Origin of the sequence: Pseudomonas sp. ADAK21 (assembly GCF_012935735.1) — a bacterium.
Lineage (GTDB): Bacteria > Pseudomonadota > Gammaproteobacteria > Pseudomonadales > Pseudomonadaceae > Aquipseudomonas > Aquipseudomonas proteolytica.
Genome location: NZ_CP052857.1, coordinates 1876838 through 1933861, shown reverse-complemented (window position 1 = coordinate 1933861; position 57024 = coordinate 1876838). Strand labels below are relative to the sequence as shown.

Below are 57024 nucleotides of genomic sequence, written 5' to 3'. Positions count from 1 at the left end.
TTGGATTCCAGGGGGGCATCCAGCAGCTTCTGTTTAATCAAGGCCGGGTAGTGCTTGCCGATGTCGAGGTCTTCGATCACGCCTTTGAGGTAGCGGTAAGACAACCACGCGGGTGCCTGGCTGCCCTTGTGGAGCACACGGGCCTGGCCGGTGGGAAGGCCGGCAAGGTTTTCCAGCGCCAGGTCTATCAGGCCGCGGCGGGTCGTGGTGTTGGGGCCGGGCACGACAAAGGTGCCCCACACTTGCGGGCTTTCGATGATGATCTCGATGTCGTCCACCTCAAGATGGGCACCCTCTCGATGGGCCTGAATGCGGTCCTGCAACTGTTGCCGGGCGTAGGTGCGGATTGGCGCAATGCCGTCGTTGAACAACCGGCCTTGGTTATGGGTGTGCAGTTCGGCCAGGCCTACCAACAGGTGGCTGTAAAGGGACACGTCGAGGTCTGAAGCATCAGCCAGCCAAGGTGGAATACGCTCATGGATGTGGCGGATATTGGACAGTTCGTGATCGCTCAACTCTTCAATGCCCGGCAGGATGCGGGCGATGATCGGGCTTGGCTCGCCATCGTCTGCGCTGCCTGGCGAATCGGTGTCGACCAAAGCGCCAATCACCCCGATCTGCATGGCGATCAAGGCACAGGCCTGGTGGTCGAAATAGTTTGCCGGGGGTTCGTACAACCGCCAGTGCAAGGACAGGTCCGGGTGGGTGCGGGACAGTGTGGCGGGTAGGGTTTGCTCCAGTTGTTCGAGGGAGTCGAACCGTTGATAACCTTGCGCCAGCGAGTGCATCAGAATCAGAGGGCGTTGCTCGTGCTCGCCGATCAGCACCGCCGTGCCCGAGAGGCCGAGGTGGCGTGTTTGCCCGTTACTCAGGGTATCGATGTCGATCAGGTAGGCGCGGGATTTGTACGGATCTTGAGCGGTGCGTGTGGCGTGCTCGGGGTACTGGAAAAATATTCTGGCCATCGCGCATTCCTGCGCGCTCCAGCCTTCATGCTCGGTGACGTTCCAGACTCTGCGCAACATGTTGGAGAAGGCTTTCCAACGTGGTCCTGTACCGGTGTTGGAGGTATTCCAGTAGTCCAGTTGCTGCTCTTGAAAGGCACTGAACAACAGGTTGGACAGCTCGTTTATCAGGCGTGCGATGGCATCGATTTGCACCGGCAGGTGAACGGGGGGCTGTGCCGAAGGGGTCAGCGTGAGGAAATGCTCGCCGTCGATATAGTCCACCGGTTCGGGCGACAACGCCTGGCGCGCCAGAATACTGGTCAACGACTCGCAAAGGGGCGCAAGCGGTTGTATGTCGCTGAGGGTAATACGCCAGCGGGGGGTGACCACCACCGCCAGGTCCGGGTCGATATCCAGCAGCGGGTATTGCTCCTTGAGCGCCGAGCGCAAGGTGGCGGCGGCAACGTCCCGGCTCGAAGGGCCGGTCGTCAGTTGGGTGAGCAGGTCGTAGGTACTGGGGGGGGCGATTGATCGCGTTGCTCTGGTTAGCGGTAGGGGATTGATTGGGCATCTTCAGCTCCTTGATGGTGGACAGACCTTCAGAGGCGCAAGGTACTGACCGCAGGCGCTGCGATGACGGTAGATAGTTGCGGCCCACCCCGGTTCGGCGGTGGGCGGCAAGGGGGCAACCTCAGGTGCCGGACTTGATCCGCGTCCAGGCGCGGGTCCTGGCGCGTTCTGCCTTGCTGTCCAGAGGCTTGAGGGTATAGAGCGTCGCCATGGCGGCTTCGGTGGGGTACAGGTTGGGGTTGTTGCGTATGGCCGGGGCAACCTGCGCGGTGGCGTCCTTATTGGGGTTGGGGTAACCGACAAAGTCACTGATGGGCGCAATCACCTGGGGCTGTAGCAGGTAGTTGATAAAGGTGTAGGCGTCCTGCGGATTCTTCGCCCCCTTGGGAATGGCAAGCATGTCGAACCAGATCGGCGCGCCTTCCTTGGGCAGGCGCATGTCGACGGTCACGCCATTGTTGGCTTCCTTGGCGCGGTTGGCGGCCTGGGAAAAGCTGCCGGAATAACCGACCGCCACGCAGATGTCGCCGTTGGCGATATCGGCCATGTACTTGGATGAATGAAAGTAGGTGATGTACGGGCGGATCTCGAGCAGCAGGGCCTGGGCTTTTTCATAGTCCGCAGGCTTGTTGCTGTTGGGGTCCAGGCCCAGGTGCTGCAGGGCCAGTGGCAGGATCTCGGACGGCGAGTCCAGCAGGGCGACGCCGCACTGCTTGAGTTTGCTGATGTTCTCTTGCTTGAAGATCAGGTCCCAGCTGTCCACCGGTGCATCGGCGCCCAGGGCGGCCTTGACCTTGTCCGGGTTGAAGCCGATGAGGATGGTGCCGTACATGTAGGGCACCGCGTGTTTGTTGCCGGGATCGTTGGCCTCGATCAGCTTCATCAGCTTGGGATCGAGGTGGTTCCAGTTGGGCAACTGGCTGCGGTCCAGGGGCTGGAACACCCCGGCCTCGATCTGCTTGGCCAGGAACACATTGGACGGCACCACCACGTCATACCCGGAGTTGCCGGTCAGCAGCTTGGCTTCCAGGGCCTCGTTGGTGTCGAAGATGTCGTACACCAGTTTGATCGCCGGGTTCTGCGCCTTGAACTCTTCCAGGGCCTTGGGCGTGATGTAGTCGAACCAGTTGTAGACCCGCAGGGTTTTTTCGTCGGCGTGGGCGGCGGTGCTGAACACGGCAGCGCAGAGCATAAGCGACTTGAGCATGTTCATTGGGCTGCCCCCTCAAAACCTTCGAGCACGTTGACGGCGTTGATGCCGATTTCTGCCACTGCGTAGCCGCCTTCCATCACAAACAGCGTCGGCTTGCCCAGGCGCGCGATACGCGCGCCCATGGCCAGGTAGTCCGGGCTGTCGAGCAAAAATTGCGAGATGGGATCGTCCTTGAACGTGTCCACGCCCAGGGACACCACGATGATCTCGGCGCCATAGCTCTCGATCTTGCGGCAGGCCTGTTCCAGCGCAGCGCTCCAGGTGTCCCAGGCGGAACCGGCCGGCAGCGGGTAATTGAAGTTGAAGCCCTCGCCGGCACCTTCGCCCAACTCATCGCCATACCCGAGGAAGAACGGAAACTCGGCCTGCGGATCTCCATGGATCGAAGTGAACAGCACATCGCTGCGCGCGTAGAAGATCGACTGGGTGCCGTTGCCATGGTGGTAATCCACATCGAGGATCGCGACCTTTGTACAGCCCTGGTCGATAAAGGCCTGGGCGGCGATGGCGGCGTTGTTGAGGTAGCAATAACCGCCCATCAAGTCGCCGGCGGCGTGATGCCCTGGCGGTCGGCACAAAGCAAAGGCGCTGTGGGCGCCCTGTTGGATCGCCTGTTGCGCCGTCAGTGCGACCTGCGCCGCGCTGTAGGCCGCTTGCCAGGTACCGGCGGTAATCGGCGCGCCGCCGTCGAAGCTGTAATAGCCCAGTTGGCCGTGCAGGCTGGTGGGCAGCACGCGGCGCAAGGTGCGGGCGGGCCAGGTGTAGGGCAGCAGGTCGCCGTCCTGGCGCATTTCTACCCAGCGGGCCCACGCGCCCTGGAAGAAGTCGAGGTAGTCGCGGCTGTGGATGCGTTGCAGTGGCGCCAGGCCAAAGTCCTGGGGCGCTTGCACCGGGCCCAGTTCACGGTCCTTGACCCGTTGCAGCACGTGATCGGCCCGCGAGGGCATTTCAAAGCAGGGCATCAATTGCCCGTCCATCAATTCGCAACGGCCGTGGTGCAGGTGGTGATCGTCCGAGTAGATCGTCAGCATTTTTGTTGTGCTCCGCAGGCTGCTTGGGATGCCTTGCAGTGTTGCGGGGTACACCGGTTTGGAGAACGGCAGGAGCGGCCAAAAGGGGATAAATATGGCCAGATTATCTGTCCGTAATTCGCCCCTCCATGGAGCGTCATGCTCGAAATTGGCTCGGCGCCACGCCGCTCCAGCGTACAAAGGCATGCCGGAAGCTCGCGGTCTCGCTGAAACCCAACTGCTCGGCGATTCGGTAGATCGGCCACTGGTCTTGCGCCAACAGTTGCTTGGCGCGCTCAAAGCGCAGTTCGTCCAGCAGCTCCTGATAGCTGCAGCCCAGGTCGTGCAAGCGGCGGCGCAGGGTGCGCGGCGAACAGTTCATCTGCTGGGCCAGGCCATCGAGCCCCGGTGCCGCATGCAGTTGCGCCGTGAGCAATTGGCGCACCCGCCCCAGCCAGGCCTCGCGCCCGGTGAATTCGGTGTTCTGTTTGCGGCAGCGCTCGGCCATGGCCCGGTGGGTCACGGTGTCGGCCAGGGGCAAAGGTTGGGCGAGCCAGCGCTGGTCAAAGGCGAACGCATTGGCCGTGGCCTGGAACTGCAAACGGCAGTCGAAGCACTCGGCGTAGCGCGCCTGATAATCCGGCGCAGCATGCTCGAAGCGTGCACCCAACAAGGGCAGCGGGTGACCGAGCAGATCGTCGCAGATCACCTTCAACGACCCCAGGCACAGCTCCACATTGAACGCGGTCAGCGCCGGGCTCTCTCGGTAATCGCTGGCGGTGAACCAGATACGCTCGCCGTCTTCCACAAGGCTCAGTTCGAACAGTGTTCCCAACAGCGCCGGATAACGCAGGGCCAGGCGCAAAGCGTCACCGAAAGTGGCACTGGTGAGCAGGGCATAGCCGAGCATGCCGTAGGCCGATACGTGCATGCGCCGTCCCACGATCAGCCCGATATCGCGCTGCAAGGCCACCGCATTGGCGCACACCTGCATCTCCTGGTGCGTGGCGATGCGTGTGTCGGCGCGGCTCAAGTCCGCCGCACAGATACCGCTGCCGGCCAGCAGCGCTTCGGCGGGCAAGCCTTCGGCCTTGAAGGTGCTGAGCACCAGGGAAACGGCATTGAGGGTGGTGAGGTGGGAGTGCAGCATGGGAACTTCCAGCCAGGGGATGGCTGGAAGTGGAGCAAGTTATATGCCGCTCAGCGCAGTTCGCCGCACAGGTCCAGTTCGACCAGGCGCCGCACTTCGTCGTTGGACAGTCCGGCGCCGAGCAGGGCCTGCAGTTTGCCGAACACGGCTTCGCGGGTCATGCCACCACCGGACAACACGCCGACTCCACGCAAGCGGCTGCCCGCTTCATACACGTCCAGTTCCACGCCACCTTCATGGCATTGGGTGATTGCCACGACCACGACGTGCCGATCCTGCGCACGCTGCAGGCTGGCGAGGAACGCCGGGTTATCGCTCGGCCCGGTGCCACTGCCAAAGCATTCCAGCACCAGCGCCTGGATGCCGCTGTCCACCAGGGCATCCAGTTGCCCGGCATCAATGCCCGGCACCAGCGGTAGTACGCCGACATTGGCCAGGGCCTTGGGCTGGCGGTAGTCCAGGGCGGCGGGCAACGCCTGGGCCTTGGCCACGCCACCGTTGCGCTGCAACGCGGCAAACGGATGCCGGCCAAAACTGCGGATCTTCGCGCAACGGGTCGGCGCCATCAGTGCGCCGTGGAAGTACAGGTGCACACCCGGTGCCAGGCCTTCGCCCAACGCCGCCAGGGCGCCGCTGACGTTTTCCCAGGCATCGCTGTCGGGCACGCCGGCTGGCAGCATCGAGCCGGTGAACACCACCGGCGCCGGCAGGCCCAGCAGTTGGAAGCTCATGGCCGCCGCGCTGTAGGCCAGGGTGTCAGTGCCATGCAGGATCAGTACGGCGTCGCAGCCTTCGTCCACGGCTTCGACCACGGCGCTGCGCAGGCGCTGCCAGTAGGCGGGCGTCATATTGGCGCTGTCGATCAGCGGCGCCATTTCCCTGAAACGCCAGGCGGGCGCTGGCAGGTGGGCAAGTTGTTCGCGCATGCGCGCTTCAAAACCCGAAGCGGGCGCCAGGCCGTTGGCGCTGGCCTGCATGCCGATGGTGCCGCCGGTGTAGAGCACCATGATGTGATTGGCTTTGGACATCGAAGAATCTCCTGAACGAAAAACGCCGCCGGGCCCAGAGCATGCCCAAGGCCGGGCGGCGTGTCATCTGTCTACGCTCAGCGTTGCACTTGGGCGTTCAGTGGCGCGGTTGCTTGAGCGGTTGGCTCAGGCTGCACCGGGTTGGCCGGCCAGGCCTTGCGGTCCAGGTCCAGGTCGGGGAACTGGCTGGAGTCGAACACCGGGGTCTTGATGCCCGCCGCGCGCTGGTTGTCGTAGTCGTTGAGGATGCGCATGGCGATCTTGAACAGGAACGCCAGGGCGAACAGGTTGACGAACGCCAGCATGGTCATGGTGATGTCGGCGAAGGCGAACACCGTGCTGAGGTTCTCGATCGAGCCCCAGAAAATCAGGACCAGCACCAACGCGCGATAACCGATCAGCACTTTGCGGTTGTTACCCACCAAAAAGCGCAGGTTGCTCTCGCCCAGGTAGTAGTTGTACATGATCGAGGTGAACACGAACAACGCCAGGGCCACCGAGATAAACATCCGCCCCCAGTCGCCCACCACCGCTGCCAGGGAGTTCTGGGTCAGGGCAATGCCGTCGCCTTCAAAACCTGGGGTGTAGAAGCCCGACAGCAGGATCAGCAGTGCGGTGCAGGTGCAGATGATAAAGGTGTCGAGGAACACGCTGAACGCCTGCACCACGCCCTGGGCAACGGGGTGTTCCACCGAGGCCACGGCTGCCACGTTGGGCGCGCTGCCCAGGCCTGCTTCGTTGGCGAACACGCCGCGCTTCACGCCCATGATGATCGCACTGCCCACCAGGCCGCCGAAGGCCTGGTCCAGACCGAAGGCGCTCTTGACGATAGTCGCGAGCATGGCCGGTACCTGGTCGAATTGCAGCACGATCACGTAGACCGTCACGGCGATGTACACCAGGGTCTTGACCGGCACCAGCAGGTCGGCGATCGAGGCGATGCGCTTGATCCCGCCGATAAACACCAGGCCCAGCAAGACCGCGAGGGCCAGGCCGGTGTAGGTGGTGTCAAAGCCAAACGCGTTGTTCAGCGAGTGGGTCACGGCATGGGCTTGCAGGCCGTTGAAGGCGAACCCGAAGGTCACCAGCAGCAGGAACGCCATCACCATGCCCAGCCAGCGTTTCTGCAGACCGTGCTGGATGTAATAGGCCGGGCCGCCACGGTAGGTGCCTTCGGCGTCGGTGCGTTTGTAGAGCTGGCCGAGGGAGCACTCGATAAAGCTCGAGGACATGCCCACCAGCGCGGTGACCCACATCCAGAACACGGCACCCGGCCCGCCCAGGGTCACGGCAATGCCGACGCCGGCGATGTTACCGGCGCCCACCCGCCCGGCCAGGCTGAGCATCAGCGCCTGGAACGAACTGAGTTGGCCGGCACTGCTTTTCAGGCTGTCGCGAAACACCGCGAACATGTGAAAGAAGTGACGAAACTGAACGAAACGCGAGCGGATCGTGAAGTAACCACCGAGCCCGACAATGAGCACGATCAGTACTTTTCCTGAGAGGAAGTCGTTAATGACTTCTAGCATGGAGTATTCCTCGCTGTTTTTTGTAAAAGCAAAAGCCGGACGGCTCGACTCCACCCCATTTCGCAGACAGCACGATAGGTGGGGCGAGTGGTCGTCCCGGTTCCAAGTCGCGGGTTGTTATTAGTTCGGCGTTCGCATGCGGCTGGCGGCCGTGCATGCGAAGAGGGGCGGCACTATACCTAGGTGCGCGCCAGCCGTCTGCAAGCAGCGCAACTGGGCGAGGAATGGTAGGCGGGCAAAGGGCTGAACCGTTTCACTATTGTAGGAGCGAGCTTGCTTGCGAAAAACGCCCAGACACCGCGTTTTTCAGGGTGCCGGCGTCATCGTTGGCGATCTTCGCGAGCAAGCTCGCTCCTACAAGGGGGCGTCAGAAGTAATAACCAATGTTCACATTGGTGCGGTAATACCATTCGTTGCTGCCCACCGAACTGGTGTTGGTAAAACCGCTGCCATTCTCTGCACCGCCATAGGGGTTGGCGTTGCGCGCCCAGGTAAAGTCGACCCAGGCCATCACCGGCATCGCCAGGAACTGCGCGCCCACGGTGAACATCTGCGAATCATCCCAGGCGCTCTTGTCTTTCATCATCCGACTGTAGTCGGTGTACAGCTTGACCTTCTTCAACTGCCCCAGGGTCGGGGTGTAGACGTCATAACCGAGGTTGACCGAGGCCAGGCTGGCCTTGGAGGCGATCAGGTACGCCGGGGTCAGGCCGTTGCCGCCCATCAACACCGAATCCTTGCTGACGCCGGCCGGGTTTTCGGGATCGTATTCGTAGCGGATGGCCTGGGTGGTGACCGTCCACAGCCCCTTGTTGATGATGGCGTGTACGCCCGCGGCCCAGTAGTCGCCATCATCCTTGGTAGTGGCGTTGTACAACTGGGCGGTGGCCAGCGAGGCGCCGATCTCGGTCTTCCAGCCATCGCTGTTGAAGGTGCGCGCCACGCGGGCGTTGAGCTGGTTGCGTTTCTCGTTGTCCTGGCGCGATTGGGTAAAGGCAATCGCATTGTCTTTCAGGTCGGCGTAACGCCCGACTTCAGGCGAATAGCGAATGTCGCTGGGCAACATGCGCGGGAAGAAGCCAAGCTGCACGTCCCAGTCCTGGTCCTTGTAGCTGTACTTGAGGCCGGTGCCGGCGCTCACCGCATAACCCATGAAAAACGGCAGGTGGTAACTCCAGCCAAATTGCGGATAGGGCTCCAGGCCAAACGGCTTGAACGGCGCCCCCAGTTGCAGGTTGGAGTTGGCGTTGAGTCGATAACCGACAAAGCCACGGTCGATGGAGCGCTTGCCGTCGTCCTGGAACCAGTAGCCGATATCGCTATAGAGGCTCTTGTAGGTGGCCTGCACATCCAGGCGGAACGTGTCGAAGAGAAACCGGCCATTGTTCTCGGTGGTGTCCCAATGCTCGTCGCGATAGTTGGTACGCAGCGCACCGCCGATATCCAGGCTGCTGTCACCGCTATCGCTGCGCCAGGAAATATGCGGGAAAGGTTTTTTGGCCGCGTTGGCCCGCACCGGCTCGGAAGGAATGGGTTCTGCGGCGAAACTGCTGAAACTGGCAAACATCAATCCTGCACACAAGACGCGCTTCATAGAGACCTCTCTACCGTGTGATCGGCAACACTCGTCCGCTTGCCTTTAAAGGCAACTAAGGAGGGAGCGGGTCTTACCGGGTTTAAGTGTTGGTTATTATTGTTTTATCGGCGAAACGCCGTTTAATCAGCGAATGCACAGGAGTAGAGCAGGAAGTGTGCCAGGCGGCCTGTTAGTTTGTTTTTTATAAAAATATCATTTAAAACAATTGTTTATATGGGAAACAAAGCTGTTTGTATAACCCATGAAACAACCCGCAAGTGCGGTAACAAAGTTGCCCGTGATAGGTGCGTCTTTATTGCACGCTGCCAATCAAGCGGGCACTTTGCGGGTGATCCTGTAGGCGCGAGCGAAGAACTTGAGGGTAACGCGGTTATTCAGGATAAACCGCGTTATCGTTAACGTTCTTCGCGAGCAAGCTCGCTCCTACAGGGGGGCTAGAGGTCGAGCACCAACCGTTGGCTCTTGCAGCCGGAAACACACACCATCATCGACTTGTTCGCCGCACGCTCAGCCTTGGTCAGCACCCCATCGCGATGGTCGATCTCGCCTTCCACCACCCGGGTTTCACAGGAACCGCAAACACCCTCACGGCAGCTGTGATCGATATCGCAGCCGGCTTCGAGCAGTACATCCAGCAAGCTCAAACCAGGCTCCACCGACAGGGTCTTGCCGGACTTTTTCAATTCGACGCTGTAGCGGTTCTGGGCATCTGCGCTGGGCGGCAGTTCGGCGGCGGTGAACCGCTCGATGTGCGCGTGGGGATAACCCAGGCGCTCACAGGTGCTCTCGAAGGCATCCAGCATCGGCGTTGGGCCGCAGCAATAGAAGTGCGTGTCCGCAGGCTGGCCGGCGAGGTAGGCGGCGAGGTCTGGCGGCACGCCTTTTTCGTCGTTGAAGTGGTACACCACCCGCGCATCGAGCCCGTTCAAGGCTTCCACCAGCGCCGCTTCCTGGCGCGAGCGCGCGCAGTAGATCAGCTCGGCGGATTTTCCCTGGGCCAGCAGTTGGCGGAACATGCAGTAGATCGGCGTAATGCCGATGCCACCGGCCACCAGCACACTGTGGCTGGCGCTCAGGTCCAGTGCGAAGTTGTTGCGCGGTGCCGAGATCGATAGCGGCATGCCGACCCGCAGTTGGCTGTGCACATATTCCGAGCCGCCGCGGCTGTTGCGGTCACGCAGGATGCCCACGGTGTAGCGCCCCTGGTCGCTGGGAGCGTTGAGCAGCGAGTAGCTGCGCACCAGGCCGTTGGCCAGGTGCAGGTCGATGTGCGAGCCGGCCTCGAACGGCGGGAACACGGTATCGCCCAACGGCCGCAGCTCCACGCTGATGATGCCTTCGGCTTCATAGCGCAAAGTGTGCACGCGGGCGGTGAGCAGGGAAGGCTTAGACATCATTCACCTCTGTGACGGTACGCAGGTCGACATCGAGCCGGGCGCTGGCCTCGATCTCGACCCGTAGTTCAGGAAACACCAGCGCGCTGACGGCCACCAGGGTCGACGTGGGAAACACTGCCTGGCCGGCGAAAAAATCCCGCCGGGCACGGCCCACCTGGTCCTTGTCGGCGATATCGGTGAGGTACACGGTCAACCGGTGGATATTGCCGATATGCCCGCCGGCCGCTGTCACCAGCGCCTGGATCTTGCCCAGCACCACCAGGGTCTGGGCGTAGCAATCCAGGTTCGCCTCGCGGCTGGCGGGGTGCGCGGTCATCCCTGACATCACCACTTCGCGGCCGATCAGCAGGGCGTTGGACCAACTGGCGCCGGCCGGCTCGGCCACGCCTTGGCATTCAACCCGTCGCACGGCCTGGCTCATGACAGTTGCTTCGCATCGATCAGTTCAAGCTGGGCCTTGGCCGCGTTCTTCAGGTAACGGCGCATGCGCACCACACCCAGGTCGTGCTGGTAGAGGTTTTCGCGCTGGTTGGCGTCCGGCTCCATGAACTCCAGCAGCACCCGATCCTGCTCCAGCACTGCCCAGTGCCGCGCTTCCAGGCGGTTCTTGTAGAGGAAGCGCCAGGTGTCGCGCTGCCAGCCGGTCAGCGGCCGGCAACGCCAGTGGAACACCGCTGACAACGCGCGGCTGCTCGGCGTGTAGCTGCCGATAATGGTGAAATTGCCGCCCGGGCCGCCGGTTTTCGGGTAGGGGATTTCCAGGCGTAGCCAGTGGCAGCCGTTGTCCATGAATTCGGTCCAGTCGAAGTTCACCCCGCGCTGGCCTTCCTTCTCGAAAAAGAACCCGTTGTCGGTGTCGCGGGTGACGAACTTGGCGGTGGCTTCGCCTTCGCTCATCGAGTGCGACATCTTGTGCAGGTAGGTGCCGTGCATCGGGTCCATGACGTTGTCGATCACGTAGCGATAGTCACCTTTCCACTCGGTGTAGCAGACGAAGCTGCTCCACTCGGGCGAGGTCAACTGCTCGGGCAACACCAACTCCGGCGGCGTCTCCAGGTGCGGGTCGGCGGCGTTGAACAGAAAGATCGCACCTGCTGCTTCGCGGGTATGGAACATACGGGTCGGGCGGCTGCCTTCAAGTTTGCAGCCGGGGCTGCCGGGGACCTTGGTCACCGTGCCGTCGCAGCGCACTTCGATGCCGTGATACGGGCATTGCAGGCGATCGCCCAGGATCGGGCCCTGGGACAGCGGCGCACCGCGATGGGGGCAGTGATCTTCCAGGGCGTGTACGCGGCCATCGTTATCGCGCCACAGGGCGATCTTGTAGCCGAGGCGGCGCACCGACACCGGCTTTTCGCCGAGCAGGTCCGAGGGTAATACCGGGAACCAGAGGTCTTTTAGGCCATTGGCCAGATGGTTTTCAACAGGGTCGACGGTCAATTGCATAGTCATTTTTTTATTCCTTCTGCCGGGTCATTCGCCCAGCCGGGCCATCAGGGTTTGATAGGCATCTGCCGTCCACTCGCCGCTGGTCAGCGGGCAGGGCGGGCCGGCCAGGTTGAGGTGGGCGAGCAGCGCCGCAAGCTCAGTCACGCCGTTGCCGAAGGCGCGTTCGATGGAATCGCCCAGCAGCTCTTCAAACTGGGTATTGGGCCGTTTGCGCGCCTGATGGGGCTCGAGGAATCGTTCGGTAGTGCTCATGTCATTGACCTCCGTTGCGTACCCGTTCGCGGATCGTTTCGCGTACCGGGATAAAGTCGTATGTCGGGAAAACTTCAGTGCTGAACACGCCCCACGCCGAGCGTTCCAGCTCCACGTTCAGCGCGGGCAGCAGGCTCGGCGGCAAGCGCAGGGTGACGATCTGGCCCAGGCCCATGGCCACGGTCCAGCTCACCAGTTCCACGCCTTGGGGCGGAAAACGCTCCCACCACTCTTGCTGCTTCATATGGCGCTGAATGTCTTCGAGGTTCTTCGATTGGTCGTGCTTGAGCAGCACAGTCACCAGCAAGGTTTCGTTCATGTTCAGGCCGCGCTTTGTGTGGGCACGGTCCAGGCGTCGTAGCCATAGACCCAGTCGGCATTACCGCCGTCCTTGAGCCACTGGTTGCCGCGCGAGCCGATCTGGATCTGGCTGGTACGTTCCAGGCGCGCCTGCTGGTACGCCTGCAATGCCTGCGCGACCTGTGCCGGGCTGTCGAGGTCTTGCAGGTAGCGACCGAGTACCACCGCATCCTCGATGGCCTGGCCGGCACCCTGGGCCATGAACGGCATCATCGGGTGACAGGCATCGCCCAGCAGGGTGATCGCGCCCTTGGACCAGAACGGCAGCGGGTCACGCTCATACAACGCGGTCTTGAGCACATCGCTGCACGCCTCCAGCAGGGCGCGGGCGTCCGGATGGAACGCTTGATAGTGGCTGCGCAGCTCATCGGCATCGCCAGCGCTGGTCCACGATTCTTCGTGCCAGCTGTCCTGGGCGGTGGTGGCGAAGATAAAAATGTCTTTACCCTGGTTGAGCGGGAACGTGACGATCTGGCTCTGCGGGTTGGGGCCCCACCACTTGGTGAAGGCCTGGATATTCGGCACATGGGCCACCAACTCGGCCGGCACTACGGCGCGGTACGCCACCACTCCGGTAAAGCGCGGATGCTCTTCGCCGAACAGCGCGTTGCGCACCACCGAATGAATGCCGTCGGCGCCGATCAGCACATCGCAGCGGTGCTGGCTGCCATCCTTGAAATGCAGGTGGATGCCGTCGTCAGTCTGCTCGACCCGTTCGGCGCGCTTGGCAAACTGCACCTGCTCCAGCGGGAACACCTCGGCCAGGGCCGCCAGCAGATCGGCGCGGTGGATGGTCAATTGCGGGGCGCCGTATTTCTGCTCGGCGGCATCGGACATTTCCAGGCGCGAAGTCTCTTCGCCGCTGTCCCACATCCGGCTGATGCGGTGGGTCGGCCGCGCGGCAGGGATGCGCACGGCGGCGCCAATGCCCAGGCCATCCAGCGCCCGTACCGCGTTGGGGGTGAGGTTGATATCGGCACCGACCCGCAAAAAGGCCTTGGACTGTTCGAACACGGTGACCTGGTGGCCGGCGCGGTGCAGGGCGATGGCGGCGGTCAGGCCGCCGATACCGGCACCGGCGATAGCAATATTCAGGGAAGACATGGGCGACTCCTGCTCAGGATTTGGGTTTGTCGGTGAGGAACTTGCCTTGCGGCGCCTCGACGTGTTGCTGGCGTCGGGTATTGCCGTCGATGCCACCGGCAATCGCCCACTCGGCGAACACCGTGGGGCCCGGCTCAAAGGTGCGTGGCTGCCATTCGCCGGTCAGTTGATCTTCGTCGGCGTAGTACTCCACCAGCGCGCCGGCGGGGTTCTTGAAGTACCAGAAAAACGCTGAAGACACCGGGTGGCGCCCCGGGCCGATTTCGGTCGGCCAGCCGCTGCGCGACACATGCATGCCGCCGCCGAACACCTCGTGTACGTCGCGTACGGTAAAGGCCACATGGTTCAGGCCGGCCCGTGGCGCCGGCAGTTGCAGCATGAACAGGTCGTGATGGCCGCCTTCTTCGGCGGTGCGCAAGAACGCCCCGCGATCCGGGTAGCGGTCCGAGGCCTGGAAGCCGAAACGCTCGTGGTAGAAGGCTTCGCAGGCGTTCACATCCTTGACGAAAAACACCACGTGGCCGACTTCAATCGGCGTGGCGCGTTCATAGATCGGCGCGGCCTTGTTGATCCGGCCCTTGGTCTGCCAGGTGTTGTGGCCGCTGCACTCGATCTGCAGCTCGCGCTTGCGCGTCACTTGCAGGCGGATCGCCAGGCCGTTGGGGTCGGTGCAGCCGATGCGCCCGTTACCTTCGACAAAACCCGGATCGTTGGCGATGCGTTCGGCGTACAGCGCAAGGTCCGCTGCGTCGGCCACGCCCCATACCACTTCGCGCACGGTGGAGCCGGCTTCGATGGCGGGCGGCAGGCTCGGTTTGTTCAGGTCGGCGAGTACTACGCGGCAGCCGTTGAGCGTTTCGAAGATCACTTCGTCCGCCTGGGTGCTGACCTGCTTCAAGCCCCAGTCGCTGAAAAACCGCACGCAGGTGTCGAGGTCCTCGACGCCATAGGTGACTTCATCAATACCTAAAACGCTCATCACGCTACCTCGTGTGGCACACCGGCCCAGGCCAGTGGCTGTTGGTTCATGCCCCAGTAGAGGCTCTTCTGTTCCATGTATTGCAGGATCCCCAGGCGCCCTTTTTCGCGGCCCAGGCCACTGTCACGCCAACCGCCGAACGGCGTGGAGATCGAGAACTGCTTGTAGGTGTTGATCCACACCGTGCCCGCCTGCAAGCGCCGGCCCAGGGCCCAGGCGCGCTTGTAGTCACGGCTCCAGATGCCGGCCGCGAGGGCGTACAGGCTGTCGTTGGCCTGCTCCAGCAGTTGCTCTTCATCGTCGAATGGCATGGCCACCAGCACCGGGCCGAAGATTTCTTCCTGGCACACCTGCTGTTGGTTGTGCAGGCCCTCGAGGATGGTTGGCGGGTAGAAGTAACCCTGGTCATACAGGCCACCGCTGGGGCGCTGCCCGCCCAGGCGCAGGCGCCCACCTTCGGCCAGGCCGAGGGCGACATAACGCTCCACCGATTCACGATGGCCGGCGCTGATCAGGGGGCCCATCTGCGTGTTTTCGTCGGCCGGGTCGCCCATGCGCAGGTTCGCGGCGGCGGCCACCAAACGTTGCATGAAAGGTTCGTACAAGGCACGCGCAACAAACAGCCGCGAACCGGCAATACACGCCTCGCCCGAGGAGCTGAAAATGCCGTACAGCACACCGGCCACTGCGTGGTCGAGGTCGGCGTCATCCAGGACGATAGTCGGCGACTTGCCGCCCAACTCCAAAGACACCGGCATCATCTTGTCGGCGGCGATATGGGCGATGTGCTTGCCGGTGCGGGTGCCGCCGGTGAACGACACGCGCTTGACCAGCGGGTGGCGGGTCAGCGCATCACCGAGCAATGAACCCTTGCCCGGCAACACGCTGATCAGGCCCTTGGGCAGGCCGGCCTCTTCACACAGGCGCGCCAGGCGCAGGGCCAGCAGCGGGGTGATTTCTGCCGGCTTGATCACCACCGCATTGCCCGCGGCCAGGGCCGGGGCGACCTTTTGCGCCTCGCTGGCAATCGGCGAGTTCCATGGGGTGATCGCGGCGACCACGCCCATCGGCTCGTACACGCTCATGCTGACGAAATCACCGCGCGACGGGGTGATGGTTTCTTCCAGGGTTTCGCAGGCAGCGGCGAAGAACTGGAAGGTACCGGCAGCACTCGCTACCAGCGCCCGGGTTTCATTGATCGGCTTGCCATTGTCCTGGCGTTGCAACTGCGCCAGCTCTTCACTGTGCAGGCGGATCAGCTCGGCAATGCGGTACAGCACGGCGGCCCGTTCGTGGGGTTTGCGCTGGGCCCAGCCGCTGTGCAGGAACGCCTGGTGCGCGCCCTGGATGGCGTCTTCCACATCCTGTAGATCGGCGGCATTGAGCCAGGCTACGGGTTCGCCGGTGGCCGGATAGTGGCTGGCGTAGCGCTCGCCACGGCCCTGGCGCCAGTGGCCGGCGATGCAGATCGGTAAAGTCTGTTCGAGGGTCATCGACGGGCTCCTAGATTGAGATGGCATGGGCGTGGTTGCCCAAGGCACGGACCACGCTGTACACGGTCAGCGCCGAGGTCTTGGGGTTGGCCAGCAGCGGCTTGCCGCGCAGGCTCAACTCGAACCGGCCAAAGGCGCCACGGGCTTCGAAGTGGTGGACGTTTTCGTCGCTGTGGGGGTCGGCGATCAACGTCACATGGGTGCGATCCAGGCCCAGCCCGGCCAGGGACAGGGTGGCGGCGACGTTGGCGTTTTTCGGGTACAGCCGCGCCGCTTCGCGGGCACTGCCCTGGAAGATCACCGTGGCTTCGCTGATGGAATCCAGATCGCAGGCCTGCTCGCCGGGGGTGTTCTTCCAGGCCCGGGCCGGCTTGCGCCCGGTGTAGTTGACCGAGTCCAGGCCGCCGACCTTGGCCGCCGACAACGCATCAATGCCGCCAATCGCGCCGGGCAGCAGCTCGATGCGGGTCTTGCCGCGTTCAGCGGCGGCTTCCAGGCGCTCGACCAGGCCCACTTCGGACAAGGCGCCGACCGAGACGATCAGGCAGGCAATGCCGCGCTCCAGGGCCGGCAGCACATGTTCCTCGATGGCCCGGTGGCCGGCGCACTCCACCAGCAAATCCGGGCGGGCGTCGGCGGGCAATGCCGTGAGCACCTGCGGCGGCTGTTTGAAACTGGCCAGGCGCTGACGCACCAGGGCTTCGGAGCCCTGGGACGCGATGACGTAATCCACGCACAGCTGCGGATCGTTCTCCAGCAGCTCCAGCACGCCGACGCCAATGGCGCCGCAGCCGATCATGGTGATATGCAACATGCGACGATCCTCAGGCGGTGGCCTTCTGGGCTTTGGTTTCGCTGTTGGGCGGGCCGGCGAACTGGGTGGCGAAGTTGCCCACGCTGAGCATGTCCACTTCCAGCAGGAACGGGCCGGGCTGGCTCAGGGCGCTGTCGACCACCTTGCCGAAGTCCTTGAGGTCGGTGACCAGGCCGTGGCGCAGGCCCATGGATTCGGCGAGCTTGGTGTAGTCCGGGGTGTGCAGGTCGACGTAGCAATGGCGGCTGCCGTAGACCGCGTCCTGGATATTTCGGATCACCCCGTAGCGCTGGTCGTTCATCAGCAGGATCACCAGGTTGGCGCGCTCCTGCACCAGGGTCGCCAGCTCACCGAGGTTGAGGATGAACCCGCCGTCGCCCGCCAAGGCAAACACCTTGCGCTCGGGCGCGGTTTCAGCCGCTGCCACGGCCGCACCGATACCCATCGCCAAACCCTGGCCGATGCCGCCACCGAGGGCGTGCACCCCGGCACGTGGGTGGTACAGGTTGAGCAGGCGGTTGCCCCAGATGCTGTTGGACAGGGTCACATCGCGCACCCAGGAGAAGTTGCGCCCGGTGCTCGCCTGCAATTGCTCGACCATCGCCGAGTACGGTCCCAGGTCCGCCACCAGTTGGCTGCGCGACTGCTCGCGCACGGCCTTGAGTTCGCTGAGAAACTGCGGGTCGGTGTGCAGGCGGCCTTCCAGGCGATCAGCCAAGCCGGCCAGGGCCAGGGCTGCATCGCCGCAGATAAACAGTTCGCTGGCATAGCTGCGGCCTTCGATGGCCGGGTTTGCGTCGATGCGCAGGGTGTTCTGCGGCAGCTTGAGCGCGTACTTGAAGGTCTCGTTGCTGCGCAGGCGTGAGCCGGCGATCAGCAGGGCATCGCAGGTTTGCAGGAACTGCTCGACCCGCTTGTTTTGCGAAAAGGCCCCCAGGCAACGCTCGTCGTCTTCATTGACCACGCCACGGCCCTGGGTCGACGTGATCACGCCCACACCCATCGCCAGCAGGCGTTTGACCTGCGCGCCGGCATGCCGTGCGCCGCCACCGAGCCAGAGCATTGGGCGCTTGGCACTGGCCAGGCGCGCGGCCACCAGGTCGAGGGCTTCCGGCGGCGGCACGGCGACCGGGATCGGCAGCGGCGACAGGTCGGTGGGCATCGGGATAAAGGTCGACTGGATGTCGATCGGGATCTCGACGCTGACCGGGCCGGTCGGCGCGGTGAGGGCGGTCTGCACCGCGAGCTTGAGGGTGCTGATGGCGGTCTCGACGCTGCGCACGCGGAAGGCGGCCTTGGACACCGCCTTGAGCATGTTCAACTGGTCGCGGGCTTCGTGGATATAGGCCAGCTCCTGGTCCAGGTACGGCGTCTCGATCTGCCCGGTGATGTGCAGCAGTGGCGTGCCGGCGGTCTGTGCTTCAACCATGGCGCCAGCGGCATTGCCGGCGGCGGTGCCGGTGGAGGTCAGGCACACGCCCAGGCCTCCGGTGGTGCGGGCATAGGCATCGGCCATGTTGGCGGCGCCGGCTTCACCCCGGGCCATGACAAAGCGGATGTTGCCGCGCACGGCGAAGGCATCGAGGATTGGCATGTTGTGGATCGAGATCACGCCAAATGCGGCCTTGACGTCGCATTGTTCGAGAAAGGCGGTGATGGCAGCGCCCACGGTGACAGTGTTTTCATTACGCATGGCGGGACAGGCCTCCGGATACATCGATATGGCTGCCTGTGGTGTAAGCCGACAGAGGCGAGGCCAGAAACAGGATCGCGCGGGCCGCTTCAAGCGGCAGGCCCAGGCGCCCCAGGGGAATATGTTTTTGTTGGGCCAGGCGGGCGGTCCATTGCGCCCAGTCGAGGTCGCGTTCTTCACGCGCTTCGAAGCGCCGGCGCCATTGCCCGGATTCCACCAGGCCAATCAGGATGCCGTTGACGCGGATGCCCTGGGGGGCGAATTCGGTAGCCATCGAGCGCACCAGGTTCTTGATCCCGGCGCGGGCGGCCGAGGTGGCGACCATGTGCGGCTCCGGCTGGCTGGCCAGCAGTGAGTTGACGCAGACGATGGCGGCGTCGGCCTGGTTTTGCAGCTGGGGCTTGAAGGCACGGACCGGGTTGATCACCGAAAAAAACTTCAGGTTCAGCTCTTCGGTCCAGGCGCTGTCGGTGGTGTCGGCAAAGGTCGAGACCCGGCCTTGCCCGGCGTTGTTGATCAGTACGCTGGCGGCGCCAAGCGCGGCCTGGCTGGCGCTGGCAAAGGCGTTGACCGCTTCGCCATCGAGCACATCGCACACCTGGGCCAGCAGTTGGCCTTGGGGGAAACGTTGGCGCAGATCGTTTTCGGCACGTTGCAGGCGCTCTGCATCGCGGCCGCAGAACGCGACGGCTGCGCCGGCTTCCAGCAGCAGTTCGACGCACGCCAGGCCAATGCCCGAGGAGCCTCCGGTGACGATTGCGGTGCGGCCCTGCAATGGATAAAGGCTCATCTCAATCTCTCATCAAGGCAGTGACGCGGGGCTGGCCGCTGTGGGCGCCGCCGTTGTAGTTGAGCAGGCGCGACAACTCGTCGGCGCTGCGCCGGACCTGGGTCAACAGCTCTTCAAAATTCACATGACCGATTTGCGTGGTGGGGATGGTCACGCCAAGGGCCGCCACGATGTCGCCGCTCTGGTCGCGTACGGGGGCGGCGACGGTGGAAATCGCCGATTCAAAGAATCCTTCGCCGCTGACAAAACCGCGTTGGCGGTCAGCCTGGAGCAAGTCGAACAGCTCCATCACGGTTTTGGGTGTGCAATGGGAGTGCTGTTCCAGATGCTCCTCGGGGTACAGCTCGCGCAGTTCGGCCAGGGACAGGTCTTCGAGGAGGATGCGCCCCAGCACCGTGGCATGGGCCGGCAACCGGGTGCCGACGTTGACCGCATTGGAGAACACCGAAGGCGGCGAGACCTTGGCCACGTACACGATGGAACGTCCGTCGCGCACCACCAGGTTGCTGGGGTAGTTCACCCGGTCGCACAACCGCGCCAGCAGTGGCTGCCCCAGTTCGGTCAGCTCCAGCGACGCGAGGTACTCGAAGCCCAGGCGCAGCACCGACATGCCCAGGCGGTATTCGTTGCCGCTGCGGGTGACGAAGCCCATGGTTTCCAGGGTGGTCAGCAGGCGGAAGATGGTCGAGCGCGGCAGCGCCAGGCGCCGTGCCAGCTCCGGCGCCGTCAGGGTGCGGTTGCGCCGGCTGAACTCGCAGAGCAGCAGCAAGCCGCGCTCCAGGCCCGGCACGATGTATTTGTCCTGGGCATCCTTCAGCAGATCTGAGTCGTTCATAAGGTTCTACCTGTCAGGGATTGTTTGAGGGCGTAGGCCAGGCGACCGGCAACCACCAGCGGTTGTTCGATGGGGCTGGCATGGCCTGCGTCGGCGATCAGGTTGAAGCTGGCACCCAGGGCCTTGGCCACGCCCAGGCAGGTGTCGGGGGTGGTGATGGCGTCGGCTTCGCCGCAATGCACGTCGCAGGGCATCGCCGGTTGGCCGTGGCGCAGCAGGTCGTCGCCGCACAGCAATTCGATGGCCTGGCGATAGCCCGGCGGGTTCAGGCGCGCCATGTTCCAGTGGACCCAGGCCAGTGCTTCGGGCTGGGCACGGGGTGACAGCATGTGCGCGCTGCGTTGTGCGGCCAGCCCGGCGATGCCCAGGCGTTGCAGGTTGTCCAGGCGTTGCTGGCGTACTTGCTGGCGCTGCGGGCTACGTTCGGGCGCGCCATAGCCGCGAGCGGGGCTGATCAGCACCAAGCGGCTCACGCGTTTGGCCTGGGCACTGCGGGCTAATGCCAGGGCGGTCAGCGCGCCCAAGGAATGGCCGACCAGCACGCACTCATCCACCTGCAGCGCATCGAGCATCTGCACCAGGCGCGCGGCGTATTGCTCGGCCTTGGGCACTTGCGACTCCAGGGGGCTGGAGTCTCCATAACCCGGTGCATCCCAGGCGATGACCCGAGCCTGGGCCGCCAGATGCTGTGCCACCTGCAGCCAGGACGCCGCCCCGGAGCCGATGCCGTGCAGCAACACCACCGCAGGCCCCGTGCCACAGACACGCAGGGCCTGCTGGCCACCTGCTGAGGCGACCAGCTGCTGGGGGAAATCGCGCTGCAGTTGGGCTTGCAGGTGGGCCGTCGGCGCGGCTTGAGTGAGTCCTGGCAACATGGGCTTACCCGCGCTTGATCGAGGCCAGAGGGTGCTCTGGCGGATAGGTCGGGGTGATCGGCTTTTTCGCGCCGAGCATCACGCACATCAGCGCGTCTTCGTCGCCGATGTTGATCTCTTCGCGGTACACGCCAGGCGGCACGGAAATCACGTCGCGGTCGGTGAGGATGGTTTCGAAGCGTTCACCGTCCTTTTCCAGCACCACTTTGAGTTTGCCGCGCAGCACGAAGAACACTTCTTCGACGTCAATGTGCAGGTGTGGCGGGCCCTCGTGGCCGGCCGGGATGACCATGGTGGAAAAGGTGAAGTGCTCCGACGGGATGGTGTTCATGTCGGTGCTGATGCCGGTACCGCCGGTGCCGATGTAGCGCATTTGCGCGCGGCGGAACTTGGGGTCGTAGTCGGCCTGGAACTTCAGCGCATCCCAGTCGTACTTGCGCGTCTCGTAGCGGGCGATACGCGTGCTCATCCAGCTTTCCAGGCTGGCGCCGGCAGGGCGATCCCAGCTTTTTGGGGTGTCGTTTTGGGCAGATAGATCAGTCATGACAGTCTCCAGATCAAGGCATGACGAACCCGCCGTTGACCGGCAGGGTTTGTCCAGTGATAAAGCGGGCAAGGTCGGACAGCGCGAACAGCACGGCGCCGCTGACGTCTTCGGGCAATTGCGGGCGCTGCAGGGCCCGCTGGTCGTTGTACAAACGGTGGCGCGCCTCGGGCACGTAGGCGGTGGCTTCCACCAGCACCAGGCCGGGGGCGATGGCGTTGACGGTGATGTTGTCGCTGCCCAGTTCCCGCGCCAGGCTGCGGGTCATGGCGATGATTGCGCCTTTGCTGGCGACATACGCCAACAGGTTCGGCGCGCCCCACAGCGGGGTGTCCGAGGCCAGGTTGACGATGGCGCCCTGACCGCTGTCGCGCAGGGCTGGCAGGCAGGCGGTGGTCATCAGCCAGGTGCCGCGCACGTTGACGTGCATCACCTGGTCCCAGGTGTCGATGCTCAGCTCTTCACAGCTCCTGCCGCCGGAGTTGGTGATCGAGGCGTTGTTGACCAGGCCGTCGAGGCCGCCGAGCAGGCTGATCGTCGCGTCGATACAGGCCTGGATCGATGCGGGTTGCGCCAGGTCCACCGTCACGGCCTGTACGTCCAGGCCCAGCGCCCGTAATTCGGCGGCGGCCTGCTGCACACGTTCGTGCAGCACATCGGCGATCACCACACGGGCGCCGGCCTGGCCGATGGCCTGGGCAAAGGCATAGCCCAGGCCACGGGCACCACCGGTGACCAGCACGCGGCGGCCTGCAAGCAAAAGGTCATGGCCGCTCATCATTGAGTGCTCAACATGGCTTTGGGCATGTAGTGCAGGACGCGTTTTTCCGCCCACACCACCGCACCGTAGGCGATCACCCCAATCAGGGTCAGCGCCACAATGGCGACGAACACCCCGGCGGTGTTGCCCTGGCCCTCGGCGTCCACCAGCAAGAAGCCCAGGCCCTGGTTGCCGCCCACCAACTCACCGACGGTGACGCCAATCACCGCCAGGGTCGAGGCGATACGCAGGCCGGAAAACAGCGCGGCCATGGCCGATGGGAACTCCACCAGGCGGAAGATCTGCCAGCGGCTGGCGTTCATGGTGCGTACCAGGTTGATCATGTCCGGGTCGACGGTGCGGATCGCCGAGAGCACGTTGATCATCACCGGGAAAAACACAATCAGGATGGCGATCAGGATCTTCGGGTAGATGGTGTAGCCCAGCCACATCACGAACAGCGGCGCGAAGGCGACTTTGGGGGCGATCTGCAACGCCAGGATGTACGGCGACAACATGGCTTCGGCGGCCGGCGACAGGCCCAGCGAGACACCGATCATCACCCCCAGCAGGGCGCCGAGGGCGAAGCCGACGACGATCTCCAGGGCGGTGATCAGGGTGTGTTGCAGCAGGCCGCCGGTTTGCCACATCACCAGGCTTTCCTGGGCCACGCGGCTGAGTTTGGGCATGACGAACTCGGGCATGCCGAGCAGGCCCGGACCCCATTGCCACAGCACCAGGAACAGGATCAGCAGCGCGACGCTACCGAGCACGGAGTTGTTGTTTTTCATCGTGTGCGTACCTCAATGTCCCGGTGCTTCACTGTGCGGCGACCGGGCTGTCGACGAATTGGTTGGTGAAGAGCTCTTCAAGCGGGGTCGCCTGGGTGACGATGCCTTCGCTGACATAGAACTGGCGCACCTTGTCCAGATGCTCCGGATCGATGTGGCCGAGCACGGCTTGCTTGGCGTAGACGTGTTCGACGTAGAGCTTGAAGATCTTCTCCAGCGAGTCTTCCTTGCCGGCGTAGGCCGGTACCGCCTTGGCGAAGGTCACGGCGGCGGCGCGCGGGTCCTGGATGATGTCGCGCATGCCTTGCAGGGTGCCCTGCACCACGCCACGCACAACCTGGGGCTGGTTCTTGATGGCGTCGTCCGAGGCGAGAATCGCCTGGGCCATGCTTTCGAAGATCTGGTTCTGGGGGATCAGCTTGATCTGCACCCCGGCTTCCTGGGCGTTGATCACCCAGTCCGGTACGCCGGCCATGGCCTGGGCCTTGTTGGCGGAGAACAGCTGCCAGACCCCGGCGGGGCCGGCGGCCTGGATGTCCACGTCGTTCTTGCCCAGCCCGGCTTTGCGCAGCGAGGCGAGCAGGGCGTAGTAAGTGGTGTCGGAGTACGACATCACCGTCATGGTCTTGCCCTTGAGGTCGCTGATGCTGTTGATGTTGTCCTTGGCATTGGTGGCGATCATCGTCACCCCGCCGTCACCCAGCACCGCCACGGCGCGCACCGGGATGCCATTGGCCCGCACCACGATCGGCGTGTCACCGATGGCGCCGCCGATCAGCGCGTTACCGGCGCCGATCTGCTTGGCCACGTCCACGCCACCTTTGGCGGCGATAAAGGTCAGGTCCAGGTCCTGGGCCGTGTAGTAGCCCTTTTCTTTGGCGATGATCCACGGTGCGAACGCGGGCGAGTTGGGCGGCGCCGGCAGCAGGTAAGTGACCTTGGTCGGCTGTGCCTGGGCGGCGCAGGCCATACCGACGCCCAGGCTGAGGGCGCAAAGACGTTGAAACAGAGACTTGAGCATGGGGACTCCTGAATCGGTTGGGGGCCGCGAGGGCGGTGATCAGTGCAGTTCGGTGTCGGCGCCGACCTGGAGCAACTCCATCAGGCGGCCTACCAGCGGGCCGATTTCCGGCAGCTTGCGGCGCTCCAGGGGGTTGTCGCGAAACGGCAGGTCAATGCTGATTTCTTCGATGATCGTGCCGGGGCGCGCGCTCATGACCAGCAAGCGGTCGGACATGGCGATGCCTTCGATCAGGTCATGGGTGATGAACAGGGCGGTCTTCTTTTCGTCGAACAGCATCCGTGCCATGTCCTGTTGCAGGATCATCTTGGTCTGGGCATCGAGGGCCGAGAACGGCTCGTCGAGGAACAGCACCTGTGGGTCGATGGCCAGGGTGCGAGCCAGGGCGGCGCGCTGGCGCATGCCGCCGGAGAGCTGGAACGGGTAGTGATCGGCGTAACCGTTGAGGTGGCAGCGGTCGAGCAGGTCCAGGGCCACCTTCTGCCGGGTGGCGGCGGGCACGCCCTGGATCTCCAGGCCCAGCTCCACGTTGCGGCGGATGCTGCGCCAAGGCATCAGCAGATCCTTTTGCAACATGAACGCGACCTGCGGCACGGGCCCGGTGACCGGCTCGCCACCGACGAACACTTCACCTTCGCTGGGCCGGTACAGGCCCGAGCCCATATTCAAAATGGTGCTCTTGCCACAACCGGATGGGCCGATGATCGACACCACTTCACCCCGGCGAATCTTGAAGTTCACCTCGCGAATGGCGAAGGGCGCGTCCGCTTTACCCTTGGCCGGGAAACATTTACCGACATTGCGAAATTCAATTTCAGTCGGCTCCAGCTCTTCCTTGAGAGCGGGGTTATTCCATTGGGGCGTCACGGCGTACATCTCTTTCACAGCCATCAGGTAGGTTCTCTGGTCTGTTTTATAGGTGATACGCCGTTTAGTGCATGAACAATGCCAGGGGGTTATTTCCTACAGTTTTTTAGTAAATGTCTTTTGATATCAGTTGTTTGGATATAAATAGTTGCAGGCTTAATGTTTCATATATGAAACGTTGGTTCTTATATGGCACGAAATTGCACACTGCCCGGGCATGTTTTGGGAAGTTGCGAGAACTCGGTGCTTTTTCGGGTAACGCGGAGAAGTTACGAAGGGGCTTATTTGTTTTATATATAAAACGCAGCTGTGCGTTTCTATATAGGTAGTTGTAGGAGCGAGCTTGCTCGCGAAGAACGTTAACGAAAACGCGGGCTTCCTGGATAAGCGCGGCGGTCTCGGGTTTTTCGTCGGAACGCCGCCCGGAGCCAAGCTCGCGCCTACAGGGGGCAGGCGTTAAAAAAAAGCAAAAAAAAGGGCCTGAAGAGCAAGTCTTCAAGCCCTCAAAAGGGTGAGAGGTGTCTAGTCCCTCAACCTGGTGAGCGGTGCTACGTGCGTTCAGGCCTTCAAAGGCACCAGACGCGGGGCAATCATGTTTTCCGGGCGCAGGATGTCGTCGAGCATGGCGTCGTCGAGCAAGCCTTCTTCACGCACCAGTTCCAGCACGCCGCGGCCGCTTTCAAGGGCGATACGCGCGATGCGGGTGGCGTTTTCATAGCCGATGTACGGGTTCAGCGCAGTGACCAGGCCGATGGAGTGCTCCACCAGTTCGCGGCAGCGGGCTTCGTTGGCGGTGATGCCGACGATGCAGTGCTCGCGCAGCATGTCCATGGCGCGTTGCAGCAGGCGGATCGAGTCGAAGATCTTGAAAGCGATCAGCGGCTCCATCACGTTCAGTTGCAGCTGGCCGCCTTCGGCCGCCATGGTCAGGGCCAGGTCGTTACCGATGACCTGGAACGCTACCTGGTTCACGGCTTCCGGGATCACCGGGTTGACCTTGCCGGGCATGATCGAGCTGCCTGGCTGACGCGCTGGCAGGTTGATCTCGTTGATCCCGGTACGTGGGCCGCTGGACAGCAGGCGCAGGTCGTTGCAGATCTTCGACAGCTTCACCGCGGTGCGCTTGAGCATGCCGGAGAACAGCACGAAAGCGCCCATGTCGGAGGTGGCTTCGATCAGGTCGGCCGCCGGTACCAGCGGCTGGCCGCTGATGGTGGCCAGGCGTTGTACGGCCAGGGCCTGGTAGCGCGGGTCGGCGTTGATGCCGGTACCGATGGCGGTGCCGCCCAGGTTGACTTCGGTCAGCAGCTCCGGAGCCAGGGTTTTGAGGCGTGCCAGGTCTTCACCCAGGGTGGTGGCGAAGGCGCGGAATTCCTGGCCGAGGGTCATCGGCACGGCGTCTTGCAGTTGGGTGCGGCCCATTTTCAGGACGTGGCCGAACTCGACACCTTTGGCGGCGAACGCCTGGATCAGGCTGTCGAGGCTGGCCAGCAGCGCGTCATGGCCCAACAGCAGACCCAGGCGGATCGCGGTCGGGTAGGCGTCGTTGGTCGACTGCGCCATGTTCACGTCGTTGTTGGGGTGCAGGTACTGGTATTCGCCCTTGTTGTGGCCCATGGCCTCCAACGCGATGTTGGCGATGACTTCGTTGGCATTCATGTTGGTTGAAGTGCCAGCGCCGCCTTGAATCATGTCCACCACGAACTCTTCGTGGAAGTCACCGCGGATCAGGCGGGCGCAGGCTTCGCTGATGGCAGCGTGCTTGGCTTCGCTGAGCTGGCCCAACTCGCGGTTGGCATCTGCGGCGGCTTGCTTGACCATTGCCAGACCGACCACCAATTTCGGGTAATGCGAAATCGGAACGCCGGAGAGACGGAAGTTATTCACAGCTCGCAGGGTCTGGATGCCGTAATACGCTTGAGCAGGTACTTCAAGTACGCCAAGCAGGTCTTTTTCTGTGCGGAATGATGCAGCGGAGGACATGACGGAAATCATCTCGATATGGACCCGGGCTAGGCCGGAACGCTGTGAATGCTAGGCTTGTGGGAGTTTTTGGGCCAATGCTATTAAGCACTGGCCTATGCACAAACGGCATAATGTTGATGTGACCCGGTTATCATGGCGGGCGTGTGTGCCAAAATGGTGCATGCCCTGGAGAATCAGATGAACCTTGAAAGCAAATGGCTGGAAGACTTTAGCGCCCTGGCGGCCACCCGCAGCTTCTCCCAGGCAGCGGAGCGGCGCTTCGTCACCCAGCCGGCCTTCAGTCGACGCATCCGCAGCCTCGAGGCGGCCCTGGGGCTGACGTTGGTCAACCGTTCGCGCACGCCCGTCGAACTGACCGCGGCGGGGCAGTTGTTTTTGGTCACCGCGCGCACGGTGGTCGAGCAATTGGGCGAAGTACTGCGCCATTTGCATCATTTGGAAGGTGGCCAGGGCGAAGTCATGCAAGTGGCTGCCGCTCACTCCCTGGCGTTGGGCTTTTTCCCACGCTGGATCGCGCAATTGCGCAACGAAGGGCTGAACATCGCCACACGTCTAGTGGCCACCAACGTCGGCGATGCCGTGCATGCCCTTCGCGAAGGCGGGTGCGACCTGATGCTGGCGTTCTACGACCCGGATGCGGCGATGCAGATGGACCCGGACATTTTCCCGTCGTTGCACCTGGGCAACACCGAAATGCTCCCGGTGTGCGCCGCCGATGCCGATGGCAAGCCGTTGTTTGACCTGGAGGGCGAGGGCAGTGTGCCGCTGCTAGCCTACAGTGCGGGTGCGTTTCTCGGGCGCTCGGTCAATCTGCTCTTGCGCCAACGTGCCCTGCGCTTCACCACGATTTACGAAACCGCGATGGCCGACAGCCTGAAAAGCATGGCCCTGGAAGGATTGGGAATTGCCTGGGTGCCACAGTTGAGCGTGCGCGCCGAACTGGCGCGCGGCGAGCTGGTGGTGTGCGGCGGGGCGCAGTGGCATGTGCCGCTGGAGATCCGGTTGTATCGCTGCGCGTTGGTGCGCAAGGCCAACGTGCGGTTGTTGTGGCGCAAGCTGGAAGGCGGCGCGGCGCAGTCCCCGGCGGCTGAGCGCGGTTAAATGTGGGAGCTGGCTTGCCTGCGATGGCGGAGGGTCAGTGCCTGAAATGTCAGCTGATACACCGCCATCGCAGGCAAGCCAGCTCCCACAGTATTTTGTGGTGTTTTCGCTGACCTGGAAGTCAATAAAACCGCCTGTTTGAGGTGTAAGACAGATGGTCACCCAAGGGGCTGTTTATCTGCATTATTACGGTATACTGCGCGGCCTTCGGCCGGTCCAACCGGCCTTAATTCGTACAACAAGCCACGCCGGATTTCCCGCGTGGCTTGTTGTTTTTTGACGCGCCTGCGGGCGCCCAGAGAGAAGAGGCACGACGATGAGTGCATTGGTTGGCGTGATCATGGGCTCCAAGTCCGATTGGTCCACCCTTAGCCACACCGCCGATATGCTGGAAAAGCTCGGCATTGCGTTTGAAGTGAAGGTGGTCTCTGCCCACCGCACGCCAGACCTGCTGTTCCAGTATGCCGATGAAGCAGAATCCCGTGGCATCGAGGTGATTATCGCCGGTGCCGGTGGCGCCGCCCACTTGCCGGGCATGTGTGCGGCCAAGACCCACTTGCCGGTGCTCGGCGTGCCGGTGCAGTCGTCGATGCTCTCGGGCGTGGATTCGCTGTTGTCCATCGTGCAGATGCCCGCCGGGATTCCGGTAGCGACCCTGGCGATCGGCAAGGCTGGTGCGATCAACGCGGCATTGCTGGCTGCCAGTATCCTGGGCGCCAAGCATCCACAGTTCCACGCGGCCCTGAAGAAATTCCGCGCCGAACAGACTGACAGCGTCCTGGACAATCCAGACCCACGCATCGCCTGAGGTTGTTGATTGATGAAAATCGGTGTAATCGGTGGCGGCCAACTGGGTCGCATGCTGGCCTTGGCGGGCACTCCGCTGGGGATGAACTTCGCGTTTCTTGATCCGGCGCCGGACGCCTGTGCGGCGGCCCTGGGCGAACACCTGCGGGCGGACTACAGCGACCCAGACCACTTGCGCCAACTGGCCGATGAAGTCGACCTGGTGACCTTCGAGTTCGAAAGCGTGCCGGCTGAAACCGTAGCGTTCCTGTCGCAATTCGTGCCGGTGTACCCGAGCGCCGAAGCGCTGCGCATTGCCCGTGACCGCTGGTTCGAAAAGAGCATGTTCAAGGACCTGGGCATTCCGACCCCGGCGTTCGCCGATATCCAGTCCCAGGCGGACCTGGATGCTGCCGTCGCCAGCATCGGCCTGCCGGCCGTGCTGAAAACCCGCACCCTGGGTTATGACGGCAAGGGCCAGAAAGTCTTGCGCACCGAAGCCGATGTGGTCGGCACGTTCGCCGAGTTGGGCAGCGTCGCCTGCCTGCTGGAAGGCTTTGTGCCGTTCACCGGCGAAGTCTCGCTGGTGGCCGTACGCGCCCGTGATGGCGAAACCCGCTTCTACCCGTTGGTGCACAACACCCACGACAGCGGCATCCTCAAGTTGTCCGTGGCCAGCACCGATCACCCGTTGCAGGCCCTGGCCGAAGACTATTCCAGCCGCGTATTGAAGCAACTGGATTATGTTGGCGTGATGGCGTTCGAGTTCTTTGAAGTCGACGGTGGCCTCAAGGCCAACGAAATCGCCCCGCGCGTGCACAACTCCGGGCACTGGACCACCGAAGGCGCTGAGTGCAGCCAGTTCGAAAACCACCTGCGGGCGGTAGCGGGCTTGCCACTGGGTTCCACGGCCAAGGTCGGCGAGAGCGCGATGCTCAACTTCATTGGCGTGGTGCCGCCGGTTGACCAGGTCATTGCGATTGATGACTGCCACCTGCATCACTATGGCAAGGCTTTCAAGGTCGGGCGCAAGGTCGGTCACGCCAACCTGCGTTGCAAGGACCGCGCGACGCTTGATGCGCAAATCGCCAAGGTCCAGGCGCTGATCGCTGCGCAATAACCCTGGGGGCGGCGGGAACCATTGGTGACCGCCATCCTCTGATTGCAGGATGCCAAAGTCTGACTAGGCTTCAGCTAACTTTCATTCAGAGGGAAATGCCATGGGTATCATTGGGACCATCTTTATCGGTTTGATCGTCGGCCTGCTGGCGCGTTTCCTGAAACCAGGCGACGACAGCATGGGCTGGATCATGACCATCCTGCTGGGTATCGCCGGCTCCCTGGCGGCGACCTATGGTGGCCAGGCGCTGGGTATCTACCAGGCAGGCCAGGGCGCAGGCTTCATTGGCGCGTTGGTAGGTGCCATTGTGTTGCTGGTGATCTACGGTCTGCTGAAAAAGAAGTGATTTAGCGACAAGCCCTCTGCGCTGCGCAGGCGCAGGGGGCTAGAATGCCGGCACTGTTCTTATTTGCCGAGCCACCTTCATGCGCCGCCTCCTGTTGACTGTCCTTTTGCTGGGTTCAAGCCTGGCCCACGCCGCTGAGCTGCCGGAAACCGACTGGCTGGAACTGATGCCCAAGTCAGACCAGAAAGCCCTCGAACAAATGCCGGATATCGACCACAACTCCCCAGAGGCCCTGGGCACCTTTACCGAAAAGGGTGGCTTGAAGCAGAGCAAGGGCTTGCCGGCCGTGATGTATTCGACCAAGACCGTGGGCGCCATGAATGGCAAGCACATCCGCCTGGGTGGCTATCCGGTGCCCCTGGAAACCGATGCCAAGGGCCGCAGTACCCTGTTCTTCCTGGTGCCGTACCCGGGCGCCTGCATCCACGTGCCGCCGCCACCGCCCAACCAGTTGGTGTTGGTACGCTATCCCAAGGGCTTGAAGCTCGATGATATCTACACGCCGTTGTGGGTCACCGGCACGTTGAAGGTGGAGACGGTCAACAACGACCTGGCAGATGCGGCGTATGCGCTGGATGCGGGTGTGGTGCGGGTGGTGCAGGAGTCAGACCTGTAACCAGCGCCACAAATCCCCCCCCTGTGGGAGCGGGCTTGCTCGCGATGGCGGTGTATCAGTCGACATTTCGTTAACTGACCCACCGCTATCGCGGGCAAGCCCGCTTGTATGTTTAGACTTGAAGGGGTGGGCGGCGACTAAAAGCCCGATTCCGACTCTAGCCAGTACGGACCGTGGGAGACTTCTCGTCCCGCCCTTTCTACCCTAAGCGCCGATAAGGAATTCATCGGGAAAACCGACAATAGAGGCAAGCCAGCGCTGGGATAGACCCCGACAAGCCCTTAAACCCTAGCTCCGAGGATTAGTTATGACAATCCTTACTTCACCAACGGTTGTGGGTATCGATGTGGCCAAGGCCGAAATCGTTGCCTACCGCGAAGACCTCAACGCCACTCAAGCCATTACCAACGACCGCGATGCTCTTGGCCGCTGGCTCAACACATTACCTGCCAACAGCTCAATTGCCCTGGAAGCCACCAGCACTTACCACTTGGACACAGCTGAACTCGCCCATGAAATAGGACATCGGGTTTACGTTGTAGACGCTTATCGGTTGAGCCATTACCGCGAAAGCATTGGCCAGCGGGCGAAAACCGACCCTTGTGATGCACGTTTATTAGCGCGCTACCTGAGCAGCGAGCAGAAACGGCTACGGCTCTGGAGTCCACCTCCGCAGGCTTACAAGTTATTGAAAAGCTTGCTACACCGACGTGCAGAACTTATCAACTTGCGTGTAAGCCTCACACTGAGCTGGTCAGGCGAACCGCTTTTGAAAGACGAGTTGGCCCAGCAGTTAAAGTCCTTCAAACAAGCTGAGCAGGTCATTCAGAAGTTGCTGCACAAGGTCAGCAAAGAGGCGGGCATCACCGAAAATATCAAGCGCTGCAAAGCCATTGAGGGAGTGGGTGATCTTACGGCTACTGGTCTAGCGACAGCCTTCATGCGCGGTCAGTTCGCCAATGGCGATGCATTCATCGCTTTCTTGGGGATGGATCTGAGACCAAAAGACTCCGGAAAAAAGGCCGGCCCTCGGCACTTGAGTAAAAAGGGCGATTCAGAGTTGCGGCGCCTTGCTCACAACGCAGCGATGGCCGCTAGCCGATCTGCGACCTGGAAACCGTACTACGAGTCCTACCTGGCCCGAGGACTGGCAAAGACCCAAGCCCTGGTAATCCTCGCCCGCAAGCTCTGCCGGGTGGCATTCGCGCTGATGAAAAACCAGAGCGAATACCAACCGAACTTAAGGTTGCAGGGTTTACCTGCAACATAGAATCTCCCACATTGGGTCTACAGGGGCAGGTTGGCGATGCTCACGCCCATGGTGTGGCTCGCACCCGGTGCCAGCGCCACTGCATCGTCCAGCACATTGGCCGTCTCGATGCACAGCATGCCCTGCCAGCCATCGTCGGCCATGTCATCGAAAGCCTTGGCGCGTTCAGTCCAGGGGTTCCAGATCACGGTCGATTTCGACCCTTCGCTGTTGAGCTGGATACGCCGCTGCCAGTCGTTATCCACGATGTTCAATTGGGCCGGGGTGTCGAGGTAGATGCGGTCGGTCTCGGCAGTGAAGTGCAGGAGGCCCGATTGATTCTTGGTCGCCCAACCGTCGGCGGTATCGATATAGTCCAGCCCATCCAGGCCTTCGACCTGCACGTTGCGCACATCGCTGACGGCGAAGTAGCTGTGCAGCGCCTGGCTGATCGTCACCGTGTGGGTGCCACGGTTGTGGCTGGTCAGGCGGATATGCAGTTGCTCGTCCAGCAGCAGGCTCATGTTCAGATCGACCTGATGCGGCCAGCCAGGGAAACCGCCCGCTGGCGCAATGAGCGCCAATTCAACGCGATTGTCTTGCACGCCGACCAAGGTCCAGATGGCGGTACGCGCAAAGCCATGGGCGCCGGCCGGCTGGTCGCTCTGGCGCATCGCCTTGACGCTTTGCGGGTTGCGCTCGAATACACCAAACCACGGCCAGCACACCGGCACGCCGGTACGGATGCCTTTGCCTTGCTTGAACACCGCCTTGTCGTTGGGCCAGATCACCGGTTTTGCGTCGGCCGGCTGGTAACTGAAGACGTGCGCACCCTGTTGGGCCACCAGCACTTCGGCGCCGTTGTGGCGGATGCGCCAGCAGTCCAGCTCATCCATTTTCACGGTTTCAACGTGAGGCGTAGGCATACAGGGCTCTCTTAATGACAGGCAATGGGGCAATGGACCGTCAAACCGCCGTGAGGTTTAACGCGCCCGTGACGGAACCGAGCGGGTGCGACCGCTGCCATCAATGGCGACGAACACAAACACCGCCTCGGTGACTTTGCGCCATTCGCTGGACAGCGGGTCATCGCTCCACACTTCGACCATCATCTGGATCGAGCTGCGGCCGATTTCCAGGGCCTGGGTGTAGAAGGACAACTGCGCGCCTACCGCCACCGGAACCAGGAACGCCATGCGATCGATCGCCACGGTAGCCACGCGGCCGCCGGCGACCTTGCTGGCCATTGCCGTGCCGGCCAGGTCCATCTGCGCGACCAGCCAGCCGCCGAAAATATCGCCGAAACCGTTGGTTTCACGGGGAAGTGCGGTGATTTGCAGGGCGAGATCGCCTTGCGGGATAGGATCTTCTTGTTCGAGTTCGATCATGCCGGGGGTGCCTCTGACCCGTGACTCTTGGAATATGTAATCGGTGAATAGCCGTCTTGGAAAAACGATTCAGCCCCGAACATACTACGTTCGTCACGTTTTTCGAAAGGCGCCTGAAGGGAAACTCTGCGAAATCGGCTGGCCGGTGCCAACGACGTTTTCGCGCAACTTCCACTGATATGCCGGTGCAAGGTGGGGAGTATATCGGTCGATAGCCTGCACGACGACCACCGGGTCCTGATTTTGTACATCTATCTACAGGGTTTGGCAGGCGTCAATAAAATGGCCAAAACAGTCATGCAACTTGAGGGGTTTGACCATTGTTTATTTTGAACCCGGCGCCCCAGTATTTGTTGGCGTTTTCGGTCCCCGACAATAATTCGAAGAGGGAACGGGCGGGCCTCGCAAGGGGGTGACTTTGCGAGTTGGCGCCAACCGCCGTGCAGGCGTTTAGACTGTGCTTTTCCGGGCAATTTGCTATCTTGCCGGACCTGCCGGGCCAAACCCAAGCCGTTGCGGATTCCTGATCTGACCTAATAAGAGAAGCCTTGCCATGACCACAGTGCCTTCAAGCATTGCGCCGCCCGCCCGCCCGCTGAACCGCAACGATTACAAGACCCTGTCGCTGTCCGCCCTGGGCGGTGCGCTGGAGTTCTACGACTTCATCATCTTCGTGTTCTTCGCCACGGTGGTCGGGAAGCTGTTCTTCCCCGCCGACATGCCTGAATGGCTGCGCATGATGCAGACCTTCGGCATCTTCGCCGCCGGCTACCTGGCGCGGCCGCTGGGCGGGATCATCATGGCGCACTTCGGCGACCTGCTGGGGCGCAAGAAGATGTTCACCCTGAGCATCTTCATGATGGCCGTACCGACCCTGATCATGGGCCTGCTGCCAACCTACGCGCAGATTGGCCTGTGGGCACCGATTCTGTTGCTGCTGATGCGCGTGATCCAGGGTGCGGCGATTGGTGGCGAAGTGCCGGGGGCGTGGGTGTTTGTGTCCGAGCACGTACCGCCACGGCATATCGGTTACGCCTGCGGCACCCTGACCAGCGGCCTGACCGGCGGGATTTTGCTGGGCTCGCTGGTCGCCACCGCGATCAATACGGCCTACACCCCGGAGCAGGTCTCCGATTACGCCTGGCGGATTCCGTTCCTGTTGGGCGGTGTATTCGGCCTGTTTTCGGTGTACCTGCGCCGTTGGTTGCACGAAACGCCGATCTTCGCCGAGATGCAGCAGCGCAAGACCCTGGCGGCCGAGTTGCCGTTGCGTGCGGTATTGCGCGACCACCGTGGCGCCATCGTGCTGTCGATGTTGCTGACGTGGTTGCTGTCGGCCGGCATTGTCGTTGTCATCCTGATGACTCCGACGGTGCTGCAGACCATCTACCACTTCAGCCCGACGGTGTCGTTGCAGGCCAACAGCCTGGCGATCGTCACCTTGAGCTTTGGCTGTATCGCGTCCGGCGCGCTGGCTGACCGTTTTGGTGCGGGCCGTGTGCTGGTCGCCGGTTGCGCGTTGCTGCTCGCGACCTCGTGGACGCTGTATCACAGCCTGCTGGATCACCCGGACTGGCTGTTCCCGCTGTATGCCTTGACTGGTTTGTTTGTCGGCACCATTGGCGTGGTGCCCTACGTGATGGTCAAGGCCTTCCCGCCGGTAGTGCGTTTCAGCGGCCTGTCGTTTTCCTACAACGTTGCCTACGCCGTGTTCGGTGGTCTGACGCCGCTGGTGGTATCGCTGCTGATGAAAGAAAGCCCGATGGGCCCGGCTTACTACGTTGCCATCCTCTGTGTGATGGGGATGGTCGTGGGCGGGTACCTGTGGAAGCGCGGGCGCTGAACCTGTAGGCGCCGGCTTGCCGGCGATGGCGTCCCTTGGTCAGCGTACGACTCAAGGGCTCCATCGCCGGCAAGGTGTTGTAGGCAGTCAACGTTTACAGAGTGTTTCTGAATTACCGCAATTCCTCGCCTCGCCCCCGCATTTACTCAGCTCCTCTCCCGTATCCGCTTGCGCTGCCAATACTGGCCTTTCATCTAATTGTCATATTCCAGACATAGAGTGTTCACACGGCCTACCGATACTTGGCCCCGATCCAACTATCCCTATCTGCTAGGAGTAAGGCATGAAACTGAAGCGTTTGATGGCGGCAATGACTTTTGTCGCTGCTGGCGTAGCCACTGCCAACGCGGTCGCCGCTGTTGACCCTGCGATCAAGCCCTACACCAAGACCTCTGGTGTATCGGGCAACCTGTCCAGTGTCGGCTCCGATACTCTGGCCAACCTCATGACTCTGTGGGCCGAGAACTACAAAAAAGAATACCCGAACGTCAACATCCAGATTCAAGCCGCCGGTTCTTCCACCGCGCCGCCTGCACTCACCGAAGGCACCGCTAACCTGGGCCCGATGAGCCGCAAGATGAAGGACAACGAACTGCAGGCTTTCGAGCAGAAGTACGGCTACAAGCCGACTGCTATCCCGGTGGCCGTGGACGCCCTGGCTGTATTCGTACACAAAGACAACCCGATCAAGCACCTGACCATGGCTCAAGTCGATGCCGTGTTCTCGTCGACTCGCCTGTGCGGCGCCAAGGCTGACGTCAAGACCTGGGGCGACCTGGGTGTGACCGGTGACCTGGCCAACAAGCCAGTGCAACTGTTCGGTCGCAACTCGGTATCCGGCACCTACGGCTACTTCAAGGAAGAAGCCCTGTGCAAAGGTGACTACAAGCCTAACGTCAACGAACAGCCAGGCTCGGCTTCGGTCGTGCAGTCCATCAGCTCTTCGCTCAACGGTATCGGTTACTCGGGCATCGGCTACAAGACAGCCAGCGTGAAAACCGTGGCCCTGGCCAAGAAAGAAGGCGGCGAGTTCGTCGAAGACACCGAAGAGAACGCCCTGAACGGCAAGTACCCGCTGTCGCGCTTCCTCTACGTGTACATCAACAAAGCCCCGAACAAGCCTCTGGCCCCGCTGGAAGCCGAGTTCGTGAAACTGGTTCTGTCCAAGCAGGGCCAGGAAGTTGTAGTCAAGGACGGCTACATCCCACTGCCAGCTAAAGTGGTCGAAAAGACACTGGCTGACCTGGGCTTGAAAGAAGGCAAATAAGCTACGGGGCCGGGTAAAGCCGGCCTTTTCTGTAGGAGCGAGCTTGCTCGCGAAAAGCGTTAACGATCACGCGCCGTCCCTGAGTCAACGCGGTGCCTTGACGTTTTTCGCGAGCAAGCTCGCTCCTACAGAAACTCCTAATTTTTCGGTCCGCTGCCAGCCCTGCTATGCGGCGGATTTCTTGCGTCACTGCATTGTCATCTTTCTGTCATACAGGATCGCTAGGGTGTGCGCATGAATGATCTGGCCAATTCCACCATGACGACGACTTCTCCTCCCAAGCGCATTGACTTCAATACGCCTGAGCTGCAACGCAAGCGCCGCATCCGCGCGCTCAAGGATCGCCTGACCCGTTGGTACGTGCTGGTCGGCGGTCTCGCCGTCCTCGGCGCTATCACCCTGATTTTCTTCTTCCTGGCCTACGTGGTCGCGCCGCTGTTCCAGGGTGCCAGCCTGACCAAGGGCGAGGCCCTGACTCCGGCCTGGATGCAGGATGCCGGCAAGCCGTTGCTGATCTCGCTGGAAGAACAGAACCAGGTGGCCATGCGGGTTTCCGACAAGGGCCAGGCATTGTTCTTCAGTGTCGAGTCCGGTGCTGAACTCAAGCGTGTCGACCTGGCCCTGCCAGCCGGCGCCAGTGTGGTGTCCATCGGTGAAGACCAGCCAGGCAGCCCGCTGGTGATCCTCGGCCTGTCCAATGGCCAGTCCCTGGTGTTCCGCCACTCTTATAAAGTGACCTACCCGGACGGCAAGAAGACCATCTCGCCCGAGATCGAATATCCATACGGCGAAACGCCGATGGTGCTCGATGACGGCGGTCGGCCGCTGGAGCATGTGGCCCTCAATGCTACCGACACCTCGCTGATCATTGCCGGTTCTGCTGGTTCGCACCTGAACGTGCTGTCGGTGAGCCGCGAAGAAAACATGATGACCGGCGAAGTTGTCAGCGAGCAGAAGCGTATCGAACTGCCGCAAATGACTGAGCCGGTGAAAGCGATTTTCGTCGATCCGCGCCAGCAATGGCTGTATGTGATCAACGGCCGCGCCCTGGCCGATGTGTTCAGCCTGCGGGACAACAGCCTCAACGGTCGCTACAAATTGTTGGAAGATGGCAACGCCGAAATCACCGCCAGCACTCAGTTGGTAGGCGGTATCTCGTTGATCGTCGGTAACTCCAAGGGTGGCCTGGCCCAGTGGTTCATGGCCCGCGACCCGGATGGCGAGCAACGTTTCAAGCAGATCCGCACCTTCCAGATGGGCACCACGCCTATCGTTGAAATCACCGCCGAAGAGCGTCGCAAAGGCTTCGTCGCCCTCGATGCCTCCGGCAAGTTCGGTGTGTTCCACAGCACCGCGCACCGCACCCTGCTGGTTGACCCGGTGGTCGAAGGCCAGGGCATCTTTGGCATGTCGCCACGGGCCAACCGTGTGATCGTCGAAGCCGACGGCAAGCTGCAGCCGCTGGAGCTCGACAACCCGCACCCGGAAGTGTCCTGGAGCGCGTTGTGGAGCAAGGTCTGGTACGAAAACTACGACGAGCCTAAATACGTCTGGCAATCGACCGCTGCCAACAGCGATTTCGAACCCAAGATGAGCCTGGCGCCACTGACCTTCGGTACGCTCAAGGCCGCGTTCTACGCGATGTTGCTGGCTGCGCCACTGGCCATTGCCGCGGCAATCTATACCGCATACTTCATGGCCCCGAGCCTGCGCCGCAAGGTTAAGCCGGTGATCGAGCTGATGGAAGCGATGCCAACCGTGATCCTCGGCTTCTTCGCCGGCCTGTTCCTGGCGCCGTATGTCGAAGGCCACCTGCCGGGTATTTTCAGCCTGCTGATGTTGCTGCCGATTGGCATCCTGCTGGCCGGCTTCATCTTCAGCCGGTTGCCTGAGTCGATCCGCCTGCGGGTACCGGATGGCTGGGAAAGCGCAATCCTGATCCCGGTGATCCTGTTTGTGGGCTGGCTCTCGCTGTACATGAGCCCGTACCTGGAAACCTGGTTCTTCGGTGGCGACATGCGCATGTGGATCTCCCACGACCTGGGCATCACCTACGACCAGCGCAACGCCCTGGTTGTCGGCCTGGCCATGGGTTTTGCAGTGATCCCGAACATCTACTCCATCGCCGAAGACGCCGTGTTCAGTGTGCCGCGGGGCCTGACCCTGGGTTCCCTGGCCCTGGGCGCTACGCCATGGCAGACCATGACCCGCGTCGTGTTGCTGACCGCCAGCCCAGGGATTTTCTCGGCGCTGATGATCGGCATGGGCCGTGCGGTGGGTGAAACCATGATCGTGCTGATGGCCACTGGTAACACCCCGGTCATGGAAATGAACCTGTTCGAAGGCCTGCGAACGCTCGCAGCCAACGTCGCAGTGGAAATGCCCGAGTCGGAAGTGGGCGGCAGTCATTACCGCGTGCTGTTCCTCTCGGCGCTGGTGCTGCTGCTGTTCACTTTCATCATGAACACCCTCGCCGAGCTGATCCGTCAGCGTCTGCGCAAGAAATACTCGTCGCTTTAAGAAAGGTAGAAGTCTGTGAAACAGAACTCCCTGAATGGATGGTTCAAGAGCGGCGCCCCAGGCGTCTGGATCAGCGGTGGTGCGGTGGCCATCGCGGTCATCATGACCATTGGTTTGCTGGCTGTGATTGCCGTGCGCGGCTTGGGTCACTTCTGGCCAGCCGACCTGATCCAGGCCAACTACAACGTGCCGGGCCAGGCCAACCACATCGTCATCGGCGAAGTGGTACAGAAAGAACAAGTGCCGCGCGAGCGCCTGAAAAGCGCCGGCCTGCCGGTGCCGGACGAAGGTCCGGAGTTCATGACCCGCGAGCTGATCAAGGTCGGCAACCGTGACTTGAACGGCAACGACTTCACGTGGATCGTCGGCGAGTGGCTGACCAACCAGACCACGCCTGTCGAGTTGATGGCCATCGAGCGTCGTGAGTGGGGCAACTTCTACGGCACCCTGGTCAACGTCAAGCAGGATGGCAAAGTCGTCGCCGAAGGCGAGGCTGCGTGGCCAGAGCTGCAGGCGCGGGTTGAGCGGGTGAACAAGCTGGCCGCCGATCTCAAGACCCTTGAGAAGAGCGATATTGGCGCGATCAACGCAGGTCTTGAGCGTATCCGCCTGCACGGTCGCAAACTGGAGCTCAGCGGCAAGCTCGACGCCGCCGCCCAGGCCGACATGGATGCTGATCGCGCCGAGCTGAATGCGCGTTACCAGGCCATCGAGGCACGCCTGACCGACCTGCACGCCCAGTTCAACCGCGACAGCCTCACGGCCCGCGATGCCAACGGCAAAGAGCTTGAAATCAACATCGGCCACGTGGTGCACGCCTACCAGCCGAACGCCATGGGCACCCTGACCAAGATGGGCTTCTATGTCAGCAAGGTCTGGGAATTCCTCAGCGATGACCCGCGTGAAGCCAACACCGAAGGCGGGATTTTCCCGGCGATCTTCGGCACCGTGATGATGACCCTGATCATGGCGATGATCGTGACCCCGTTCGGCGTACTGGCGGCGGTCTACCTGCGTGAATACGCCAAGCAGAACACCTTGACCCGCATCATCCGCATCGCGGTGAACAACCTGGCGGGTGTCCCGGCGATTGTCTACGGTGTGTTCGGCCTGGGCTTCTTCGTCTACGTGCTGGGTGGTTCGGTGGACCGGTTGTTCTTCCCCGAAGCCCTGCCGGCGCCGACCTTCGGTACGCCGGGCCTGTTGTGGGCCTCGCTGACCCTGGCGCTGCTGGCGGTGCCGGTGGTGATCGTGGCCACCGAAGAAGGCCTGGCACGTATCCCGCGTACCGTGCGCGAAGGCTCCCTGGCACTGGGCGCGACCAAGGCGGAAACGCTGTGGAAAATCGTCCTGCCCATGGCCAGCCCGGCGATGATGACCGGCATGATCCTGGCCGTGGCGCGCGCCGCCGGTGAAGTGGCACCGCTGATGCTGGTGGGTGTGGTGAAGCTGGCACCGTCGCTGCCGCTGGACGGCAACTACCCGTACCTGCACCTGGATCAGAAGATCATGCACCTGGGCTTCCATATCTACGACGTCGGCTTCCAGAGCCCCAACGTCGAGGCGGCACGTCCGCTGGTGTACGCCACCGCGTTCCTGCTGGTGCTGGTGATCGCCACGCTGAACCTGTCGGCGGTATGGATTCGTAACCACCTGCGCGAGAAATACAAGGCGCTGGATAGCTGACACGGTCCAATGTGGGAGCTGGCTTGCCTGCGATGCAGACGACGCGGTGTATCAGTAAGACCGCAGTGATGCCATCGCAGGCAAGCCAGCTCCCACAGACACAGAATTTGAGTAAGCCGCTCCGGCGGTTCAACGAAACGAATTGGTAGCACAGGGAGCATCCCATGCAACATGAAACCCATTCCCACGGCATCAACATGTCAGCCCTGGGTCGCGACAAGCAAAGCCTGAGCCTGGCCGAAGAAACCGTAGCCATCGAAGTCCCGGGCCTGAGCCTGTACTACGGTGAGAAGCAGGCGTTGTTCGACGTCAGCATGAACATCCCCAAGCAGCGCGTGACCGCCTTTATCGGCCCCTCGGGCTGCGGCAAGTCCACGCTGCTGCGCACCTTCAACCGCATGAACGACCTGGTGGACGGTTGCCGTGTGGAAGGCGCGATCAACCTCTACGGCAGCAACATCTACCGCAAGGGCGAAGACGTGGCCGAGCTGCGTCGTCGGGTGGGCATGGTGTTCCAGAAGCCCAACCCGTTCCCCAAGACCATTTACGAAAACGTGGTCTACGGCCTGCGCATCCAGGGCATCAACAAAAAGCGCATCCTCGACGAAGCAGTCGAGTGGGCCCTTAAAGGCGCGGCGCTGTGGGACGAGGTCAAGGACCGCCTGCACGAATCGGCCCTCGGCCTGTCCGGCGGCCAGCAGCAGCGCTTGGTGATTGCCCGTACCATCGCCGTGGAGCCTGAAGTGCTGCTGCTCGACGAACCGTGCTCGGCACTCGACCCGATCTCGACGCTGAAAGTCGAAGAGCTGATCTACGAGCTCAAGTCCAAGTTCACCATCGTCATCGTGACCCACAACATGCAACAGGCGGCGCGGGTTTCCGACTACACCGCGTTCATGTACATGGGCAAACTGGTGGAGTTCGGTGACACCGACACCCTGTTCACTAATCCGGCGAAGAAGCAGACCGAAGACTACATCACCGGTCGCTACGGCTAGGAAGCTGTGGTTCTGATTGCACTGACGCTGCGGTTCTCCGCACCTTACCGGACGCTCCAAGGACGCCAACATGATTAGCAAAGAAGGCCTTACCCACCACATCTCCGCGCAGTTCAACGCCGAGCTTGAGGAAGTGCGCAGCCACCTCCTGGCCATGGGCGGGCTGGTGGAGAAGCAAGTCAATGATGCGGTGACCGCGCTGATCGAGGCCGACTCGGGCCTTGCCCAGCAAGTGCGCGAGATCGACGACCAGATCAACCAGATGGAGCGCAACATCGACGAGGAATGCCTGCGCATCCTCGCCCGTCGCCAGCCGGCGGCGTCCGACCTGCGTTTGATCATCAGCATTTCCAAGTCGGTGATCGATCTGGAGCGTATCGGTGACGAAGCCACCAAGATCGCCCGTCGCGCCATCCAGTTGTGCGAAGAAGGCGAAGCGCCGCGCGGTTATGTCGAAGTGCGTCATATCGGCGACCAGGTGCGCAACATGGTCCGCGATGCGCTGGATGCCTTTGCCCGTTTCGACGCCGACCTGGCGTTGTCGGTGGCCCAGTACGACAAGATCATCGACCGCGAATACAAGACAGCCCTGCGTGAGCTGGCGACCTACATGATGGAAGACCCGCGCTCCATCTCGCGGGTGTTGAGCATCATCTGGGTGTTGCGCTCCCTGGAACGGATCGGCGACCACGCGCGCAATATCTCGGAATTGGTCATCTACCTGGTACGCGGCACCGACGTTCGGCACATGGGCCTCAAGCGCATGAAAGCCGAAGTTGAAGGCACGGCCGATCAAATCCCTAATGTTCCGGACGAATCTGACGATAAGTAAGATTGCCCGAGAAATAAACGCCCGGCCTCTGGTCGGGCGTTTGCGTTTGTGGCGTATGAGTTTTGCGCTGCGGGCAGCCATAAAGTCCCGGCGTGACTGACGAGTTTTTGGCAAAATGCCATCAGTTAAGCGTTTTGCTTGCCGGGGTTTTGAGAGGATGAAGGGTCGATGAGTAAAGTCAGTGTATTGGTGGTGGATGACGCCTCGTTTATTCGCGACCTGGTGAAGAAGTGCCTGCGTAACTACTTCCCCGGTATCAAGATTGAAGATGCGGTAAACGGCAAAAAGGCCCAGGCCATCCTGATGCGCGAAACCTTCGACATGGTGCTGTGCGACTGGGAAATGCCGGAAATGTCGGGTCTGGAATTGTTGACCTGGTGCCGTGAGCAGCCGCAGCTCAAGTCCATGCCGTTTGTCATGGTCACCAGCCGCGGTGACAAGGAAAACGTGGTCCAGGCCATCCAGGCCGGCGTCTCCGGCTACGTCAGCAAGCCGTTCACCAACGAGCAGTTGCTGAACAAGGTCAAGCAGGCCCTGAACAAGATCGGGCGCCTCGACGCCTTGCTGGCCAGCGCACCGACCAAGATGAACTCGGCTTTTGGCAACGACTCCCTCAGCGCCCTGACCGGCGGCAAGCCCGAAGCGGTCAAGCCAGCCCCGGTGGCCGCGCCGAGCAAAGGCCTGCTCAACAGCCCGCCCGTGCAGGCCGCCGCCGCACCGTCGGCCGCCAGCGGTCGTGGCCAGGGCCAGTTGCGCCTGTCCAGTGGCACCCAGCAATGCGTGATCAAGGGCCTGAGCATCAAGGAGGCGTTGTTGGTGGTGCGCCGTGGCGACGTGCTGCCCCAAGTGCTGGAAAGCGCAGTGCTCGACCTGGAGCAAGGCGAGAACGCTGAAACCGCACGCCTCAACGGCTACCTGCACGCGATCGTCGCCTACGAACCGCGACCCGACAGCGACTGGCTGCAACTGACCTTCCGCTTTATCGACCAGGACGCGCAGAAGCTCGACTACATCTCCCGCCTGATCGCCCGAGGCACAGCGCAGAAGCATTTTGTGCCGGGTGCCTGAACCAACCCCCTGATCCCTGTAGGAGCCGGCAAGCCGGCTCCTACAGGGGCGTCGGTCCACACAACAGTGTCATGAACCCTTGCTAGCCTGCCGGTCAGTCATACCTGGCAGGTTTATCCGATGCTTGTACGTTTTCTGTTGTTTTGTGGCCTGTGCGCAGTCGCTTCATCGACCCTGGCCATGACCCTCTATCGTTCCACCGATGCCCGTGGCGTGGTGTTTTTCAGCGACCAGAAGACCCCTGGCGCCCAAGCCTTTGTGTTCCAGGAGCGCCGTGCGGTGCCGGTGAAGCGCCAGGTGCTTGATCCCCAGCCGCTGCGTAACCTGCGGCCAGCGCAGTCGCAGCGTTACCCGTTGCCCTGGCGCGGCGGGCCGTTTCGCCTGACCCAGGGCCCTGGCGGCACGTTCAGCCACTCTGACGTCAAGAGCCGCTACGCCATGGACATCGCCATGCCCGAAGGCACGCCGATCATCGCTGCGCGGGGCGGGGTCGTGGTGAAAACGGAGAATAGCCAATCGGGGCGGGGCAGTGACCCGTCGGGCAACTTCGTGCGGGTGTTGCACGATGACGGCACCCAGAGTGTGTATCTGCACCTCAAGCTGGGGTCGGTCAGTGTCAGGGAAGGGCAGCGGGTGGCGGTGGGCAGCCCGTTGGCGCTGTCGGGCAATACCGGCAACAGCAGTGGGCCACACCTGCATTTTGTGGTGCAGCGCGATACGGGGGCGGGGTGGGTGTCGATTCCGTATGAGTTCACGCAGCCGGTACAGGCGTTGCCCGACTTTGCGTCGGGCACGCGGTAAGGCTTTTGTAGGAGCGAGCTTGCTCGCGAAAAACCTGAGGGCGCTGCCGGGTGTCAGGATCCCAGCGTTATCGTTAACGTCCTTCGCGAGCAAGCTCGCTCCTACAGGGGGTTGCCTTAATCGAGCATCAGTACTTTGGCCAGGACGATTTTCGGCCCTTTCATCTTCTTGATGATGATCCGCAGGCCTTCCACTTCCAGCACTTCTTCCTCTTCCGGCACCCGGTTCAGGGTGTCGTAGATCAAGCCGGCGAGGGTTTCGGCCTCGATGTGGTCCAGGTCGATGCCCAGCAGGCGCTCGATCTTGAACAGTGGTGTGTCACCACGTACCAGCAGCTTGCCCGGCTGGTAGGCGAGGATGCCGCGCTCGGCCTTGCGGTGTTCGTCCTGGATATCGCCCACCAGCACTTCCAGCACGTCTTCCATGGTCAGGTAGCCGATGATATTGCCGTCGGCTTCTTCAACCAGGGCAAAGTGCGCGCCGCCTTTGCGAAACTGCTCCAGCAACTGCGACAGCGGCATGTGCCGCGACACGCGCTCCAATGGGCGGGTCAGCTCGGCCAGGTTGAACGACTCGGGAATATGATCCAGGGCCGCCAGTTCCAGCAGTAGGTCCTTGATGTGCAGCAGGCCGACAAACTCACCGCGCACGGGGTCGTACACCGGGTAGCGGCTGAATTTGTGGCGGCGGAACAGCGCGAGGATTTCCTTGAGCGGCGCGTTGAAGTCCAGGGTCACCAGGTCTTCCCGGGAGTTGGCCCAGTCCACCACTTCCAGCTCACCCATTTCCACGGCCGAGGCCAACACGCGCATGCCTTGGTCGCTCGGGTCCTGGCCACGGCTGGAGTGCAGGATCAGCTTGAGCTCTTCGCGACTGTAATGGTGCTCGTGATGGGGGCCGGGCTCGCCCTGGCCGGCGATGCGCAGGATCGCGTTGGCGCTGGCGTTGAGCAGGTAGATGGCCGGGTACATCGCCCAGTAGAACAGGTACAGCGGCACCGCGGTCCACAGCGACAGCAGCTCGGGCTTGCGAATGGCCCAGGACTTGGGCGCCAGCTCACCGACCACGATGTGCAGGTACGAAATCACGAAGAAGGCGGCGAAGAACGACACGCCCTTGATGACTTCAGGCGACTCGACGCCCATGGCCCCCAGCAACGGCTCCAGGATGTGCGCAAAAGCCGGCTCACCGACCCAGCCCAAGCCCAGGGAGGCGAGGGTGATACCCAACTGACAGGCCGACAGATACGCGTCGAGCTGGCTGTGTACGGTGCGCAGGATCTGCCCGCGCCAGCCGTTGGTGTGGGCGATGGCCTCGACCCGGGTGGAGCGCAGTTTGACCATGGCAAATTCCGCCGCAACGAAGAAACCGTTGAGCAGTACCAGGATCAGTGCAAAAAGAATCATGCCGAAATCGGCGAAGAGTGTCGCGAGGGTGATACCAGGGGAAGGGTCCATGATGGGGTTTTGCGGGTTCCGTGTATTCAAAAAGGGGTGATGGCTGTGCCTCAAGGGCGGGCACAAGTCAGGCAATGTAGCGGCTGAAGGGGCGCTTGCCTAGTGGCGGCTGCCGGGTGGGGGCGCGAATGCATGCTGCATAGGGCTTATGTGGGATGCGATAGAACCAAGCAGATAGTCCTGTTGTGGCAAGCCCGCTCGCCACAGGGGTATAGCTTCAGATTATTCCTTCGCCGCAATTGCCTGCGAGCGGCTGACCTGGGTCGGCGCAAAGTGGCAGGTAAAAGTGCTGCCATGTCCCAGTACGCTGCTGATTTCCAGGCGGGCCCGATGGCGCAACAGCACGTGCTTGACGATCGCCAGCCCCAGCCCGGTGCCACCGGTGTTGGAGTTGCGGCTGGAATCGACGCGGTAGAAACGCTCGGTCAGGCGTGGCAAATGCTTGCTGTCGATCCCAATCCCCGAATCCTGCACGCTCAGGTGTGCACCCTGCTGGTCGGCCCACCAGCGGATGCGGATCGTGCCTTTGTCCTGGGTGTACTTCACGGCGTTGAACACCAGGTTGGAGAAAGCGCTGCGCAATTCGCCCTCGCTGCCCTTGAGCAGCACCGACGGGTCAGCTTCCAGGGTGATGTGCTGGCCGCGTTCGCCGGACAGGGCCTGGGCATCGTTCTTGATGGTCTGCAGCAGGCTCTGTACGGCCACGGGATGGTTGTCCGAGGGGTAGTCGGTGGCTTCCAGCTTAGCCAGCAGCAACAGGTCGTTGAGCAGCGTCTGCATGCGTGAGCCTTGTTGCTGCATTTGCTGCAGGGCACGGCTCCAGCGCGGGTTGACCTCTTCGACGTTGTCCAGCAGCGTCTCCAGGTAGCCGCAGATCACTGTCAGGGGCGTGCGCAATTCATGGGAGACGTTGGCGACGAAATCCTTGCGCATTTGTTCCAACTGATGGATGCGGGTCACGTCGCGCACCAGCATCAAGTGTTCGTTGTTGCCGTAGCGCGTGAGGTACAGCTGGATGCGCACCCGGTCGTTGGTGGGCGACGGAATTTCCAGGGCTTCTTCGTAGTTGTCCTGCTCGAAGTATTCCTTGAACCGCGGATGACGCACCAGGTTGGTCACTGGCTGGCCGCTGTCCTGGGGTGTCTTGAGGCCCAGCAGGGTCTCGGCGGCGCGGTTCCACCATTCCAGGTTGCCGTCGCTGTCGAGCATGATCACCGCGTCCTTGAGCGCGGCGGTCGACTCCTGGACCCGGTCGATCACCGCTTGCAGGCGGCCGCGTACCCGTTGGTCGCGGCGTTGCAGGTGGTAGATGCTATCGAACACCTCGCCCCACAGGCCATAGCCGTCGGGTGGCGCTTCGTCGGGTTTGTGCTGGCGCAGCCACTCGTGCAGGCGCAGCAATTGCTTGAGGGTCCAGCCCAGGTAGAGGCCCAGGCCGATGGCCAGGCTCCAGCCGTAGTAGCCGCTGATCAGGCCGACCAACAGGCAGCCGGTGACCAGTAGGAGCATGTGGCGGATCAGGGTGCCATGCCAGTTTTGATTCACTTGAACATGCGTCCTTGTCGGCTGTTAAGTCTGGATAGGGCTGGCTCAGCCTTTGGTGGAAAACCGATAACCGGTACCGCGCACGGTTTGTACCAGATTCTCATAGGCATCGCCCAAGGCTTTGCGCAGGCGGCGGATATGCACGTCCACGGTGCGCTCCTCGACATACACGTTGCCGCCCCACACCTGGTCCAGCAGTTGGCCGCGGGTGTAGGCGCGTTCCTGGTGGGTCATGAAGAACTGCAACAAGCGGTATTCGGTAGGGCCCATCTCGGCCGGCTTGCCGTCGATGGTCACGCGGTGGCTGATCGGGTCCAGCAGCAGGCCGCCGACTTCAATCGGTGCCTCGCCATCGGTCGGGCCAGCGCGGCGCAGCACGGCCTTCAGACGTGCGACCAGTTCCCGTGGGGAAAATGGCTTGGTGATGTAGTCATCGGCACCCACTTCCAGGCCCTGGATCTTGTTGTCCTCTTCGCCCTTGGCGGTGAGCATGATGATCGGGATATCCCCGGTCAGCTCATCGCGCTTGAGACGCCGGGCCAATTCGATGCCGGAGGTGCCGGGCAGCATCCAGTCCAGCAGGATCAGGTCCGGCTTGCGGTCGACGATAATGGCGTGGGCCTGCTGGGAGTTCTCTGCCTCCAGGCAGTCATAGCCGGCCATTTCCAACGCAACGGCGATCATTTCGCGAATGGGCGCTTCGTCGTCAACGATCAGAATGCTCCTGCCAACCATGCTAAGTCCTCTTGTCATTTAACTGTCTTGCGCCGCATTAGATAACGGAATTATTGCAGTCGTGTGACAGTATTTTACTGGCCTGCGCAATCGGCCTAGTCCTGAACTACGCTTTGAGTCCGAATCCTGACAACCGCAAAAGGAAGGTTCTGATGACTCAGCGTATTTTTTCGTGGAAAGCCCTGCTGGTCACGGCGGCGTTGACGCTGCCGACACTGGCTGTCGCGGCAGACCCCGCCATGACTAAAGACGGGATGTTGGTGGATCACAAGGGGATGGCGCTCTATACCTTCGCCAAGGATGCTGATGGCAAGTCTGCCTGCAATGACAAGTGCGCCACCAACTGGCCGCCGTTGAAGGCGGAGTCCACCGATAAGCCAATGGGCAAGTGGACCGTCATCACCCGTGACGACAACACCAGCCAGTGGGCCTATGACGGCAAGCCGCTGTACACCTTCATTGCCGACAAGAACGCTGGCGATGCGACCGGTGACGGCAAAATGGATGGCGCCTGGAAGATCGCCAAACCCTGAGCTCCCCTGTAGGAGCCGGCAAGCCGGCTCCTACAAGGTACAGGGCATTACCTGAAGGCGTAGTCGGCCACAATCCCGACAAAAATCGCCAATCCCGCCCAATGGTTGTGCAAAAACGCCTTGAAGCATTTCATCCGGTCCCGATCCCGGGTGTACCAGAACTCCCAGGCAAAACACCCTGCCGCCGCCACTAGCCCCAGATGGAACCAGCCACCCAGTTCGAAGCGCGAGCCCGCCAGCAGCAGGCAGAGCAGCGCCAGCCCCTGCAGGGTGAGGATGATGATCCGGTCGGCATCGCCAAACAGGATCGCGGTGGATTTGACGCCGATTTTCAGATCGTCATCGCGGTCGGTCATCGCGTAATAGGTGTCGTACGCCACCGTCCACAGCAAGTTGGCGATATACAGCAGCCAGGCAATGGCCGGCAGGCTGCCGGTCTCGGCGGTAAACGCCATGGGCATGCCCCAGGAAAACGCCGCGCCCAGCACCACCTGCGGGTAATAGGTGTAGCGCTTCATGAACGGATAACTGACAGCCAGCGCCAGGCCGCCCAGGGACAGCCAGATGGTGGCGGTGTTGGTCAGCAGCACCAGCAGGAAACTGATGGCCATCAGCACCGCAAAGAACACCAGGGCTTCTTTGGAACTGATCTTGCCGCTCGCCAGCGGGCGTTGCGCGGTGCGCTTCACATGGCCGTCGACCTTGCGGTCAGCCCAGTCATTGATCACACAACCTGCCGCCCGGGTCAGTGTCACGCCCAAGACAAAAATCACGATATTGCTCAACGACGGCGAGCCCTTGCCGGCGATCCACAGCGCCCACAAGGTGGGCCACAGCAGCAGATAGATGCCGATGGGCTTGTCCATCCGGGTCAATTGAACGAAGTCCCAGGCCCGTGGGTTCAGGCGGTTCAGGGATTGGAGCAGGCGCTGGTACATCAGCAATTCTCCGCAGATTGGTGCACCGCTTGCCACAGGCTTGGCAGGAACACTTCCGCCACCAGAACACTCAACGCGCCGCGATCAAAGCGCGAGCGTCGCGCCCATAAGCCATTGGCTTGATCCGCCTTCGGCAGCCAGGCGCGTGGGTAGTGGCAGACCTCGATGGCCTGGCGGGTGAACGCCTGGTCACAAAACAGCAACTCACCCAGGGAGCGACTGCCCAACTCATCCATATGCAGGCCGTCGCCCTGCAAGGCACTACGGGCCGCCACGCTGCGGGCGAACACCCAGGCCTGGCCGTGACCGCGCAAATACACCTCGCGTACCCAGCCAATACTGGCCGCTGGCAGGTCGAGGGCGGCGCATTCGTCGTCTCGCAGGGGCTGCCAGCCTTCGAACAGTGGCGTGACGCTGAAACCATCGTTGGACAGGTTCGTCAGGCGGCGGGTCAGTGAGCCCTCATCGAACAGCCAGTCGAGGGCAGGAGGCGCGGGCAGAGGGTGCAGAAGGCTCTGGTTCAGCCATTGGCAAGCATCGGGAACGGCAATCGAATGCGGCACGGGGAGTCATTATTGGCAGTTAATGAGGCGCCGAGCTTACCATGGTCACCCGAATTTTTGCCGGGCTGCGCCGGGACATTGGGTCGAACGTGCTTGCATCTGGGCGCCCCGATCAGTACAAAACGCCCTGAGCCGGACGGCAATGCTGGATCTATCGACTGTCGGCCAGTAAGCCTGGACCCTGAGGAAACAAGTAATGAAGAAGTGGCAATGTGTAGTCTGCGGCCTGATCTACAACGAAGCAGACGGTTGGCCGGATGATGGGATCGCCCCAGGCACCCCGTGGCAGGACGTCCCGGAAGACTGGCTGTGCCCGGACTGCGGCGTCGGCAAAATGGATTTCGAAATGATCGAAATCGGTTGATTCGCTGAATTTTACAAACGTACTACAAGGAGAATGGAATGAGCGCACCTGTCGTGATCATCGGTACGGGCTTGGCTGGTTACAACCTGGCTCGGGAGTTTCGCAAGCTCGACAGCGAAACCCCGCTGTTGCTGATCACAGCAGATGACGGGCGTTCCTACTCCAAGCCCATGCTCTCCACCGGTTTCGGCAAAAACAAGGATGCCGATGGCCTGAGCATGGCAACCCCTGGCGCGATGGCCGAGCAGCTGAAGGCCGAAGTGCGCACCCATACCCGAATCAGCGGGATCGACCCCGGTCACAAGCGCCTGTGGATCGGCGAGGAGGCGGTGGTCTACCGCGACCTGATCCTGGCCTGGGGTGCCCAGACGGTACAGGTACCGGTGGAGGGTGATGCCGCTGAACTGATTTTCCCGATCAACGACCTGGAAGACTATGCGCGCTTCCGCCACGCCGCCGCCGGCAAGCGCCGTGTGCTGCTATTGGGTGCGGGGCTGATCGGCTGTGAATTTGCCAACGACCTGATCCTGGGCGGCTACACCATCGACCTGGTAGCGCCCTGCGAGCAAGTCATGCCGACCCTGCTGCACCCGGCAGCAGCTGCAGCGGTGCAGGCCGGGCTCGAAGGCCTCGGTGCGCGCTTCCACCTGGGGCCGGTGCTCAACCGCCTGCAGCGCACGGCTGACGGGCTGGAAGCCCACCTGTCCGATGGCACGCTGATTGAGTGCGACTTGGTGGTGTCGGCTATTGGCTTGCGCCCACGGGTGGACCTGGCGGCTGCGGCCGGCCTGCAAATCAACCGCGGGATCGTGGTCGACCGCCACCTCAAGACCTCCCACGCCAATATCTACGCCCTAGGCGACTGCGCCGAAGTCGATGGCCTGAACCTGCTGTACGTCATGCCCCTGATGAGCTGCGCCCGCGCCTTGGCCCAGACCCTGGCGGGCAACGCCACGGCGGTCAACTACGGGCCGATGCCGGTCACGGTAAAAACCCCGGCGTGCCCGCTGGTGGTCTCGCCACCGCCACGGGGCACCGAAGGCGTGTGGAGCGTCGAAGGGCAGGGCGGGGACATCAAGGCCTTGTGCCGCGACGCCAGCGGCCGCCTGCTGGGCTACGCGCTTACCGGCACGGCAGTCATGGAAAAACTGGCCCTGAATAAGGAACTTCCGCCACTGCTGGCGTAAATGCTGGTCGTTCTGTCGGAATAACCACCTTTTTCCCCCTAGAAAGGTCGCCGGGAGACTGGCGCAGGCACCAATGGCATGCCATCCTCACTCCCGTCTGCCGCAGAGTAGAGCCTGCGGCGCCTTGGCGCTGCTCCAGCAGAGAGCAGCACGGACATAACAACAAAAAACCGTCAAAGAGGCTTCACCTATGCGTAAACCAGAACTCGCAGCCGCCATTGCAGAAAAAGCAGACCTGACCAAAGAACAGGCCAACCGCGTCCTCAACGCCGTACTTGAAGAAATCACCGGCGCCTTGCATCGCAAAGACAGCGTCACCCTGGTTGGTTTCGGCACCTTCCTGCAACGCCACCGTGGCGCCCGCACCGGCAAGAACCCGCAAACCGGCGAGCCGGTGAAAATCAAGGCGAGCAACACCGTAGCGTTCAAACCGGGCAAGTCGCTCAAAGACAGCGTCAACCCGTAAGCGCGGCACCGTCTCGAAGGGAGGCGGGGAGGTATGAAAAATGGGCACGCCGACTGGGTCGGGTGCCCATTTTTGTTGGGGCGTATCATCGTTGAACCGCGACAGCAGGCGTTGTGCGGCCCTGTTTACTAAAACAAGTACAACACTACTATCCGTTTGTTAGTTCAGTCATGAACTCTTCAAATGATTCGCAAACAAATACCAGTTCTTCCTCATCCATCAAGTACAGGTAGAGGTATCCAAAGTCATTTCCTTGACTGACAAGAGAAATGAATTTCCGACTCTGACATAAGCAAAACGGATCATTTGTTTTAATGATGGAATATCGTCAGTTAAATCTTTATAGATTGTTTTTACCGTTGCATCACCATATTTTATAGGTGTAAAACCGCCCAGAAAAAATCATTATCATCATTGCTGTCAGACAGATCGCCGCCGTTGTGCTTAAGATAAAACTGTCTGAAGGCCGCCGGTAATTGCGCACGGAATATTTCCTGGAACTCGTTCAGTTCCCGTACAGAAAGGGACTGCTGGGAATCTTCAAGTTTCAGCCGCATTTGGGGGCTCCTTTTGTTCCACTCTTAAAGCGACCTGCTGTAGGAAGCAGCAGGACGGGTTGGCTTTTAACCTTCACTTGAGACTGGCTAATGGGTGCTGCCTTTTCCCCTGTTATTTACTCTTGAACAGCAACTGCATGCTGTGCGCTGCCTTGTTTACCCGGTCAAGGGCAACGTTGTTATCAACCCGCAAGTCTTCCGGTAAATCAAAGTGCCCCATGCATTCATTTTCCTTGATGGCTCCTCGTAGATGAGCAATAACGCGAAAAACAATATGGTCCATTCGCCAGCAAATGGGCGGCTCTATCCCCGAAAGTTGATCTGCGGTCGCTGGATGGCTGGTACCACCCATCCAGACTCGTCTTTCAAAGGCGAATTGGATTTTGTCGTAATGGGAGTCGGATTTTTTATACCCGGGATCACTGAAAAGTATCTTCCAGCGCGGAATGCCCGAAAAGCGCATGCTGCAGAATATCGGCCTGAATAATCGGCGCGACGTGTCTACTTGCTCGATAGAGGCAGGGATCTGTGTATAAAAATGGGCGAACACCTCGATCAAATGGCCGAGCGCTGGTGGTATGAGCTCAATGTAGCGGGCGATCACGAAGCCCAGTTCATCGTTTGCATTGAGGGCCGGGATGTAAAATAAATCGCCGGGCTTAGGTGCCGTCAGAGCCTTCATGAGTTGTTCTCTAATTGCATGTTTTGATCTTACTGGGTTTGATTCCCAGTGCTTTTGCCGCGGCCCGGTAGTTTTTATAATGAGACTTACCGCGCTTGTCGGTACGACTTTTGTCGATTGGCTCGATCACATTATTTGGGAACTTCCCTTTAGTTTTGTATTTTTCCCTATAGGCTTGTTCATAGCCTTTAGATTGGGAATAGGTCATTTTTCCATCTTCGCCCTCAAGGATCTCCAGGTGTGCATTGCCGAGTCGTCCAGACCGCCTATGTTGATCTTCACGGACCTCTGATAGTTGTTCGGTATGGCCGACATAATAGGGTTTGTCTGCACCGGGCTCATAGAGCCCATAGACAATAAACCCTTTTTTGTTCAGCGGGGTGAGTGCCCATCCGAGTGGATCAATCCAGGAAAATGGGTTAGCACTGTAGGTGTATAGATTCAGCCCACCATGCAACCCAATCGGATCCGGCGTAATAAACCGCCCCACATCCGGATCATAAAACCTGAACGTATTGAAATGCAGCCCCGTCTCCCGATCCAGGTACTGCCCCTGAAACCGCAGGTTCTGCTCTTCGATGAAGTACGGTTCCCGCACCTCTTCCACGGTATTGCCCCACACCCGATACGTTGCCTGCCAGAGGGTGTGTCCGTCTGCCTCGGTGACCTGTTCCGGCAAGCCGCTGAGATCGTTGTGGTAATAACGAATTTTTTGCAGCGCCCCGATGCCATCGACTCGGGCCAGGGGTTGGTAGCCTTCGTCTTCATAGAGGTACAGGCTGGTTTGGCTGTGTTTATGCTCCTGTAACAGACGCAAGCCGTCCCACATGAACTGGGTTTCGCTTAGCGGATAACCATTGCTGCCATGTTCGGTCTTGCCGATGCGCCGGCCCAGCGGGTCGTAAGTCATGCGCACCACGCTGCCGCCTTCATTGCGCACTTCAATCAGCCGGCTTTCGGCGTCGTACGCAAAGTGTTGTACGCCACGGGCGCCGCTGCGTTTTTCGATCATTCGGCCAAAGGCATCGTAGCGGTAGCGCTTGTCCTGATAGGTCAGCAGTTTGTTGTGTACCACCAGCCCGGCCCCGGACTGTGGGCCGTCCAGCAGGTTTGCCGCCGCGTCGTAGGCGAAGGTTTCGCGCTGGCCGTGCAGGCTGTCCTGGCTTGCGATGATGCGACCGGTGGCGTCGTAGTGCAGGAGTTGGCGATGTTGCGCGCTGGGCTGTTGATCGAGTTTGCCGATCAGGTTGTCGGCGGGGTCGTATTCAAAGTGCTTCTGTATCGCCGCCGGTATCAACGCCGGCTGGCTGGTGTGACGGCGTTGGCGGGCGCGCAGGCGGCCGCTGCGGTCGTACTCGCTGCGGGTGCTGATCTGGCCTTGGGTGCGCAGCACTTCACGGTGCAGGCGGTCGCGCTCGAAATCACTGATGACCTGGCCGTCGAGGTTGATCTGATGCAGATGGCCGCTGCCGTAGTACAGGCGGTTGAGCCAGCGGCCGTCCGGTAATTGGCTCTGGATCAGGTTGCCGAGTTCGTCGTAGTGGTGTTGCAACTCGCCGGCCGGACTGCGCTCGGCGAGCAATTGGCCTACTGCGTCATAGGCAAAGCTCAAGGCTTGGGCATTGCCCTGCAGGTCGGTGAAGGACACGTCCGTAAGCTGGTCCAATGGATCGTAGGTGTAGTCCGTGCGGCCATCGTCAGTGGTTTTGGCAATCAAGCGGCCAACGGCATCGCGCTCCAGTCGATGCACGATAGGGGCGGGCGGCGTCTCGGGAACCACGGCCAGGCCCGTGCCATGAGGCGCCGCGAGGGCGGTTACGGCGGTGACGTTGTCCAGGTGGTCGTAGCTGTAACGCTTGGCGCTGCCGTCCAGGTCTTGCTGTTCCGTCAACCGATCCCCGTCATCCCAGGCAAACCGATAACGTTCCCCGTTCTCGTTGATCAGCGCTTGCAGCCGACCAAAGCTGTCATAGCCGAACTGCACCTGCCGGCCATGGGCATCGGTGCGTTGGCGCACCTGGCCGCGGCGGTTGTGTTGATAGCGCGTGGTGTGGCCGGCCGGGTCGGTGTAGGCCGTCAGTTGGCCGCTGATATCTCGCTGGTACTGCTCGCTACGGCCGTCGGGTAACTGGCTGCTGAGCAAGCGGCCTTGGGCGTCGTAGTGGAATTGGGTACGTTCGCCGAGGGCGTCGGTGATGACTTGCAAAAAGCCCTGCTCGTTGTAGCTGAACCGTGTCGGGTACCCCGAGCAGTCAATGTGCTCGAGCAGTTGCCCGAACGGGTTCCAGCGCAGTTTTTTGCTCTTGCCCGTGGCATCGATGATCTCGACGACCTGGCCGTGGGCGTCATAGCGATAGCGGGTGACGTGGCCCAGCGGGTCGATGGCGACGGTGCAGTTGCCGCGTTGATCATAGCGGTAGCGCCAACTGTTGCCGGCGGCGTCGGTTTGCACCAACGGCAGGGCCCAGTGTTCCAGCCACAACGTCGAGTCGCTGCGCCCCAGGGGGTCGGTTTCGCCGATGAGGTTGCCGGCCTCATCGTAGCTGTATTCATAGCGGCCACCCTGTGGGTCGGTGGCGTTGAGCAATTGGCGCTCGTCGTTCCATTCGAACAGCCAGGTCTGGCCGAGGTTGTCGCTGTAGCGGGTGACCTGGTGCTGGCTGTTCCAGTGCCGCGTGCTGACACGCTGCAAGCTGTCGGTAATGCGTGTGGTGCCGGCCTGCAAGTCATAGTCGAACCGGTAGGCATCGCCTTCATTGGTCCAATGCTTGACCACGCGCCATTCCAGGCCATCGATCAGGGCCCACTCATAAAAGCAGTGCAAGCCGCTGGGCAACTGGTGTTCCACCATGCGCTGCCCGGTGTCGTAGGCAAAGCGCCGTTGCACCTGGCCGCTGGCATCGCGTACCTCGGCCAGGTTGCCCATGGCGTCGTAGCCGTAGCTGGCGAGTACTTCGCGGCGTTGATCGGGGTACACGCGCTCGAGGCGGGCCACGTGCAGCGGGTCGCGGATCAGTTCGACCTGCACCAGATCAAACGTGTCGCGCAGCCGCACCAGGCGTCCTGCGTCGTCATAATCAAGGTAGATACGGTTGTCGTTGCGGTCACCCAGTTGGCTGAGGCGCAGCCGCGACGGGTTTGCCGGGGTGGGCTCGAACAGGCGATACATACCGTCGTCGCTTTCAATCAGTAACGGCCCATCGCGGTGGCGCCGTACAGCAAGCCCTTCACCTGCACTGAACACTGCGCCGCCCAAGGGGATGGCGCCCATATCGATGGGCCGGCCCTGTTCGTCGGTATAGACCAGGGTGTCGCCGCCTTC

At 61.7% G+C, this 57024-nt stretch carries 54 protein-coding genes (2 of these 54 only partly in view); 18 read left to right on the top strand and 36 right to left on the bottom strand.

The genetic code is table 11. The annotated features are described in order from the left end of the window. The 26 genes from HKK57_RS08910 to aspA form a co-directional block, all read right to left on the bottom strand. Positions 1 to 1397, bottom strand: partial view of a dermonecrotic toxin domain-containing protein gene (locus HKK57_RS08910; protein WP_237150402.1) — the start only. The gene continues 3103 nt to the left of window position 1, outside the view; 1397 of the gene's 4500 nt are visible here — the first part of the coding sequence; it begins with the start codon at positions 1395 to 1397; its stop codon lies beyond the left edge, outside the window. Positions 1398 to 1638: 241 nt separating this feature from the next. Next, a complete protein-coding gene (locus tag HKK57_RS08905; RefSeq protein ID WP_070996675.1) occupies positions 1639 to 2730 on the bottom strand; it encodes a polyamine ABC transporter substrate-binding protein in 1092 nt (363 codons plus the stop codon). Continuing rightward, positions 2727 to 3761, bottom strand: a complete 1035-nt coding sequence (locus HKK57_RS08900) for a histone deacetylase family protein (protein WP_169390039.1) — start codon at positions 3759 to 3761, stop codon at positions 2727 to 2729. Before HKK57_RS08900 ends, HKK57_RS08905 begins: the two co-directional genes overlap by 4 nt. A gap of 136 nt (positions 3762 to 3897) precedes the next feature. Beyond that, on the bottom strand, positions 3898 to 4890 hold the full coding sequence (locus HKK57_RS08895) for an AraC family transcriptional regulator (protein WP_029290004.1): 993 nt from the start codon (positions 4888 to 4890) through the stop codon (positions 3898 to 3900). A gap of 50 nt (positions 4891 to 4940) precedes the next feature. Then, positions 4941 to 5918, bottom strand: a complete 978-nt coding sequence (locus tag HKK57_RS08890; protein WP_169390038.1) for an asparaginase — start codon at positions 5916 to 5918, stop codon at positions 4941 to 4943. Between the two features lie 77 nt (positions 5919 to 5995). Beyond that, entirely contained in the window at positions 5996 to 7447 is a 1452-nt protein-coding gene (locus HKK57_RS08885) for an alanine/glycine:cation symporter family protein (RefSeq protein WP_029290000.1), read from the bottom strand. Positions 7448 to 7814: 367 nt separating this feature from the next. Next, positions 7815 to 9041 (bottom strand): hypothetical protein, encoded by a 1227-nt coding sequence (locus tag HKK57_RS08880; RefSeq protein WP_154907131.1) that lies wholly within the window; start codon positions 9039 to 9041, stop codon positions 7815 to 7817. Between the two features lie 437 nt (positions 9042 to 9478). Continuing rightward, positions 9479 to 10438: a PDR/VanB family oxidoreductase gene (locus tag HKK57_RS08875; RefSeq protein ID WP_092232227.1), complete on the bottom strand. Its 960-nt coding sequence runs from the start codon at positions 10436 to 10438 to the stop codon at positions 9479 to 9481. Next, a complete protein-coding gene (locus HKK57_RS08870) occupies positions 10431 to 10862 on the bottom strand; it encodes a Rid family hydrolase (protein WP_070996683.1) in 432 nt (143 codons plus the stop codon). Before HKK57_RS08870 ends, HKK57_RS08875 begins: the two co-directional genes overlap by 8 nt. Next, positions 10859 to 11893 (bottom strand): aromatic ring-hydroxylating oxygenase subunit alpha, encoded by a 1035-nt coding sequence (locus tag HKK57_RS08865; protein ID WP_029289992.1) that lies wholly within the window; start codon positions 11891 to 11893, stop codon positions 10859 to 10861. The genes HKK57_RS08870 and HKK57_RS08865 overlap by 4 nt, the downstream gene beginning before the upstream one ends. A 21-nt stretch (positions 11894 to 11914) precedes the next feature. Further along, positions 11915 to 12142, bottom strand: coding sequence for a recombinase-like helix-turn-helix domain-containing protein (locus tag HKK57_RS08860; protein ID WP_029289990.1), 228 nt, complete (start codon positions 12140 to 12142; stop codon positions 11915 to 11917). Between the two features lies 1 nt (position 12143). Further along, positions 12144 to 12461: a hypothetical protein gene (locus HKK57_RS08855; protein WP_029289988.1), complete on the bottom strand. Its 318-nt coding sequence runs from the start codon at positions 12459 to 12461 to the stop codon at positions 12144 to 12146. Between the two features lie 2 nt (positions 12462 to 12463). After that, positions 12464 to 13606, bottom strand: coding sequence for an FAD-dependent monooxygenase (locus HKK57_RS08850; protein ID WP_029289986.1), 1143 nt, complete (start codon positions 13604 to 13606; stop codon positions 12464 to 12466). 13 nt (positions 13607 to 13619) lie between these two features. Continuing rightward, positions 13620 to 14585: a VOC family protein gene (locus HKK57_RS08845; RefSeq protein WP_029289984.1), complete on the bottom strand. Its 966-nt coding sequence runs from the start codon at positions 14583 to 14585 to the stop codon at positions 13620 to 13622. Next, positions 14585 to 16078 (bottom strand): aldehyde dehydrogenase, encoded by a 1494-nt coding sequence (locus HKK57_RS08840; protein ID WP_029289982.1) that lies wholly within the window; start codon positions 16076 to 16078, stop codon positions 14585 to 14587. The genes HKK57_RS08845 and HKK57_RS08840 overlap by 1 nt, the downstream gene beginning before the upstream one ends. Positions 16079 to 16088: 10 nt before the next feature. Next, positions 16089 to 16892 (bottom strand): aspartate dehydrogenase, encoded by an 804-nt coding sequence (locus HKK57_RS08835; RefSeq protein ID WP_104911219.1) that lies wholly within the window; start codon positions 16890 to 16892, stop codon positions 16089 to 16091. A 10-nt stretch (positions 16893 to 16902) separates the two neighbouring features. After that, a complete protein-coding gene (locus tag HKK57_RS08830; RefSeq protein ID WP_029289977.1) occupies positions 16903 to 18585 on the bottom strand; it encodes a thiamine pyrophosphate-binding protein in 1683 nt (560 codons plus the stop codon). Further along, positions 18578 to 19375, bottom strand: coding sequence for an SDR family oxidoreductase (locus HKK57_RS08825; protein WP_154907128.1), 798 nt, complete (start codon positions 19373 to 19375; stop codon positions 18578 to 18580). The genes HKK57_RS08830 and HKK57_RS08825 overlap by 8 nt, the downstream gene beginning before the upstream one ends. Before the next feature lies 1 nt (position 19376). Beyond that, positions 19377 to 20210 (bottom strand): IclR family transcriptional regulator, encoded by an 834-nt coding sequence (locus HKK57_RS08820; protein WP_029289973.1) that lies wholly within the window; start codon positions 20208 to 20210, stop codon positions 19377 to 19379. Then, the gene (locus HKK57_RS08815) at positions 20207 to 21085 is read right to left on the bottom strand and encodes an alpha/beta fold hydrolase (protein ID WP_169390037.1); all 879 of its coding nucleotides are present in this window, start codon (positions 21083 to 21085) and stop codon (positions 20207 to 20209) included. The genes HKK57_RS08820 and HKK57_RS08815 overlap by 4 nt, the downstream gene beginning before the upstream one ends. Before the next feature lie 4 nt (positions 21086 to 21089). Then, positions 21090 to 21629 (bottom strand): cupin domain-containing protein, encoded by a 540-nt coding sequence (locus tag HKK57_RS08810; protein ID WP_029289969.1) that lies wholly within the window; start codon positions 21627 to 21629, stop codon positions 21090 to 21092. A gap of 13 nt (positions 21630 to 21642) precedes the next feature. After that, a complete protein-coding gene (locus tag HKK57_RS08805; protein WP_442962264.1) occupies positions 21643 to 22407 on the bottom strand; it encodes an SDR family oxidoreductase in 765 nt (254 codons plus the stop codon). After that, entirely contained in the window at positions 22407 to 23180 is a 774-nt protein-coding gene (locus tag HKK57_RS08800) for an ABC transporter permease (protein WP_029289965.1), read from the bottom strand. Before HKK57_RS08800 ends, HKK57_RS08805 begins: the two co-directional genes overlap by 1 nt. A gap of 28 nt (positions 23181 to 23208) precedes the next feature. Beyond that, positions 23209 to 24201, bottom strand: coding sequence for an ABC transporter substrate-binding protein (locus HKK57_RS08795; RefSeq protein ID WP_169390035.1), 993 nt, complete (start codon positions 24199 to 24201; stop codon positions 23209 to 23211). 39 nt (positions 24202 to 24240) lie between these two features. Then, positions 24241 to 25077, bottom strand: a complete 837-nt coding sequence (locus HKK57_RS08790) for an ABC transporter ATP-binding protein (RefSeq protein WP_050492657.1) — start codon at positions 25075 to 25077, stop codon at positions 24241 to 24243. A gap of 549 nt (positions 25078 to 25626) precedes the next feature. Then, positions 25627 to 27051 carry an aspartate ammonia-lyase gene (gene aspA / locus HKK57_RS08785; RefSeq protein ID WP_038444539.1) on the bottom strand — a complete coding sequence of 475 codons (1425 nt, stop codon included), beginning with the start codon at positions 27049 to 27051 and terminating at the stop codon, positions 25627 to 25629. A 180-nt stretch (positions 27052 to 27231) separates the two neighbouring features. Between aspA and HKK57_RS08780 the strand changes: the two genes are divergently transcribed. From HKK57_RS08780 to HKK57_RS08755, 6 genes are all read left to right on the top strand, one after another. Further along, positions 27232 to 28155 (top strand): LysR substrate-binding domain-containing protein, encoded by a 924-nt coding sequence (locus HKK57_RS08780; protein WP_029289957.1) that lies wholly within the window; start codon positions 27232 to 27234, stop codon positions 28153 to 28155. Between the two features lie 316 nt (positions 28156 to 28471). Next, entirely contained in the window at positions 28472 to 28963 is a 492-nt protein-coding gene (gene purE, locus HKK57_RS08775; protein WP_029289954.1) for a 5-(carboxyamino)imidazole ribonucleotide mutase, read from the top strand. A 12-nt stretch (positions 28964 to 28975) separates the two neighbouring features. Then, entirely contained in the window at positions 28976 to 30061 is a 1086-nt protein-coding gene (locus HKK57_RS08770) for a 5-(carboxyamino)imidazole ribonucleotide synthase (protein WP_029289952.1), read from the top strand. Between the two features lie 100 nt (positions 30062 to 30161). Next, positions 30162 to 30407 carry a GlsB/YeaQ/YmgE family stress response membrane protein gene (locus tag HKK57_RS08765; RefSeq protein ID WP_029289950.1) on the top strand — a complete coding sequence of 82 codons (246 nt, stop codon included), beginning with the start codon at positions 30162 to 30164 and terminating at the stop codon, positions 30405 to 30407. A 79-nt stretch (positions 30408 to 30486) separates the two neighbouring features. Beyond that, entirely contained in the window at positions 30487 to 31023 is a 537-nt protein-coding gene (locus HKK57_RS08760; RefSeq protein ID WP_029289947.1) for a DUF3299 domain-containing protein, read from the top strand. A 307-nt stretch (positions 31024 to 31330) separates the two neighbouring features. Beyond that, positions 31331 to 32293 carry an IS110 family transposase gene (locus HKK57_RS08755; protein WP_029299564.1) on the top strand — a complete coding sequence of 321 codons (963 nt, stop codon included), beginning with the start codon at positions 31331 to 31333 and terminating at the stop codon, positions 32291 to 32293. 17 nt (positions 32294 to 32310) lie between these two features. On the opposite strand, the gene HKK57_RS08750 is transcribed toward HKK57_RS08755, so the two are convergent. Both HKK57_RS08750 and HKK57_RS08745 read right to left on the bottom strand, forming a co-directional pair. Further along, positions 32311 to 33198 carry a D-hexose-6-phosphate mutarotase gene (locus HKK57_RS08750; protein ID WP_169390034.1) on the bottom strand — a complete coding sequence of 296 codons (888 nt, stop codon included), beginning with the start codon at positions 33196 to 33198 and terminating at the stop codon, positions 32311 to 32313. A gap of 57 nt (positions 33199 to 33255) precedes the next feature. Continuing rightward, positions 33256 to 33660, bottom strand: a complete 405-nt coding sequence (locus tag HKK57_RS08745) for an acyl-CoA thioesterase (RefSeq protein ID WP_003176975.1) — start codon at positions 33658 to 33660, stop codon at positions 33256 to 33258. Positions 33661 to 34222: 562 nt separating this feature from the next. On the opposite strand from HKK57_RS08745, the gene HKK57_RS08740 reads away from it, so the two are divergent. From HKK57_RS08740 to HKK57_RS08705, 8 genes are all read left to right on the top strand, one after another. Further along, positions 34223 to 35503, top strand: coding sequence for an MFS transporter (locus tag HKK57_RS08740; protein WP_169851367.1), 1281 nt, complete (start codon positions 34223 to 34225; stop codon positions 35501 to 35503). A 283-nt stretch (positions 35504 to 35786) separates the two neighbouring features. Next, the gene (locus HKK57_RS08735; protein ID WP_029289939.1) at positions 35787 to 36770 is read left to right on the top strand and encodes a phosphate ABC transporter substrate-binding protein PstS; all 984 of its coding nucleotides are present in this window, start codon (positions 35787 to 35789) and stop codon (positions 36768 to 36770) included. A 486-nt stretch (positions 36771 to 37256) separates the two neighbouring features. Then, positions 37257 to 39290 (top strand): ABC transporter permease subunit, encoded by a 2034-nt coding sequence (locus HKK57_RS08730; protein WP_178121984.1) that lies wholly within the window; start codon positions 37257 to 37259, stop codon positions 39288 to 39290. A gap of 15 nt (positions 39291 to 39305) precedes the next feature. Beyond that, positions 39306 to 40976 (top strand): phosphate ABC transporter permease PstA, encoded by a 1671-nt coding sequence (gene pstA, locus HKK57_RS08725; RefSeq protein WP_029289935.1) that lies wholly within the window; start codon positions 39306 to 39308, stop codon positions 40974 to 40976. A gap of 164 nt (positions 40977 to 41140) precedes the next feature. Next, positions 41141 to 41974 carry a phosphate ABC transporter ATP-binding protein PstB gene (gene pstB, locus HKK57_RS08720; RefSeq protein ID WP_029289934.1) on the top strand — a complete coding sequence of 278 codons (834 nt, stop codon included), beginning with the start codon at positions 41141 to 41143 and terminating at the stop codon, positions 41972 to 41974. 70 nt (positions 41975 to 42044) lie between these two features. Continuing rightward, on the top strand, positions 42045 to 42806 hold the full coding sequence (phoU, locus tag HKK57_RS08715) for a phosphate signaling complex protein PhoU (protein WP_029289933.1): 762 nt from the start codon (positions 42045 to 42047) through the stop codon (positions 42804 to 42806). Positions 42807 to 42974: 168 nt separating this feature from the next. Continuing rightward, positions 42975 to 43874, top strand: a complete 900-nt coding sequence (locus HKK57_RS08710) for a response regulator (protein ID WP_070996696.1) — start codon at positions 42975 to 42977, stop codon at positions 43872 to 43874. A 120-nt stretch (positions 43875 to 43994) separates the two neighbouring features. Beyond that, complete coding sequence (locus HKK57_RS08705) at positions 43995 to 44675, top strand: M23 family metallopeptidase (protein ID WP_029289931.1); 681 nt, start codon at positions 43995 to 43997, stop codon at positions 44673 to 44675. A 116-nt stretch (positions 44676 to 44791) separates the two neighbouring features. Here HKK57_RS08705 and HKK57_RS08700 read toward each other — a convergent pair whose 3' ends face one another. The 3 genes from HKK57_RS08700 to phoB all read right to left on the bottom strand — a co-directional run bounded on the left by HKK57_RS08700 (position 44792) and on the right by phoB (position 48412). Further along, complete coding sequence (locus tag HKK57_RS08700; protein WP_029289929.1) at positions 44792 to 46132, bottom strand: hemolysin family protein; 1341 nt, start codon at positions 46130 to 46132, stop codon at positions 44792 to 44794. Positions 46133 to 46354: 222 nt separating this feature from the next. Beyond that, a complete protein-coding gene (phoR, locus tag HKK57_RS08695) occupies positions 46355 to 47641 on the bottom strand; it encodes a phosphate regulon sensor histidine kinase PhoR (protein ID WP_186352305.1) in 1287 nt (428 codons plus the stop codon). 81 nt (positions 47642 to 47722) lie between these two features. Then, positions 47723 to 48412: a phosphate regulon transcriptional regulator PhoB gene (phoB, locus tag HKK57_RS08690; RefSeq protein ID WP_003176964.1), complete on the bottom strand. Its 690-nt coding sequence runs from the start codon at positions 48410 to 48412 to the stop codon at positions 47723 to 47725. 152 nt (positions 48413 to 48564) lie between these two features. Between phoB and HKK57_RS08685 the strand changes: the two genes are divergently transcribed. Continuing rightward, on the top strand, positions 48565 to 48945 hold the full coding sequence (locus HKK57_RS08685) for a COG4315 family predicted lipoprotein (RefSeq protein WP_029289924.1): 381 nt from the start codon (positions 48565 to 48567) through the stop codon (positions 48943 to 48945). A gap of 47 nt (positions 48946 to 48992) precedes the next feature. Here the strand turns inward: HKK57_RS08685 and ubiA are convergent, their stop codons facing one another. Next, entirely contained in the window at positions 48993 to 49883 is an 891-nt protein-coding gene (gene ubiA / locus HKK57_RS08680) for a 4-hydroxybenzoate octaprenyltransferase (protein ID WP_029289922.1), read from the bottom strand. Continuing rightward, positions 49883 to 50446, bottom strand: coding sequence for a chorismate--pyruvate lyase family protein (locus HKK57_RS08675; protein ID WP_169390032.1), 564 nt, complete (start codon positions 50444 to 50446; stop codon positions 49883 to 49885). The genes ubiA and HKK57_RS08675 overlap by 1 nt, the downstream gene beginning before the upstream one ends. Before the next feature lie 196 nt (positions 50447 to 50642). Here HKK57_RS08675 and HKK57_RS08670 point away from each other — a divergent pair, with 196 nt between their 5' ends. The 3 genes from HKK57_RS08670 (at position 50643) to HKK57_RS08660 (ending at position 52463) form a co-directional block, all read left to right on the top strand. Next, positions 50643 to 50810 carry a rubredoxin gene (locus HKK57_RS08670; protein WP_029289917.1) on the top strand — a complete coding sequence of 56 codons (168 nt, stop codon included), beginning with the start codon at positions 50643 to 50645 and terminating at the stop codon, positions 50808 to 50810. A gap of 38 nt (positions 50811 to 50848) precedes the next feature. After that, complete coding sequence (locus HKK57_RS08665) at positions 50849 to 51997, top strand: NAD(P)/FAD-dependent oxidoreductase (protein ID WP_169390031.1); 1149 nt, start codon at positions 50849 to 50851, stop codon at positions 51995 to 51997. Positions 51998 to 52187: 190 nt separating this feature from the next. Beyond that, entirely contained in the window at positions 52188 to 52463 is a 276-nt protein-coding gene (locus HKK57_RS08660; RefSeq protein WP_003213368.1) for an HU family DNA-binding protein, read from the top strand. A 374-nt stretch (positions 52464 to 52837) separates the two neighbouring features. On the opposite strand, the gene HKK57_RS26930 is transcribed toward HKK57_RS08660, so the two are convergent. The 3 genes from HKK57_RS26930 to HKK57_RS08645 form a co-directional block, all read right to left on the bottom strand. Then, on the bottom strand, positions 52838 to 53020 hold the full coding sequence (locus HKK57_RS26930; RefSeq protein ID WP_224791152.1) for an SMI1/KNR4 family protein: 183 nt from the start codon (positions 53018 to 53020) through the stop codon (positions 52838 to 52840). Positions 53021 to 53132: 112 nt separating this feature from the next. After that, positions 53133 to 53702 (bottom strand): Imm26 family immunity protein, encoded by a 570-nt coding sequence (locus HKK57_RS08650; RefSeq protein WP_169390030.1) that lies wholly within the window; start codon positions 53700 to 53702, stop codon positions 53133 to 53135. Between the two features lie 10 nt (positions 53703 to 53712). After that, positions 53713 to 57024, bottom strand: partial view of an RHS repeat-associated core domain-containing protein gene (locus tag HKK57_RS08645; protein ID WP_169390029.1) — the 3' portion only. 1077 nt of this gene lie beyond the right edge of the window; the window shows 3312 of its 4389 coding nt (coding positions 1078-4389); the start codon falls outside the window, past its right edge; its stop codon occupies positions 53713 to 53715.

Coding starts and splice junctions, on each gene's coding strand:
- HKK57_RS08905 (WP_070996675.1), bottom strand. CDS start 2,730: ATGAACATGCTCAAGTCGCTTATGCTCTGCGCTGCCGTGTTCAGCACC.
- HKK57_RS08900 (WP_169390039.1), bottom strand. CDS start 3,761: ATGCTGACGATCTACTCGGACGATCACCACCTGCACCACGGCCGTTGC.
- HKK57_RS08895 (WP_029290004.1), bottom strand. CDS start 4,890: ATGCTGCACTCCCACCTCACCACCCTCAATGCCGTTTCCCTGGTGCTC.
- HKK57_RS08890 (WP_169390038.1), bottom strand. CDS start 5,918: ATGTCCAAAGCCAATCACATCATGGTGCTCTACACCGGCGGCACCATC.
- HKK57_RS08885 (WP_029290000.1), bottom strand. CDS start 7,447: ATGCTAGAAGTCATTAACGACTTCCTCTCAGGAAAAGTACTGATCGTG.
- HKK57_RS08880 (WP_154907131.1), bottom strand. CDS start 9,041: ATGAAGCGCGTCTTGTGTGCAGGATTGATGTTTGCCAGTTTCAGCAGT.
- HKK57_RS08875 (WP_092232227.1), bottom strand. CDS start 10,438: ATGTCTAAGCCTTCCCTGCTCACCGCCCGCGTGCACACTTTGCGCTAT.
- HKK57_RS08870 (WP_070996683.1), bottom strand. CDS start 10,862: ATGAGCCAGGCCGTGCGACGGGTTGAATGCCAAGGCGTGGCCGAGCCG.
- HKK57_RS08865 (WP_029289992.1), bottom strand. CDS start 11,893: ATGACTATGCAATTGACCGTCGACCCTGTTGAAAACCATCTGGCCAAT.
- HKK57_RS08860 (WP_029289990.1), bottom strand. CDS start 12,142: ATGAGCACTACCGAACGATTCCTCGAGCCCCATCAGGCGCGCAAACGG.
- HKK57_RS08855 (WP_029289988.1), bottom strand. CDS start 12,461: ATGAACGAAACCTTGCTGGTGACTGTGCTGCTCAAGCACGACCAATCG.
- HKK57_RS08850 (WP_029289986.1), bottom strand. CDS start 13,606: ATGTCTTCCCTGAATATTGCTATCGCCGGTGCCGGTATCGGCGGCCTG.
- HKK57_RS08845 (WP_029289984.1), bottom strand. CDS start 14,585: ATGAGCGTTTTAGGTATTGATGAAGTCACCTATGGCGTCGAGGACCTC.
- HKK57_RS08840 (WP_029289982.1), bottom strand. CDS start 16,078: ATGACCCTCGAACAGACTTTACCGATCTGCATCGCCGGCCACTGGCGC.
- HKK57_RS08835 (WP_104911219.1), bottom strand. CDS start 16,892: ATGTTGCATATCACCATGATCGGCTGCGGCGCCATTGGCGTCGGCGTG.
- HKK57_RS08830 (WP_029289977.1), bottom strand. CDS start 18,585: ATGCGTAATGAAAACACTGTCACCGTGGGCGCTGCCATCACCGCCTTT.
- HKK57_RS08825 (WP_154907128.1), bottom strand. CDS start 19,375: ATGAGCCTTTATCCATTGCAGGGCCGCACCGCAATCGTCACCGGAGGC.
- HKK57_RS08820 (WP_029289973.1), bottom strand. CDS start 20,210: ATGAACGACTCAGATCTGCTGAAGGATGCCCAGGACAAATACATCGTG.
- HKK57_RS08815 (WP_169390037.1), bottom strand. CDS start 21,085: ATGTTGCCAGGACTCACTCAAGCCGCGCCGACGGCCCACCTGCAAGCC.
- HKK57_RS08810 (WP_029289969.1), bottom strand. CDS start 21,629: ATGACTGATCTATCTGCCCAAAACGACACCCCAAAAAGCTGGGATCGC.
- HKK57_RS08805 (WP_442962264.1), bottom strand. CDS start 22,407: ATGAGCGGCCATGACCTTTTGCTTGCAGGCCGCCGCGTGCTGGTCACC.
- HKK57_RS08800 (WP_029289965.1), bottom strand. CDS start 23,180: ATGAAAAACAACAACTCCGTGCTCGGTAGCGTCGCGCTGCTGATCCTG.
- HKK57_RS08795 (WP_169390035.1), bottom strand. CDS start 24,201: ATGCTCAAGTCTCTGTTTCAACGTCTTTGCGCCCTCAGCCTGGGCGTC.
- HKK57_RS08790 (WP_050492657.1), bottom strand. CDS start 25,077: ATGTACGCCGTGACGCCCCAATGGAATAACCCCGCTCTCAAGGAAGAG.
- aspA (WP_038444539.1), bottom strand. CDS start 27,051: ATGTCCTCCGCTGCATCATTCCGCACAGAAAAAGACCTGCTTGGCGTA.
- HKK57_RS08780 (WP_029289957.1), top strand. CDS start 27,232: ATGAACCTTGAAAGCAAATGGCTGGAAGACTTTAGCGCCCTGGCGGCC.
- purE (WP_029289954.1), top strand. CDS start 28,472: ATGAGTGCATTGGTTGGCGTGATCATGGGCTCCAAGTCCGATTGGTCC.
- HKK57_RS08770 (WP_029289952.1), top strand. CDS start 28,976: ATGAAAATCGGTGTAATCGGTGGCGGCCAACTGGGTCGCATGCTGGCC.
- HKK57_RS08765 (WP_029289950.1), top strand. CDS start 30,162: ATGGGTATCATTGGGACCATCTTTATCGGTTTGATCGTCGGCCTGCTG.
- HKK57_RS08760 (WP_029289947.1), top strand. CDS start 30,487: ATGCGCCGCCTCCTGTTGACTGTCCTTTTGCTGGGTTCAAGCCTGGCC.
- HKK57_RS08755 (WP_029299564.1), top strand. CDS start 31,331: ATGACAATCCTTACTTCACCAACGGTTGTGGGTATCGATGTGGCCAAG.
- HKK57_RS08750 (WP_169390034.1), bottom strand. CDS start 33,198: ATGCCTACGCCTCACGTTGAAACCGTGAAAATGGATGAGCTGGACTGC.
- HKK57_RS08745 (WP_003176975.1), bottom strand. CDS start 33,660: ATGATCGAACTCGAACAAGAAGATCCTATCCCGCAAGGCGATCTCGCC.
- HKK57_RS08735 (WP_029289939.1), top strand. CDS start 35,787: ATGAAACTGAAGCGTTTGATGGCGGCAATGACTTTTGTCGCTGCTGGC.
- HKK57_RS08730 (WP_178121984.1), top strand. CDS start 37,257: ATGCAGGATGCCGGCAAGCCGTTGCTGATCTCGCTGGAAGAACAGAAC.
- pstB (WP_029289934.1), top strand. CDS start 41,141: ATGCAACATGAAACCCATTCCCACGGCATCAACATGTCAGCCCTGGGT.
- phoU (WP_029289933.1), top strand. CDS start 42,045: ATGATTAGCAAAGAAGGCCTTACCCACCACATCTCCGCGCAGTTCAAC.
- HKK57_RS08710 (WP_070996696.1), top strand. CDS start 42,975: ATGAGTAAAGTCAGTGTATTGGTGGTGGATGACGCCTCGTTTATTCGC.
- HKK57_RS08705 (WP_029289931.1), top strand. CDS start 43,995: ATGCTTGTACGTTTTCTGTTGTTTTGTGGCCTGTGCGCAGTCGCTTCA.
- HKK57_RS08700 (WP_029289929.1), bottom strand. CDS start 46,132: ATGGACCCTTCCCCTGGTATCACCCTCGCGACACTCTTCGCCGATTTC.
- phoR (WP_186352305.1), bottom strand. CDS start 47,641: ATGCTCCTACTGGTCACCGGCTGCCTGTTGGTCGGCCTGATCAGCGGC.
- phoB (WP_003176964.1), bottom strand. CDS start 48,412: ATGGTTGGCAGGAGCATTCTGATCGTTGACGACGAAGCGCCCATTCGC.
- HKK57_RS08685 (WP_029289924.1), top strand. CDS start 48,565: ATGACTCAGCGTATTTTTTCGTGGAAAGCCCTGCTGGTCACGGCGGCG.
- ubiA (WP_029289922.1), bottom strand. CDS start 49,883: ATGTACCAGCGCCTGCTCCAATCCCTGAACCGCCTGAACCCACGGGCC.
- HKK57_RS08670 (WP_029289917.1), top strand. CDS start 50,643: ATGAAGAAGTGGCAATGTGTAGTCTGCGGCCTGATCTACAACGAAGCA.
- HKK57_RS08665 (WP_169390031.1), top strand. CDS start 50,849: ATGAGCGCACCTGTCGTGATCATCGGTACGGGCTTGGCTGGTTACAAC.
- HKK57_RS08660 (WP_003213368.1), top strand. CDS start 52,188: ATGCGTAAACCAGAACTCGCAGCCGCCATTGCAGAAAAAGCAGACCTG.
- HKK57_RS26930 (WP_224791152.1), bottom strand. CDS start 53,020: ATGCGGCTGAAACTTGAAGATTCCCAGCAGTCCCTTTCTGTACGGGAA.
- HKK57_RS08650 (WP_169390030.1), bottom strand. CDS start 53,702: ATGAAGGCTCTGACGGCACCTAAGCCCGGCGATTTATTTTACATCCCG.